Origin of the sequence: Glutamicibacter sp. PAEs-4, assembly GCF_051161755.1 — a bacterium.
Taxonomy (GTDB): Bacteria; Actinomycetota; Actinomycetes; order Actinomycetales; family Micrococcaceae; genus Glutamicibacter; species Glutamicibacter nicotianae.
This window is the reverse complement of the sequence record NZ_CP195017.1, coordinates 2583666-2641336: the sequence shown is the minus strand read 5'-3', so window position 1 is coordinate 2641336 and position 57671 is coordinate 2583666. Positions and strand designations below refer to the sequence as shown.

Annotated in this window: 48 protein-coding genes and 1 riboswitch (2 of these 49 cut by a window edge); of the genes, 24 read left to right on the top strand and 24 right to left on the bottom strand. The window is 61.4% G+C overall.

Annotated features, from left to right (window positions below; translation table 11 throughout):
• Nucleotides 1-171: the 3' portion of a monovalent cation/H+ antiporter complex subunit F gene (locus tag ACR9WD_RS12480; RefSeq protein ID WP_038991741.1), read on the top strand. It extends 96 nt beyond the left edge of the window; the window shows 171 of its 267 coding nt (coding positions 97-267); its start codon lies beyond the left edge, outside the window; the stop codon is at nt 169-171.
• Entirely contained in the window at nt 171-572 is a 402-nt protein-coding gene (gene mnhG, locus ACR9WD_RS12475) for a monovalent cation/H(+) antiporter subunit G (RefSeq protein WP_038991739.1), read from the top strand. The genes ACR9WD_RS12480 and mnhG overlap by 1 nt, the downstream gene beginning before the upstream one ends.
• A gap of 60 nt (nt 573-632) precedes the next feature.
• On the opposite strand, the gene ACR9WD_RS12470 is transcribed toward mnhG, so the two are convergent.
• The gene (locus ACR9WD_RS12470) at nt 633-884 is read right to left on the bottom strand and encodes a DUF4235 domain-containing protein (protein WP_038991737.1); all 252 of its coding nucleotides are present in this window, start codon (nt 882-884) and stop codon (nt 633-635) included.
• A 75-nt stretch (nt 885-959) separates the two neighbouring features.
• A riboswitch (TPP riboswitch) is annotated at nt 960-1080 on the top strand.
• A 62-nt stretch (nt 1081-1142) separates the two neighbouring features.
• Between ACR9WD_RS12470 and ACR9WD_RS12465 the strand changes: the two genes are divergently transcribed.
• Together ACR9WD_RS12465 and ACR9WD_RS12460 are read left to right on the top strand one after the other, a co-directional pair.
• A complete protein-coding gene (locus ACR9WD_RS12465) occupies nt 1143-1751 on the top strand; it encodes an ECF transporter S component (RefSeq protein WP_066141114.1) in 609 nt (202 codons plus the stop codon).
• Nucleotides 1748-4075, top strand: a complete 2328-nt coding sequence (locus ACR9WD_RS12460; RefSeq protein WP_434922146.1) for an ATP-binding cassette domain-containing protein — start codon at nt 1748-1750, stop codon at nt 4073-4075. Before ACR9WD_RS12465 ends, ACR9WD_RS12460 begins: the two co-directional genes overlap by 4 nt.
• Here ACR9WD_RS12460 and ACR9WD_RS12455 read toward each other — a convergent pair.
• A complete protein-coding gene (locus ACR9WD_RS12455) occupies nt 4072-4947 on the bottom strand; it encodes an aminodeoxychorismate lyase (protein ID WP_038991732.1) in 876 nt (291 codons plus the stop codon). The two genes, ACR9WD_RS12460 and ACR9WD_RS12455, sit on opposite strands and share 4 nt — an antisense overlap.
• Nucleotides 4948-5112: 165 nt before the next feature.
• On the opposite strand from ACR9WD_RS12455, the gene cls reads away from it, so the two are divergent.
• On the top strand, nt 5113-6609 hold the full coding sequence (gene cls / locus ACR9WD_RS12450) for a cardiolipin synthase (RefSeq protein ID WP_256370177.1): 1497 nt from the start codon (nt 5113-5115) through the stop codon (nt 6607-6609).
• Nucleotides 6610-6619: 10 nt separating this feature from the next.
• Here cls and ACR9WD_RS12445 read toward each other — a convergent pair whose 3' ends face one another.
• From ACR9WD_RS12445 to ACR9WD_RS12430, 4 genes are all read right to left on the bottom strand, one after another.
• On the bottom strand, nt 6620-8545 hold the full coding sequence (locus ACR9WD_RS12445) for a chorismate-binding protein (RefSeq protein WP_434922145.1): 1926 nt from the start codon (nt 8543-8545) through the stop codon (nt 6620-6622).
• 73 nt (nt 8546-8618) lie between these two features.
• Nucleotides 8619-9128: a low molecular weight protein-tyrosine-phosphatase gene (locus ACR9WD_RS12440; protein ID WP_038991730.1), complete on the bottom strand. Its 510-nt coding sequence runs from the start codon at nt 9126-9128 to the stop codon at nt 8619-8621.
• Nucleotides 9129-9267: 139 nt separating this feature from the next.
• Nucleotides 9268-9891, bottom strand: coding sequence for a LysE family transporter (locus tag ACR9WD_RS12435; protein ID WP_066141102.1), 624 nt, complete (start codon nt 9889-9891; stop codon nt 9268-9270).
• Nucleotides 9892-9900: 9 nt separating this feature from the next.
• A complete protein-coding gene (locus tag ACR9WD_RS12430; RefSeq protein ID WP_038991728.1) occupies nt 9901-10398 on the bottom strand; it encodes a MarR family winged helix-turn-helix transcriptional regulator in 498 nt (165 codons plus the stop codon).
• Between the two features lie 173 nt (nt 10399-10571).
• Between ACR9WD_RS12430 and ACR9WD_RS12425 the strand changes: the two genes are divergently transcribed.
• The 3 genes from ACR9WD_RS12425 to pulA all read left to right on the top strand — a co-directional run bounded on the left by ACR9WD_RS12425 (nt 10572) and on the right by pulA (nt 20616).
• A complete protein-coding gene (locus ACR9WD_RS12425; protein WP_434923210.1) occupies nt 10572-12668 on the top strand; it encodes an MMPL family transporter in 2097 nt (698 codons plus the stop codon).
• Between the two features lie 301 nt (nt 12669-12969).
• The gene (locus ACR9WD_RS12420; RefSeq protein WP_190263856.1) at nt 12970-14544 is read left to right on the top strand and encodes a DEAD/DEAH box helicase; all 1575 of its coding nucleotides are present in this window, start codon (nt 12970-12972) and stop codon (nt 14542-14544) included.
• A gap of 297 nt (nt 14545-14841) precedes the next feature.
• Complete coding sequence (gene pulA, locus ACR9WD_RS12415) at nt 14842-20616, top strand: pullulanase-type alpha-1,6-glucosidase (RefSeq protein WP_434922144.1); 5775 nt, start codon at nt 14842-14844, stop codon at nt 20614-20616.
• A 177-nt stretch (nt 20617-20793) separates the two neighbouring features.
• On the opposite strand, the gene ACR9WD_RS12410 is transcribed toward pulA, so the two are convergent.
• Nucleotides 20794-21102 (bottom strand): PLD nuclease N-terminal domain-containing protein, encoded by a 309-nt coding sequence (locus ACR9WD_RS12410; protein WP_168202015.1) that lies wholly within the window; start codon nt 21100-21102, stop codon nt 20794-20796.
• Nucleotides 21103-21275: 173 nt separating this feature from the next.
• Here ACR9WD_RS12410 and dnaK point away from each other — a divergent pair, with 173 nt between their 5' ends.
• The 4 genes from dnaK (at nt 21276) to ACR9WD_RS12390 (ending at nt 25323) form a co-directional block, all read left to right on the top strand.
• Nucleotides 21276-23129, top strand: coding sequence for a molecular chaperone DnaK (gene dnaK / locus ACR9WD_RS12405; protein WP_149597190.1), 1854 nt, complete (start codon nt 21276-21278; stop codon nt 23127-23129).
• A 13-nt stretch (nt 23130-23142) separates the two neighbouring features.
• Nucleotides 23143-23724 (top strand): nucleotide exchange factor GrpE, encoded by a 582-nt coding sequence (locus ACR9WD_RS12400; RefSeq protein WP_073705814.1) that lies wholly within the window; start codon nt 23143-23145, stop codon nt 23722-23724.
• Nucleotides 23725-23809: 85 nt separating this feature from the next.
• A complete protein-coding gene (locus ACR9WD_RS12395) occupies nt 23810-24781 on the top strand; it encodes a DnaJ C-terminal domain-containing protein (protein ID WP_038991724.1) in 972 nt (323 codons plus the stop codon).
• 113 nt (nt 24782-24894) lie between these two features.
• Entirely contained in the window at nt 24895-25323 is a 429-nt protein-coding gene (locus ACR9WD_RS12390; protein WP_038991723.1) for a heat shock protein transcriptional repressor HspR, read from the top strand.
• Here the strand turns inward: ACR9WD_RS12390 and ACR9WD_RS12385 are convergent.
• Together ACR9WD_RS12385 and trmB are read right to left on the bottom strand one after the other, a co-directional pair.
• On the bottom strand, nt 25320-25946 hold the full coding sequence (locus tag ACR9WD_RS12385) for a GNAT family N-acetyltransferase (RefSeq protein WP_198934338.1): 627 nt from the start codon (nt 25944-25946) through the stop codon (nt 25320-25322). The two genes, ACR9WD_RS12390 and ACR9WD_RS12385, sit on opposite strands and share 4 nt — an antisense overlap.
• A 47-nt stretch (nt 25947-25993) precedes the next feature.
• Entirely contained in the window at nt 25994-26851 is an 858-nt protein-coding gene (gene trmB, locus ACR9WD_RS12380; RefSeq protein ID WP_434922143.1) for a tRNA (guanosine(46)-N7)-methyltransferase TrmB, read from the bottom strand.
• 126 nt (nt 26852-26977) lie between these two features.
• On the opposite strand from trmB, the gene ACR9WD_RS12375 reads away from it, so the two are divergent.
• Nucleotides 26978-27388 (top strand): YccF domain-containing protein, encoded by a 411-nt coding sequence (locus ACR9WD_RS12375; protein ID WP_038991721.1) that lies wholly within the window; start codon nt 26978-26980, stop codon nt 27386-27388.
• 69 nt (nt 27389-27457) lie between these two features.
• Here the strand turns inward: ACR9WD_RS12375 and ACR9WD_RS12370 are convergent, their stop codons facing one another.
• Both ACR9WD_RS12370 and ACR9WD_RS12365 read right to left on the bottom strand, forming a co-directional pair.
• Entirely contained in the window at nt 27458-28642 is a 1185-nt protein-coding gene (locus tag ACR9WD_RS12370; protein WP_038991720.1) for a TerC family protein, read from the bottom strand.
• Nucleotides 28643-29024: 382 nt separating this feature from the next.
• Nucleotides 29025-29519, bottom strand: a complete 495-nt coding sequence (locus tag ACR9WD_RS12365) for a DinB family protein (RefSeq protein WP_434922142.1) — start codon at nt 29517-29519, stop codon at nt 29025-29027.
• Between the two features lie 170 nt (nt 29520-29689).
• Between ACR9WD_RS12365 and clpB the strand changes: the two genes are divergently transcribed.
• A complete protein-coding gene (clpB, locus tag ACR9WD_RS12360) occupies nt 29690-32278 on the top strand; it encodes an ATP-dependent chaperone ClpB (protein WP_190263854.1) in 2589 nt (862 codons plus the stop codon).
• 72 nt (nt 32279-32350) lie between these two features.
• On the opposite strand, the gene ACR9WD_RS12355 is transcribed toward clpB, so the two are convergent.
• Nucleotides 32351-33022, bottom strand: a complete 672-nt coding sequence (locus tag ACR9WD_RS12355; protein ID WP_073705818.1) for a septum formation family protein — start codon at nt 33020-33022, stop codon at nt 32351-32353.
• 222 nt (nt 33023-33244) lie between these two features.
• Between ACR9WD_RS12355 and ACR9WD_RS12350 the strand changes: the two genes are divergently transcribed.
• The gene (locus ACR9WD_RS12350; RefSeq protein WP_038991764.1) at nt 33245-33463 is read left to right on the top strand and encodes a DUF3073 domain-containing protein; all 219 of its coding nucleotides are present in this window, start codon (nt 33245-33247) and stop codon (nt 33461-33463) included.
• A gap of 191 nt (nt 33464-33654) precedes the next feature.
• Nucleotides 33655-34545, top strand: a complete 891-nt coding sequence (locus tag ACR9WD_RS12345; protein WP_073706409.1) for a Sir2 family NAD-dependent protein deacetylase — start codon at nt 33655-33657, stop codon at nt 34543-34545.
• A gap of 99 nt (nt 34546-34644) precedes the next feature.
• Here ACR9WD_RS12345 and purM read toward each other — a convergent pair whose 3' ends face one another.
• From purM to ACR9WD_RS12325, 4 genes are all read right to left on the bottom strand, one after another.
• Nucleotides 34645-35787, bottom strand: a complete 1143-nt coding sequence (gene purM / locus ACR9WD_RS12340) for a phosphoribosylformylglycinamidine cyclo-ligase (RefSeq protein ID WP_066141065.1) — start codon at nt 35785-35787, stop codon at nt 34645-34647.
• A 79-nt stretch (nt 35788-35866) separates the two neighbouring features.
• Nucleotides 35867-37390 (bottom strand): amidophosphoribosyltransferase, encoded by a 1524-nt coding sequence (purF, locus tag ACR9WD_RS12335; protein WP_073705820.1) that lies wholly within the window; start codon nt 37388-37390, stop codon nt 35867-35869.
• Nucleotides 37391-37495: 105 nt separating this feature from the next.
• Nucleotides 37496-37774 carry a hypothetical protein gene (locus tag ACR9WD_RS12330; RefSeq protein WP_190263852.1) on the bottom strand — a complete coding sequence of 93 codons (279 nt, stop codon included), beginning with the start codon at nt 37772-37774 and terminating at the stop codon, nt 37496-37498.
• A 52-nt stretch (nt 37775-37826) separates the two neighbouring features.
• Nucleotides 37827-38207 (bottom strand): sterol carrier family protein, encoded by a 381-nt coding sequence (locus ACR9WD_RS12325; protein WP_073705821.1) that lies wholly within the window; start codon nt 38205-38207, stop codon nt 37827-37829.
• A gap of 278 nt (nt 38208-38485) precedes the next feature.
• On the opposite strand from ACR9WD_RS12325, the gene purD reads away from it, so the two are divergent.
• The 3 genes from purD (at nt 38486) to ACR9WD_RS12310 (ending at nt 41165) form a co-directional block, all read left to right on the top strand.
• Nucleotides 38486-39772, top strand: a complete 1287-nt coding sequence (gene purD, locus ACR9WD_RS12320; RefSeq protein ID WP_073705822.1) for a phosphoribosylamine--glycine ligase — start codon at nt 38486-38488, stop codon at nt 39770-39772.
• A gap of 15 nt (nt 39773-39787) precedes the next feature.
• Complete coding sequence (locus ACR9WD_RS12315; protein WP_073705823.1) at nt 39788-40693, top strand: phosphoribosylaminoimidazolesuccinocarboxamide synthase; 906 nt, start codon at nt 39788-39790, stop codon at nt 40691-40693.
• A 109-nt stretch (nt 40694-40802) separates the two neighbouring features.
• Nucleotides 40803-41165, top strand: coding sequence for an iron chaperone (locus ACR9WD_RS12310; protein WP_073705824.1), 363 nt, complete (start codon nt 40803-40805; stop codon nt 41163-41165).
• Nucleotides 41166-41176: 11 nt separating this feature from the next.
• Here ACR9WD_RS12310 and ACR9WD_RS12305 read toward each other — a convergent pair whose 3' ends face one another.
• The 4 genes from ACR9WD_RS12305 to ACR9WD_RS12290 all read right to left on the bottom strand — a co-directional run bounded on the left by ACR9WD_RS12305 (nt 41177) and on the right by ACR9WD_RS12290 (nt 48261).
• Nucleotides 41177-42985 (bottom strand): ABC transporter ATP-binding protein, encoded by a 1809-nt coding sequence (locus tag ACR9WD_RS12305; RefSeq protein WP_434922141.1) that lies wholly within the window; start codon nt 42983-42985, stop codon nt 41177-41179.
• Entirely contained in the window at nt 42982-44817 is a 1836-nt protein-coding gene (locus ACR9WD_RS12300) for an ABC transporter ATP-binding protein (RefSeq protein WP_396264206.1), read from the bottom strand. Before ACR9WD_RS12300 ends, ACR9WD_RS12305 begins: the two co-directional genes overlap by 4 nt.
• Nucleotides 44818-44979: 162 nt before the next feature.
• On the bottom strand, nt 44980-45933 hold the full coding sequence (locus ACR9WD_RS12295) for a metallophosphoesterase (RefSeq protein ID WP_073705827.1): 954 nt from the start codon (nt 45931-45933) through the stop codon (nt 44980-44982).
• A gap of 120 nt (nt 45934-46053) precedes the next feature.
• The gene (locus ACR9WD_RS12290; RefSeq protein ID WP_434922140.1) at nt 46054-48261 is read right to left on the bottom strand and encodes a transglycosylase domain-containing protein; all 2208 of its coding nucleotides are present in this window, start codon (nt 48259-48261) and stop codon (nt 46054-46056) included.
• 327 nt (nt 48262-48588) lie between these two features.
• Here ACR9WD_RS12290 and ACR9WD_RS12285 point away from each other — a divergent pair, with 327 nt between their 5' ends.
• The gene (locus ACR9WD_RS12285) at nt 48589-49065 is read left to right on the top strand and encodes a RidA family protein (protein WP_073705829.1); all 477 of its coding nucleotides are present in this window, start codon (nt 48589-48591) and stop codon (nt 49063-49065) included.
• Between the two features lie 61 nt (nt 49066-49126).
• A complete protein-coding gene (locus tag ACR9WD_RS12280; RefSeq protein WP_038991698.1) occupies nt 49127-50041 on the top strand; it encodes an NUDIX hydrolase in 915 nt (304 codons plus the stop codon).
• 70 nt (nt 50042-50111) lie between these two features.
• Here the strand turns inward: ACR9WD_RS12280 and ACR9WD_RS12275 are convergent, their stop codons facing one another.
• Complete coding sequence (locus ACR9WD_RS12275; RefSeq protein ID WP_022874282.1) at nt 50112-50789, bottom strand: Crp/Fnr family transcriptional regulator; 678 nt, start codon at nt 50787-50789, stop codon at nt 50112-50114.
• A 204-nt stretch (nt 50790-50993) separates the two neighbouring features.
• Between ACR9WD_RS12275 and ACR9WD_RS12270 the strand changes: the two genes are divergently transcribed.
• Entirely contained in the window at nt 50994-52184 is a 1191-nt protein-coding gene (locus tag ACR9WD_RS12270; RefSeq protein WP_038991697.1) for a MarP family serine protease, read from the top strand.
• 9 nt (nt 52185-52193) lie between these two features.
• On the opposite strand, the gene aroQ is transcribed toward ACR9WD_RS12270, so the two are convergent.
• Together aroQ and acs are read right to left on the bottom strand one after the other, a co-directional pair.
• Nucleotides 52194-52646 (bottom strand): type II 3-dehydroquinate dehydratase, encoded by a 453-nt coding sequence (gene aroQ / locus ACR9WD_RS12265; protein WP_038991696.1) that lies wholly within the window; start codon nt 52644-52646, stop codon nt 52194-52196.
• 130 nt (nt 52647-52776) lie between these two features.
• Nucleotides 52777-54753: an acetate--CoA ligase gene (gene acs, locus ACR9WD_RS12260; RefSeq protein WP_434922139.1), complete on the bottom strand. Its 1977-nt coding sequence runs from the start codon at nt 54751-54753 to the stop codon at nt 52777-52779.
• A 203-nt stretch (nt 54754-54956) separates the two neighbouring features.
• On the opposite strand from acs, the gene nth reads away from it, so the two are divergent.
• Together nth and ACR9WD_RS12250 are read left to right on the top strand one after the other, a co-directional pair.
• Nucleotides 54957-55751: an endonuclease III gene (nth, locus tag ACR9WD_RS12255; RefSeq protein WP_121867180.1), complete on the top strand. Its 795-nt coding sequence runs from the start codon at nt 54957-54959 to the stop codon at nt 55749-55751.
• On the top strand, nt 55748-56425 hold the full coding sequence (locus ACR9WD_RS12250; protein ID WP_121867179.1) for an NUDIX hydrolase: 678 nt from the start codon (nt 55748-55750) through the stop codon (nt 56423-56425). The genes nth and ACR9WD_RS12250 overlap by 4 nt, the downstream gene beginning before the upstream one ends.
• Before the next feature lie 6 nt (nt 56426-56431).
• Here the strand turns inward: ACR9WD_RS12250 and ACR9WD_RS12245 are convergent, their stop codons facing one another.
• Nucleotides 56432-57671: the 3' portion of a bifunctional 3'-5' exonuclease/DNA polymerase gene (locus ACR9WD_RS12245; RefSeq protein ID WP_149597180.1), read on the bottom strand. 410 nt of this gene lie beyond the right edge of the window; only the last 1240 of its 1650 coding nucleotides appear in the window; the start codon falls outside the window, past its right edge; it ends in the stop codon at nt 56432-56434.

The window sequence follows — 57671 nt, the reverse complement described above, 5'->3', positions numbered from 1 at the left end:
CGGGTGCTTGCCCTGGACGTGATGCTGCTGATCATCTCCGCCGCCCTGTGCCTGGAGATGGTGCTGCACAAGCACACCGACTACCTGCTGTTCGTGGTTGCCGCGTGCATGCTCGGCTTCATCGGCTCGGTGACCGTCTCACGCTTCGTCTCGGATCAGAGGAATGCCTAATGGAACTCTTCCTCGATATCCTCGTCGCCATCCTACTGATCCTCGGCTGCCTGATGTCCTTGATCGCAGGCATCGGCTTGCTCACCTTCCCGGACATGCTCACCCGCATGCACGCGGCCACCAAGCCGCAGGTGCTCGGCTTCCTGCTGATCTTCGCCGGGTTGGCCATCTACCTGCGCAGCTGGGCGGTGATCCCGGTCCTCGCGTTGGCTTGGGGCATGCAGCTGCTGACAGCGCCGGTTTCCGCCCACATGATCGGCCGTTCCGGCTACCGCACCAAGCACGCGGCCAAGGAAACCCTGTTCTCCGATGAGCTCAGCCTTGTGGTCAACAGGGTCAACGGCGCACCGCCCACCGGAGCAACACCGATGTCCAAGGCCGAAGCGCCAGAGGACAAGTAATGCGAAAAGAGCGGGAGCAGTTCAGCTGAACTGCTCCCGCTCTCGGCTTGCCGCCGAAGCCTATTTGGTGAACTTGGCAACAACCTTGTTGGCGCTGCGGTCGGCCACGGTCTGCATGATCGCTGCCACCAGGGCCGAGACGATCGCGAAGCCCAATGCGCGGCGGAAGGACGCTTCAGCCGCTTCCTCGGTGCCCTTGCGTGGCGCTTTGCTGCCGGTTGCCTTCAACCAAATGAAATCAACCAGCTTGCCACCGAGCATGCCCGCGCCAACGGTGATGCCGGTAGTGACAAGTTTCTGCACTTTATCCATTTTTTCCTCGCGATCAAGCTCGTGACACATCGTTCCTCTGCCCAGCATACCTGCGGTATGGTGGGGGAGCAGTAATTATTCCGACAGGGGAGCGTCAGACTTCTACGAAGTCGCAAGACGCTGAGAGTGCGATGGATCGCAGACCCTCGAACCTGCCCCGGCTAGTACCGGCGAAGGAAGTCGAGCATCTCGGATGCGGATAGGCGCAGCATGCCCTCATTCCGTGCATCCCCCCTCCTTTCCACAGGAGGACCAACAATGAACGAAACAATTTCGAAGCATCGTACCGGCTGGCGTGTCGTCGATATCGTCGTGGCATCGGTGATCGCCGTGGCTTCAGGAGTCATTTTCTGGGCATGGAGTGCCGGCTACGGCCTGTTTTCGCTGGCCTTCGCGGCTTTCCCTCCAGCCACCGCGCTGCTCACCGGCATGTGGCTGTTCCCCGCGGTGCTCGGCGCATTGATTATCCGCAAGCCTGGCGCCGCGCTCTACTGCGAGCTGCTGGCCGCCGTGGTTGAAGCGCTGCTCGGCTCGCACTATGGGTTGACCGTGCTGATCTCCGGCCTGGTCCAGGGCCTGGGCGCGGAGCTGGTCTTCGCGGCATTCCGCTACCGCAAGTGGAACCTGGGCGTGGCACTTCTGGCAGGCCTGTTCTCCGGCCTGTTCGCCGGCATTACCGAGGCATACATCCTGGCCTACTACGTCGAGTACACCGCCGGGATGAAGATCTTCCACGTGATCGCCACCGGTGTTTCCGGTCTGGTCATCGCCGGGCTGCTGTCCTGGCTGGCCACGCGCGGACTGGCGAAGACCGGTGCCCTGAGCGCACTGGCGAGCCGGCGTGCACACCTGGAAACCGCAAAATGAGTTCAGTTGCCAATTCCGATGCCGCCTCGCTGACCCAGCGCGGAGCGTCAATCACCGCAACTGGTTTCGGCTGGCAGCACTCGGAGCGGCAGGAACCTGCCATCTCGGGGCTGGATCTGCAGATCCACGCCGGTGAAAAGGTGCTGCTGCTCGGTCCATCCGGTGCCGGCAAGTCGACGTTGCTGCATGCAATGGCCGGGCTGCTGGAAGCCGATGAGGATCAGCAGCTTGCCGGCCAGCTGCTGATTGATGGCAACGATGCATTCAGCCGGAGCCACCCGGTGGGCTTGATGCAGCAGGACCCGGAAACCCAGGTCGTGCAAAGCAGGGTCGCCGATGATGTGGCCTTCGGAGCGGAGAACCTCGGGATGGATCCGGGCGTGATCCGCCAGCGGATCCCCGAAGTGCTGGACGCGGTCGGATTGGGCGCGCTGTCCTTCGACCACCGCACCCAGCAGCTCTCCGGCGGGCAGAAGCAGCGCTTGGCCCTGGCTGGCATCCTGGCCATGGAACCCGGCCTCATGCTGCTCGATGAACCGACCGCCAACGTGGACCCGCAGAGCATCGGGCCGTTGCGCGATGCGGTGCTGAACGCCGCGAAGCTATCCGGTGCCACGCTGGTTGTGGTCGAGCATCGGCTCGAAGCCTGGGCAGAGCATATGGACCGGGTTATCGTGCTGGAACCGGGCGGGGGAGTCGCGCACGACCTGGATCCGCGTCAGCTGTACACCGAAGAACCCGTGCGCCAGGAGCTGGCTGCCGCCGGGCTATGGGTTCCCGGATATGTTCCGCAGGTGGCACCGGCCGAGAACCTTGCCGGAGCTATGCTGCTGGAAGCGCGGCAGCTGGTCTGCGCCCGCACGGCTACCGCGCCGCATACCCAGGCGGTGGATATGGAAGTGCAGGCGGGCACCGCCACGGTGATTCTCGGCGAGAACGGCGCCGGCAAATCGACGCTGGCCCTGGCCTTGGGCGGTTTGCTGGCCCCGGCCAGCGGTGAGCTGACGGCCACCGCGCAACTGGCCGACGGCCTGGGCAATTCCCCGTTTGCTTGGAAAGCCGGTGCACTGATCGGGCGGATCGGCTCGGTCTTCCAGGAGCCCGAACACCAGTTCGTGACGCAGAGCGTCCGCGAAGAGCTGGCTTTCGCACCCAGCCGTGCGCAGGCGAGCAGCGTCAACGCGCCGAAGTACGACCCGGCCCAGGTCCAGGCGCGCGTCGATGCGTTGCTTGAACGCTTGGGGTTGGCGCATTTGGCTGAGGCGAATCCGTTCACGCTATCCGGCGGAGAGAAGCGCCGGCTGTCCGTGGCCACCGTTTTGGCAGCCTCGCCAGAGGTGCTGATCCTCGACGAGCCGACGTTCGGGCAGGATGCGAACACCTGGCGGGAGCTGGCCGGGTTGCTGGTCGAAGAGCTGCAGCAGGGCACTGCGATCATTGCAGTCACCCACGATGAGCATTTTGCCTCGGTGCTCCAGGCCAACCAGCTGGTGCTCGCTTCCGGCACCCCGGATGCTGATGCCCCGCGCCAAGGGCCGGTGCTCGATGCGCCGGTAGGGCACAGCTGGCTGGCGAAGATCAATCCGCTGGCCAAGCTGGGTGCGGTGGCCGCGGCAACGCTGCCGCTGATCACCACCTTGGATTGGGTCTCGGCACTGGTGATTATCCTGGCGACCGTGGTGTTCTTCCCGCTGGCCGGGCTGAGCCTGCTGAAATTCCTCAAGCGTGCGTGGCCGTTGCTGCTTGCCGGGATCTTCGCGGCCTGGGGCATTGCCCTGGTGGGCCAGGACAGCGGCATGGTGTACGCACAATTCGGCGCCTTCAGCATCACCGAGGGATCGGTAGCCGGCGGCATCGCCACCGGACTGCGCGCCTTCGCACTGGCCATCCCTTGCATCTTGCTGCTGGCCACCACGAACCCCAGCGATTTGGGCGGGGCGCTGTCCCAGCAGCTGAAGGTCCCGCACCGGTTTGTGCTCGGGGCGCTGGCAGGCATGCGATTGCTTGGGCTGATGGTGGAAGAATTCACCACGCTCACCCTGGCCCGGCGTGCTCGCGGTGTCGGAAACTTCGGCACCGTGGGCCAGCGCATCAGGGCAACCCTCGGCCAGGTGCTGGCGTTGCTGGTGCAGGCGATACGCCGCGCCGGACGGCTGGCAACCACGATGGAGGCCAAGGGGTTCGGCACGGCCAAGCGCACCTGGATTCGCACGGCCACCTTCACCTGGCGTGATGGCATGGTGCTGGCAACCGGAATCCTGCTTGGCACGACCGCCATGGCTGCGGCCGTGCTGGCAGGGACCTACAACCTGGTGTGGTCCTAGCGGATTGCGTCGCTCAGGGCGCTGAGCTCCTCATGGAGCTCGGCGTCCAGCCGCAACGGCTTGGCATCGATGGTGCGCACCGGGGTGAGCAGGCGGATCGATGACACCAGCCACACGCCGTCGGCCTGGTACAGGTCTTCAGGGCGAAGCGGGCCATAGCCCAGCTCCCAGCCGTCCTGCGCCGCCGCATCGAAGATCGCGCTTTGCGTGGTGCCTGGCAGAATGCCGGTTTCCAGCATCGGGGTGAGCAGCCGCTTGGTCTCGCCATCGCGCTGGGCAACCAGCACGGTTGAGGTCGGAGCTTCGAGGATGATGCCGTCAGCCGAAGTGAAGATGACGTCATGGGCGCCGTGCTTGTGCGCGTAGCGCAGGGCGGCCATGTTGATCGAATAGGAGAGGGTCTTGGCGCCCATCATGAGCCATGGTGCGCGTTCTGCCAGCTTCGAGTCGTAGCCGCGGTCCAGCAGCAGGACATCCACGCCGGTTTCGCGCTGTTCCTTGCCCAGCGCCGGTGCCGGGGTGACGGTGACCCAGCAAATGGCGGGATCGTTGTCGTGCTCGCCGCGTGCAGCGACCAGCTTCACCACGGCCTCTTCGGCGCCGCCGGTGGCGTCGAAGTCGGCCACCGCGGTGTCGACCGCGGCATACCAGCTGCGCGAATCGGGGATGGCCAGGTCTGCGACTTCAGCAGAGATTGCCAACCGTGCCAGATGCGCTTCGAATTTGCGGACGGCCTGGTTGGTGTAGAGCATCGATTCGAAGATGCCATCACCTCGCGTGACTCCCTGTGCAGTGACCAGAAGTTGCGGTGCGGTGATATCGGCAAGACGTCCGGCCGGATAGGCAGGATCCAAGAATACAAGTGAGCTCATAAAGACAGATTATCGAACCCCAGCGTCTTCTGCGTGATTTCTGCGGGCGGAGATTCAGACAAGCAGGAGATTGTTCGATAAGCTAATCGAAGGATTTTGGCCTGTATATCGCAGATCAGAGGCCGAAATGCCAACTTCGAGTGTATAGCCAAAGGGGGTGCCTACGTGTGGCCGAGCAATGAAGTCTTCTTGCAGATCGGCGGTGTTCTCTGGAGCGTGCTGGTCGCGATTGAGCTTGCGGTCCGCTACTTCATGATCGGCATCGTTCCGGGCAACCGGCGCCCCACCACCGCAATGGCATGGCTCTTGGCCATCTTCTTCCTGCCCGTGGTAGGACTTGTCGCCTATTGGCTATTCGCCAATCCACGGCTGTCGCGCAGCCGGTTGGAAAAGCAGCGGCGGGCTCACGATGAAATCATGAAGGCCACGAGCCACATGCAGCTGCCCGAAGAATTCCATTCCCAGGAGGAATGGGTCGAATCGGCGGTCATGCTCAATCGCAACCTTGGTGCCATGCCGCTGGAAGGCGGAAACCAAGTTGAGGTCCTTTCCGATTACCGTGCCTCGCTTGACGCAATGCGACTGGAAATCGAAAAGGCCACCCGTTATGTGCACATCCAGTTCTACATCATGGGCGATGACCCGGACTATGTTGGGCCGGTACTCGATGCGCTGGAAGCGGCAGCGGATCGCGGCGTGCACGTCCGATTGCTTTTCGACCACTTGGGGACCTTGCGCGTCAAGGGCTACAAGGATTTCAAGAAGCGCCTGAAGAAGTCCAATATCAACTGGCACCCGATGCTGCCCATCGACTTGATTGGCCGGCGCTGGCGACGCCCGGATCTGCGCAACCACCGCAAGATCCTGGTGGTTGACGGCGAGGTGGCTTTCACCGGAAGCCAGAACCTGATCGAACCTGGCTACAAGCGCGAGTCCGCCCACAAGGTTGGCCGCGAATGGGTTGAAATGATGTTGCGCGTCGAAGGCCCGCTGGTGCGCAGCCTGGACGTCACCTTCGCTACCGACTGGTGGCAGGAGGACGACGACCAGGAAGTGCTGATGGACATGGCCGAGGCCCGCCACCCGCTGGCCTACGAGGAACGCCCTGGCTCCACCCTGGCGCAGCTGCTGCCCAGCGGCCCAGGCTACGGGACCGAGAACAACCTTCGGCTGTTCAATACGCTGATCTATTCGGCCTCCGAACGCCTGGAGATCACCAGTCCCTACTTCGTTCCCGACGATTCGCTGCTCTACGCCATCACCACTGCCGCACAGCGCGGGGTGGAAGTCGAGTTGTATGTTTGCGAAGAAGGCGACCAGTTCCTGGTGCACCATGCACAGCAGTCGTATTACCAGCAGCTGCTGGAAGCCGGCGTGCGCATCCACCGGTATCCGGCTCCCATGGTGCTGCATACCAAGTGCTTCACCGTGGATAACGAGGTGGCGGTGGTGGGATCCTCGAATATGGATATGCGTTCGTTCAGCCTGAACATGGAAATATCCGTGATGCTGCTGGGCCAGGAAATGGTCGATGCGGTCAACCAGGTGCAGAACCACTACCGGGAGATTTCTTCGGAAATCACCCTGTCGCAGTGGCGCCGCCGGCCGCGCATGCAACGTTGGATCGACAACGTCGCACGCCTGACGGCCACCTTGCAGTGACGCTGAGCGCTTAGGATTTGTCCGGGAAGCTGGCCCCCAGCGCCTGGAGCACACCACGGGATTTGGTGATGACCTCGTCCCATTCGTCGGCGGGTACCGAATCTGCGGTAATCGCTCCGCCCAAGCCCAAGCTCAAGCGCCATGACTGGTCAGCCAGCTGGTCGCAGACCAGGGTGCGGATCACCACTGAGAAGTCGGCAGCGCCATCAGCACCCAAATAGCCCACCGCCCCTGAGTACAGTCCGCGGGCACGATGGTCTTCCAGCTCATCCAGGATATTCATTGTGGACAGCTTCGGTGCACCGGTCATGGAACCGGGAGGGAACGCTTCACGCAGGGCCTCGGCGGCCAAGTGCGGGGAGGACAGCGTGGCGTCGATGGTCGAGACCATCTGGTGCACCGTCGCATAGGATTCCACCGCGCACAGCCGGGCTACCTTCACCGAACCGGGAACCGCATGGTGCGACAGGTCGTTGCGCAGCAGGTCGACGATCATGATGTTCTCGGCCCGGTCCTTGGGATGCGTAGCCAAATCATGCTTCAAAGCGAGATCCGATTCTTCATTCTCGCCGCGCGGACGGGTGCCCTTGATCGGCTCGGCCCGCAGCTGCCCGTCCTTGGACAGCGCGAGGAAGCGTTCCGGCGACATGCTGGCGATCTGCAGATTGGCGAAGCGCAGGTAGTGGGCAAAGGGTGCCGGGCTGGAGCGGCGCATGCGGCAATAGGCTTCGAATGGATCGAACTGTTCGGCATGGGCGGTCAACTCGGTGGTCAGGCACACTTCGTAGGTGTTGCCTTCATAGATCTCCCGTTGAGCTTTGCGGATCTTGTGCCTGTAGCCGGTTGCAGTATCCGCGCAGCTGAATTCCGGGATGGGCAATTCCCGCCCGCTGCGCAGTTCTGGCGGGTTGCCCAATAGGATGCTCACTGCCGCTGCGGGCTCGGCAATGCTGTGCAGATGCATCTGCTCTTGGTGATGGTCGATGACCACCACGGTGTCCGGCGCGAAGAACTGGGCATCCGGGCGTACCCGTCCGGGTTCAACCACAGCCTGCAGATCTGCTGCGCCGACCTCGCGTTTCAGCTCATACCCGAGATACCCCACCCATGCGGGCAACGGATAGCCGGTTTTCGCATCGATTGGCGAGCCAGGCCAGCAGCCAGCCAGGGCGCGGAAGAAATCTTTGCCCAGCCGTACTTCAGCGCCGGGCAGTCGGATGCTCGTGCCGTGGCTGGTAGCGCTCAGCAACGGCGGCTGCTGAGCAGTGGAGAGAGCAAGCACCGAATAGCGATTGCGTCCCAATGGGTCGCTGAGCTTGTGGCTTGTCGATTCCAATAACGCGGCATGCGGAAGGGCAGCGGCCAGTTGCTCGAAAAGCGAGGCCGCATCACCTGGCGCCTCGTAGCTCTGGCGGAATTCCAGGACGCTGGGAGCCGTGTTGGGGCCTGCGCACCGCTGGCGTATTCCGGCGGGCAGGTATGGGCAGGCCAGTGCCCAGATTTGCATGGGATCGCGGTCGCTGGCGGCGTCCATCACCAGGTCGGCCGCGTGGTGCGGGTTATGGGCCTTCAGGTACCGATCTTCCTGCTCGGCCCACATGTCCCAGTACGGGCGGTAGGTCTCGCCGTCGCGGGCCAGGGCCCGGTCGCGGCGGCAGTTTTCCGGGGCCTCAAGCCAGATTCCGAGGTCGAGGTACTTCCGGGCTGCGCCATGGAGCGCGCCGACGCCTTCAACGATAACGATCTCGGCAGGCGAGAAGTTGCTGGATTGGCCGAGGGTACTCGATTCCCAATCCCAGGTGGGGTATGTAGCGGTGAGCCCTGCTGCCAGCTGCGGCAGGATCCGTTCATACAGCTCGAAGGAACTGTGCAGTCCATCCCAACCGTGGTAAAGGTCTTCAAGGCGCAAAATAGCTACGGAGGCTGTGGCTTCCAAGTATTCCGCTAGGTCTGTTGCAAAGGTGCTTTTGCCGGATCCGGAACGCCCGTCAATGGCAATAAGTGTTGGTCTAGCGGTTTCCACGAGAGGTGATATTACTCCGCACGTAATCTACAAGGGCAGGCAGGGAAGCAGAAATGAGTTTCCAGGTCTCGCGGAAATCTCCCGCGTCACCGTACCAAGGGTCGTAAATGCCCTGCTGGTCGTGCGGGGAGCTCGCGGTTCCCGGATCGAAGGAACGGAACATCCGCAGCTGCGGGCGTTCGCTCGGATCGATCTCGGCCAATTCAGGAACGAGATCCTCGAAGTGGTCGGTGTCCATTGCCAGGACAAGATCCATCTTGGCAATTTCGTCCGAGTCGATCTGGGCGGCAATGTGCTCAGCAGCATCAAGCCCATGGCTGCGCAGCGTACTGGCGGCCCGCTCATCGATGCGCTTGCCGACTTCACCATCGGTGATGGCTCGCGAAATGACCTCCACCTGCGAGACCTCGGCGTCCTTGAGCGCATTCTTGAGCATGTACTCGGCCATGGGGGAACGGCAGATATTTCCCGTGCACACGATCATTATCCGGAACATGGCATCAGTCTATGGGCACAAGGCGATTCGATCGATAGCTACGCGCCCGTTTCCCGGCAACAAAACGGCAACGATTCGGTGCGCAGGGCCATGAATGGGTTACGACTAGGGGTTCAAGACGGCTTTGAGGGAGAAAAAATTAGTGGATCAGCAACAGCAGCGCGGCGACCAGGATGAATAGGATGCCGAAGAGGATGTTCAGCAGCTTGGCACCCCGGTAGGTGGCGGTGAAGCGTTGGAAGGTACGGGCGGTGCCGGCAAAGAAGAAGAACATCACCAGGATGTCCACCACGATGACCGTGCCGATGAAGATGGCGTATTGAGCCAGGAGCGGCTGGTCGGCGCGGATGAACTGCGGGGTGAAAGCCAGGAAGAAAACTATGGCCTTGGGGTTGAGCAGGTTGACCAGGATGCCGCGGTTGAGCATGGCCCAAGGGGTCAGCTTGTGCCCGCTGCTGGATCCGTCGGAGGCGACCTCGGGTTTGGACAGCAGCATCCGGATGCCCAGGTACACCAGATAGGCAGCTCCGGCGTAGCGGATGATGGCGAAGAGCAACGGCGAGCTGGCCACGAGCAGCCCGACTCCGGCTGCGACGATGACCACATGGATCAGCAGGGCGATCTGCTGCCCGAGCACGCCCCAGATGGAAGCGCCCCAGCCCTGCCTCAAGGAATTGCTCATGGTATTGATCGCACCGGCACCGGGGGTGAAGCTGATGACGATGCAGGCGCTGAGAAGGGAAAGCCAGAGTGAAAGGGTCACTGCTTAATGCTAGGTTGCCGGGATGCTGCGGGCTGATTCGTTGCGCGCTGTTACGGCTTCTTCGCGAGCACTGTCCACCCCGGCAACCGCTTCGGCCATGAAACGGGCTATGACCTGCAGCTGCTGTTCGTCGTAGTGGCTGATCACTTCGCGCATTTTGATGCCCAGCGGCATGAACATTTCCCTGCCCTTGCCTCGTGCTTTGGCGGTCATGGCAATGCGGATGACACGGCGGTCCGCATCCGAGCGCTGGCGCTCGATCATGCCCAGTTTTTCAAGGCGGTCGAGCATGGCGGTGGTAGCTGGGGAGCTCAGCTGCAGTTCGCGGCTCAGGTCGCGGGGAGAAGGCAGCTGGCCGCGTTGCTCGTGCTTCATGATGATCGACAGCGCATTCATGTCCGTGCGATGGGTTCCGTACAGTGCTCCGGTGGACTCAACGTACCGATCTGAGGCCTGGCCGAATTCCTGCAGGAGCATGACCAAGCGGTGCTGTTCTCTGGCGCTCATAAGCGCAATCCTAGTCTGAAAAACTCAATAGCCTAGGAAGTATTTCGATAATGGAAATACATCTTGTAGTATTGCGTTCGGGATCGCTGGTCGATCCACCGGCAGCAAATACGAGTGAGGACGGATCAGTGGCGCATCTAGCGAAAACCGGCCAGGCACCGGGCAAGAAGCGAATGAACAAGAAGAACGTCGGCATCAGGGCGGGAATCTATGCCCTGCTGATCGTCCTGTGGCTGGGTGTCGCGGGAATTGGCGGCCCGACCTTCGGCAAGCTTTCAGAGGTCCAGACCAATGACCAGACCTCATTCCTCCCGGCTACCGCGGAGGCAACCGAGGCCCTGGAATGGCAGAACAAATTCCGCTCCACCGATGCAATTCCAGCGGTCGTGCTGCTCACCAGCGATGCCGGGGTCAGCCGGGAAAGCGCCGCGCTGGTGGGCGAAGCGCTCAACGGCTTCACGCATCTTGACGGCCAGATCACCGGCCCCTTCCTCTCCGAGGACGGCAAGGCCGCTGAATTCATTGTTCCGGTCTCCGGCGAGGTGAAGGCCAACGAGGGAGTCGACGAACTGCGTTCGCTCCTGGCCGCCGAGAAGCCCGAGGGCGCCAGCGCCTATGTCACCGGCCCGGCCGGCTTCAGCGCCGACCTGGTCGAAGCCTTCGGGGGCATTGACGGAGTGCTGCTGGGCGTGGCGCTGGCCGCCGTGCTGGTGATCCTGCTGCTCGTCTACCGCTCGCTCCTGCTTCCGTTCACGGTGCTGCTGACCTCGGTGGTGGCGCTCTGCGCGGCAATCGTCGCGGTGTACTTCATGGCATCCGAAGGATGGATCCGCCTGGACGGCCAGGCCCAGGGCATCTTGTCGATCCTGGTCATCGGCGCGGCGACGGACTACTCCCTGCTCTTCGTGGCACGGCACAAGGAAGCCCTCGTTGCAGGTGAGGACAAGTGGCGGGCTGTGGCATCCGCGTGGAAGGGTTCGGTGGAACCGATTGCCGCTTCGGGCGGCACCGTGACGGTGGGCCTGCTGTGCCTGCTGTTCTCGGATCTGAACTCGAACAAGGCGCTGGGCCCCATCGGCGCCTCGGGCATCATCTTCTCGATCATCGCCGCATTGACATTCCTGCCGGCAGTGCTCGGGTTGCTGGGCCGGGCCGCCTACTGGCCATTCCCGCCCAAGCCGGCGGCCGCGGATGCCCAGGGCCAGCAGAAAGAAGGCCTGTGGGGCCGCATTGCGCGTTTTGTCGCCAATCATCCGCGCCCGATCTGGATCATCACCGCGCTGGTGCTGGCCGTCGGAGCGCTGGGCATGACCCAGCTCAAGGCCCATGGCGTGCCGCAGAGCGAGCTGGTGGTGGGCGCTTCCGAAGCGCGAGATGGCCAGATCGCCCTGGGCGAGCACTTCCCTGGCGGATCGGGCTCCCCGGCCACGGTGATCATCGATGAAGCTGAAGCACAGACTGCCCTGGAAAAGGCCCTCGATGTCACCGGCGTGGATTCGGCCTACCTGCAGGCCGAAGACGGGGGACCGGCGATGGCCGCCCGAGGAGCCGAGCCGTACAGCGTCGAAGGCCGCAACCTGATATCGGTGACCCTGTCCGATGCGGCGGACTCGGATGCCGCCAAGCAGACCGTAGTCGAGCTGCGCGAGCAGATGCACGCGCTCGATGCCAACGCCCTGGTCGGCGGCACCACTGCGACCCAGCTCGATACCAACGAGACGGCGATTGCCGACCTGTTCAAGATCATTCCGATTACGCTCCTGGCCATCTTGCTGATCCTGATGCTGCTGCTGCGCTCCATTCTGGCGCCGGTGCTGCTGATCCTGACCACTGTGCTTTCCTACGGCACCGCCATGGGCATCAGCGCGCTGGTCTTCAATAACGTCTTCGGGTACGTGGGCGCAGATCCGTCCGTGCCGCTGTTCGGCTTCGTCTTCCTCGTGGCGCTGGGCGTGGACTACAACATCTTCTTGATGACCCGTGTGCGCGAGGAATCCTTGAAACGCGGCACCCGCGAGGGCATGCGCGTGGGCTTGAAGGTCACCGGCGGCGTGATTACCTCCGCCGGCGCGGTGCTTGCCGCGACCTTTGCCGCATTAGGTGTTGTGCCGATCATGTTCCTGGGCCAGCTGGGCTTCATCGTGGCCTTCGGCGTGCTGCTCGATACCTTTGTGGTCCGCAGCCTGCTGGTTCCCGCGCTGGTTGAGGAAATTGGACCAAAGGTCTGGTGGCCCTCGAAATTGGCGAAGAAGAAGTTCGAATTGAACTAGCAAGAAGTTCGCAGAATCCGGGAGTGCAAGTGGTGAACATCTCCCGGCATAGCAGTGCAAATCGGGGCCGCTCACAGGCGTGCCCCGCTTGAGCACTGTAGTATGGATCTTTGTGCGTCACCGGAAAATTCTGTGGCGTATGCGTCGACAGTTTAGATTTCCCCTCCAGTAGATCGCCCGGACAACCTCCGCCGGTTCACTTTTGGTAGCAGGCCATGGCCTTGCACGTTGCGGACTTCCTCCTGGCTCGGCGAAACCCAACGCCTGCATCAGGCGTGCGAATCAGAGAGAAAGTTTGAATATGTCCGTAACTTTTAGCGCCCTCGGTGTGCCCGAATACCTTGCCAAGGTCCTTGCCGACAGCGGAATCGAATCCGCCTTCCCGATCCAGGAAGCGACCCTGCCTTCGACTCTCGCCGGCGGCGACGTCCTGGGCCGCGGCCAGACCGGTTCCGGCAAGACCCTGGCTTTCTCGCTTCCACTGGTAGCGCGTTTGGCAGATCGCCCGCAGCGCCGCAAGGCTCGTTTCCCCCGTGCGCTGATCATGGCTCCAACCCGCGAACTGGCAACCCAGATCGCCAAGACCGTTGAGCCTTTGGCGAAGGCTGCCGGCCTGCGCACGACCGTGATCTACGGTGGCGTGGCCCAGAGCCGCCAGGAAAAGGCCATGAACGAGGGCGTTGACATCGTCATCGCCTGCCCAGGCCGCCTCGATGACTTGATCAAGCAGAAGATCGTCGACCTGTCCCAGCTGGAAATCTCCGTGCTGGACGAGGCCGACCACATGGCAGACATGGGCTTCTTGCCTGTAGTACGCCGCATCATGGACCGCATGCCAACCGGCATCCAGCACATGCTGTTCTCCGCCACCTTGGATAACGGCGTGGACAAGGTAGTCAAGCGCTACCTGAGCCACCCGACCATTCACTCGGTGGATGCGCCCGAGGCCGCTGTGAACACCATGGAGCACCACGTCTTCGTCATCGGCAACGATGATAAGAAGGACCTGATCCGCGTCCTGGCTCAGGGCACTGCCCGCCGCATCATGTTCATGCGCACCAAGCACCACGCCAAGAAGATGGCGCTGACCCTGTCCAAGGCTGGCGTTCCAGCAGTGGACCTGCACGGCAACCTGTCGCAGAATGCCCGTGACCGCAACCTTGCTGCTTTCGCTTCAGGCGAGGCGAAGGTGCTTGTCGCTACCGACGTTGCCGCTCGTGGCGTGCACGTTGATGGTGTGGAACTCGTGGTTCACATTGATCCACCTGCGGAGCACAAGGCTTACACCCACCGTTCGGGCCGTACCGCACGTGCCGGTTCGGATGGAACTGTAGTGACCATCTGCACCCCTGATCAGCAGGGCGACGTTGCTTCCTTGCTGAAGCAGGCCGGCCTGAAGGTACCTTTTGAAAAGGTCAGCCTGGACTCGCCAGTTGTTGCCAAAGTAGTCGGCGAAGTTGCTGAACATGTTCCTTATGTCGCACCAGTACAACAGAAGCGTAACCCAGCGAAGAAGAAGCCTGCTGGCGAATCTTCGAACGCACGCGGTGGGCGTGGCGGCGGACGAAATGCTCGTGGTGGGAAGCCTGCCGGTGAGGCACATGGCCGCGGTGGAGACCTTCGCCGTTCAGATCGTTCCGGTGCATCGAACCAGTCGGAGCGTCCAGCACGCGAATCACGCGGTGCTAACGCTGAGCGTCCTTCACGTGGTCCCAACACCGAGCGTCCTTCACGTGGTGCCCGCGGTGCTAACGCGGACCGTCCAACAAACTCCTCGCGCTCAGCACGATCCGGTGGTCGCAATGCTGCAGGTGCCGCAGGTGGCCGCTCACGTGGACCACGCCGTGCATCAAGCCCTGCTACCGGCAGGCGCTAAGAACTAGTACCCAAAAGAAGCTCCAGACAGCCAAAAGCTGTCTGGGGCTTCTTTTTGGTGGTGGGGTTGCGAGCGGATCGGAAAATGAGAATCGGGACTTTTACACCAGAATGTGCAAGCGTTTCCCATGTAATAAGTTGGAAAATTACTGAAAATTTTGATGTTTTACCTGCATCCGAGTGTAAATGTTGGAAACGCTTGCACTTGATGGAATTCGCTCAGTAGTGTGGGCTGAATCACTGGCAAGCCACCTAGTGTGGCCTGCCGCTCGCACCTTCGAATTCAATGGAGCATTTCATGAACAGCCGAAACGCTGCTTCCTCCGTGCGCAGTCAGTCACTGCCACCAGGCCTTCATAAACGTAGTTGGCGTCGTTGGGTCGCCGCCTTGGCCGCGACCCCGATGCTGGCGCTCGCACCCATGGCGCCACTGGCTAGTATTCCTGCCGCGGCAGATGAAACTTCTGTGACTCTGGCCGGTTCTTTTCAGTCGTTGTTGGGATGTTCCGCTGACTGGATGGCTGACTGTGAAGCTACCAGTCTGCAATCCACGGACCAGGAAGGGCAATACAGCCTGGAAGTGGAAGTTCCGGCGGGGAACTATGAATACAAAGTAGCGTTGAACAAAAGCTTTGACACGTCTTATGGACTCGACGGGGGCGAAGAGAACATTCCCCTAGCACTGAGCGCGGATAGCCGATTGCGCTTCACCTTTGATACGGCTACGGGGCTGACGCAGGTTGTACCACTGGACCTTCGCGGAGAATATTCCGATACTGACGCCGATTTGGTCTCTGCGCCGGTCAGGCAAGCCGGCTCTGGTGAGCAGTTTTATTTCGTTATGACAGACCGCTTTGCCAATGGGTCAACGGCTAACGACACCGGCGGTTTGGAAGGCGATCGGCTAACCACCGGGTTTGATCCGACGAACAAAGGATTCTATGAAGGCGGTGACATCGCAGGCCTACGCTCCAAGCTTGACTACATTCAAGGCCTTGGCACCAGCGCCATCTGGCTCACACCCAGTTTTAAGAACATGCCGGTTCAGGGTAGTGGTGATGATGCCAGCGCCGGATACCACGGCTATTGGGTCACCGATTTCACTCAGATCGACCCACATCTAGGCACCAATGAAGAACTCTCCGAACTGATCGATGACGCCCACAAACGTGGCATCAAGGTGTATTTCGACATTATCGTGAACCACACCGCAGATCTCATCGATAATAAGGAAAAGAAGTATTCCTACGTTGAGCAATCTTCCGTTCCTTATAAGGATGCTCAGGGCCAAGCCTTTGACCCGGCGGACTACGCAGGCAGTGATACCTTCCCAGAGCTAGATGCTTCCAGTTCCTTCCCCTATACCCCGGTTGTTTCTGATCAAGTCAAGAAGGTTCCCGACTGGCTCAATGATCCAACGCTCTATCACAACCGCGGGGACTCAACATGGGAAGGCGAGTCGGTCACCTACGGCGATTTTCAAGGTCTTGATGACCTCATGACCGAAAATCCTAAGGTCGTCAACGGTTTCGCAGAGGTCTACAAAAACTGGGTGGACTTGGGAATTGATGGCTTCCGCATAGACACCGCAAAACATGTGAATTTCGAATTCTGGGAACAATGGACCAAACAAGTTCAGGACTATGCACGAGCCCAGGGTAAAGACGACTTCTTCATGTTTGGCGAAGTTTATGATGCCGATGCAAAAAAGCTATCGCCCTACGTGCGTAAGACGGAAATGAATTCCGTCCTTGATTTCACGTTCCAATCTGCGGCTGCCGGTTTCGCGGGAGGAAATTCAGCCAAAACGCTAAGCACGCTGTTCTCGGCGGATGACTACTACACCACGGCAAACACCTCAGCTGATGCCTTACCAACCTTCCTCGGTAATCACGATATGGGACGCATTGGGTACTTCCTGAACAACAGCAATCAGAAACTCAAACGTGTTGAACTGGCCCATGAACTGATGTTCCTGACCCGTGGCCAGCCGGTGGTTTACTACGGTGACGAACAAGGATTTGCCGGCACCGGTGGAGACAAGGATTCTCGCCAATCACTGTTCGCTTCTCAAGTCTCGGACTATCAGAACCAAGAATTGATTACTGGAGAAAAGCTCGGAAACGAAGATCGTTATGACAGTGATTCTCCGCTGTATCAGCACATCGCGGCCCTCTCTAAACTTCGCGGATCAAACAAAGCGCTGAAGGGAGGGGCGCAAGTAGAGCTATACGCCCAAGATTCCAAGGGAGTTTATGCTTTCTCGCGTGTGGACCGTGACGAGAAAACCGAATATTTGGTGGCCCTGAACAATTCGGAAGAATCCGCTGATATTGAGTTGTCGACTCTGACCTCCGACGCAAGTTACTCAGCGCTCTATGGCGCGGAAGGCAAACTCAGCAGTGCTGCGGACGCTAAACTCAACGTGACGGTGCCAGCGCTATCTGCGGTGGTTTATAAAGCTGACAAAGACGTAGACAGTGCTGCCTTCACACCTGAGATTTCCGCTCCAAAATCTGGGGCAGGGCTCAGCGGCGTATCACCCGTATCCGTGGATCTAGGCGAACAGGCGTGGGCTGAGACAAGCATGTCGTGGCGTGAAGTAGGCACCGAGAAGTGGCACCTACTGGGCGTGGCAGAAGGCCACACCCCACGAGTCTTCCACGACGTTTCATCGCTACCACAAGGCACCTTGGTGGAATATCGTGCGGTGAGTACCAATGCCGCAGGTGAATACAGTGCCGCTTCCACTTATGCTTCCGTGGGCAACGATGTATCCGGGTTCGCGAAGGAAAAACCGGTTGAATCGGACATCTCCATGGTCACCGTGCCAGGAAGCCATAACATCGAAATGGGTTGTGTCACGGACTGGGATCCGGCCTGCGAGGCCGCCAAACTTACTGAACAGCCTGGCGGGGTCTACTCTGGTGAATTCGAAGTCCCGGCAGGGGACTATGAATACAAGGTAGCCATCAACGGATCATGGGATCTGAACTACGGCGTTGGTGGCGTTGCCGGTGGTGACAACCTCAAATATTCTCACGAAGGCGGGTCCGTCAAGTTCTTCTTCGATCCACGCAATAACATCGTACAAAGTGATCAACAAGGTCCCATGATCACCTTGCCGGGAAGTTTTCAAGATGAGTTGGGCTGTGCTTCCGACTGGGATCCAACCTGTTTGGCAACTTTGATGGCTGACCCAGATGCTGACGGTACCTACGAATTCACTACGGAGAAAATTCCGGCCGGCACCTACGAGTTTAAGGTGTCGCATAACTTCGGGTGGGAGGAAAATTATGGCGTTGACGGTGCTGCCGGAGGTGCTAACTACAGTCTCTCGGTGACCGAGGGGAAGCCGGTGAGCTTCAGCTATGACTCGAAGACTCACCTGCTGCAGATTGGTTCTGACACCCAAACAGTCGACGGCGTTGGTCAAATGAAAGCGCAGTGGATTTCTGCAGATACGATTGCTATTCCCCGTGATCTGGGTAGTGGCGAAAGCTATGCCCTCTACGCTGCCAAGGACGCCGGCTTGAAATTGGAGGGAAACGAGATCTCCGGTGCGAAGCCACTTGAGCTCAAAGAAGTTATTGGCGGGTTGAGTGCAGAGCAACGTAAGAAGTTCCCGCATCTTGCTGACTACCGTGCTTTGCGTATTGACCTTAAACGTGAGGACGTAGCCTCTGCATTGCGCTCACAAATGGCCTTGGCACGATTCGACGGTGAAGGAGATTCCAAGAAACTCACCGCCTTCACCGGAGTCCAGAGTGCTGGTGTTATCGATGATCTCTATGCCAAGGCGCTTGAAGATGTAGAACTCGGCGTGAGTTTCACCGGGAAACGCCCTACTTTCAGGCTCTGGGCACCCACGGCCCAAAACGCAACACTGCTGATTACTGACAAGAAGGAGAAGACCACACGATACGCTGCTAGCTATTCGGAGGACAGCGGTGTGTGGACGGTCAAGGGCAAGCCTCAGATGGCTGAGGCGAAGTACCGGTGGGAAGTCCAAGTCTTTGTCCCGGAAACCGGCAAGATTGAAACGAACATCGTGACGGATCCTTACTCGGTAGCACTCACGACTAATTCCACCCACTCGGTGGCTGTGAGCTTGGAGGATCCTCACCACCAGCCAAAACAGTGGCGTAAGGCCAAAGCCAAAAACGTCGAAAAGGACGTGGACCGCAGCATCTATGAACTGCAGATCCGTGACTTCTCGATTTCAGATGCTTCGGTGCCCGAGAACCTGCGGGGCCGCTACGGAGCGTTTGGAGCCAACGGAGCCGGAAGCAAGCAGCTCAAACAGCTCTCCGAGGCTGGCCTGACTACCGTTCACCTGCTGCCAAGTTTTGATATCGCCACCATTGAGGAGGAACAGTCTCAACGTGTTGAGACGGACTGTGATCTGAAGTCGCTGCCGGCAGCCTCGAGCAAACAACAAGAGTGCGTTACCGCTCATGGTGATGAGGACGGATTCAACTGGGGCTATGATCCCTTCCATTTCATGGCTCCGGAAGGTTCATACGCAACGAACCCTGAAGGCGCTAATCGGGTGGAAGAATTCCGCTCAATGGTCGGTTCTTTGCACAGCATGGGGCTAGAAGTAGTGCTTGATCAGGTGTTCAACCACACGGCAGCCTCAGGTCAAGCCGATCGCAGTGTGCTCGATAAGATCGTGCCCGGTTACTACCACCGGCTTGATGCTACTGGGAAAGTCGAAACTTCGACCTGCTGCCAGAACCTGGCCACGGAACATGCTGCGGCGCAGAAACTGATGGTTGATGCCCTGGTGGTGTGGGCCAAGGACTATAAGGTTGATGGATTCCGTTTTGACCTCATGGGCCACCACTCTCGAGAAACTATGGAAGCTGTACGTAGCGCACTGGATGAACTGAAACCGGGACGCGACGGAGTGGATGGCAAGTCCATTTACCTGTATGGCGAAGGATGGAACTTTGGTGAAGTGGCGGACAATGCTCGCTTCTACCAAGCGACTCAGGGGCAATTGAACGGTACCGGCATCGGGACCTTTAATGACCGACTGCGCGATGCCGTTCATGGTGGCAGTCCTGTTGATTCATCCTCAACATTCCGTCAGGGCTTTGGTACCGGCTTGGGCACGGATCCCAACGGTAATAAGGCCAATGGGAGCACCGAGGAAGCGTTGAAAGATCTCGGGCACGAAACCGACCTGGTGAAGCTCGGCTTGGCTGGCAACCTGGAAGGGTTCGAGTTCCTCACTTCGGATGGCAGCGTGCATCGTGGTGATGAGTTGGATTACCGCGGAGCGAAAGCGGGCTATGCCTCGCAGCCGGGGGAAGTGATCAACTATGTTGACGCGCACGATAACGAAACGCTCTACGACCTCACTGTGCTCAAGTTGCCACGAGATACTTCCATGGAAGATCGAGTGCGAATGAATACTCTCTCGCAAGCAACCGTGATGTATTCACAAGCTGTTCCGTTCTGGCATGCCGGAACCGAGTTATTGCGTTCAAAGTCTTTGGACCGAAATTCCTATAACTCGGGGGACTGGTTCAACCGCATCGACTTCTCCGGCGTGGAGAATACTTTTGGCTCCGGGCTTCCACCCAAGGCGGACAACGGTGAGAAGTGGGATCTGATGGCTCCACTATTAGAAGACCCTGCGCTCAAGCCCGATGCAAAGGCCATGACTGATGCTGAAGGCGCTGCTCTGGACTTGCTGCGGACTCGTAAAGAGGTAGGTCTCTTGCGTTTGGGCTCAGCTGATCTCATCGAGCAAAAGGTGAGCTTCCCGCTGGGTGGGGCCGAAGCCGAACCAGGAATTATCGTGATGCGTATCGACGATACCGTGGGCAAGGATGCTGATCGTAAGCATGATGGGGCCTTGGTGCTCTTCAATGCCTCGCCGAAGGAGAGCACGCAGACCCTTGAGGAATTAGTAGGTCACGATTATTCGCTCGCCAAGTCTCTTGCGAAAGGCAGTGATGACCGGGTGAAGTCGACTTCGTTCGACAGTGCCACCGGTGAGCTGACTATTCCGGCGCGCACTGCGGCGGTGTTGGTGGAACCTCAGGGCTCGGTTAGGTAGTAGATGGGAGCATTCCTGATGGATCATCTGTCGCGATTATCCGCAGGAACATTGTTGGCAGATGAACTGATCGAGCCAGTGCGGCAATCGAGGTTTTCATTGCCAAGGCGTCCACGCTGACAGCGAACAACCCGTTCTCGTTTTCGCGAGAGCGGGTTGTTCCATTGTGTCTGTAAATCAGTTTTGAGGGTCTTTGCGACGACCAAAAATGAAGTAGGAAAGGCTTCCCAGTACGTTGAGGCAACTGACCACGGCCCACAGTGGTTTTGGCCCTCTCACCAGCTGAACGGGGCGTCGACGTAGATCCCGCAATGCTGCAATCATCAAAGTCAGTTCGATAATTCCAGCGGCGACTACAGCAATTTGAGTTCGGCGATCCAGCTCCCGGAAAGACCGTTTTTTCGGTAGGTTAAGGCGCCGGGAGCGCAGGGTGGATTGTCCTTGAGTGCCTTGCGTGTCCTGTGTCTGAAAATTATTTTTCGGCATGGGAATCATTCTTGCACTTTGTTCGTTGAACAAGACAGAACGCAAAGTTGAGTGAGGTTGGCTCAAGTTAATTTGACAGTCGAAAGCGGCTGAGTAAACTTGAGTCCAGAACGCTCAATCAGGATAAAAATCCTCAGCGTTAGTACTTTCAACCAAGGCAAAGGAGAGCCATTATGTCGCGTGCCGTAGGTATCGACCTAGGAACCACCAACTCCGTAGTTTCCGTGCTCGAAGGTGGTGAGCCAACCGTTATCGCAAACGCGGAAGGCAACCGTACTACCCCGTCGATCGTTGCTTTCTCGAAGAGCGGCGAAGTCCTGGTTGGCGACATCGCCAAGCGCCAGGCAGTGAACAACATCGACCGCACCATCTCATCGGTCAAGCGCCACATGGGTACCGACTGGAGCATCGAGGTCGACGAGAAGAAGTACACCGCACAGGAAATCTCGGCTCGTACCCTGATGAAGCTGAAGAACGACGCTGAGTCGTACTTGGGCGAAAAGGTCACCGACGCTGTGATCACCGTTCCTGCATACTTCAACGACGCAGAGCGCCAGGCCACCAAGGAAGCCGGCGAGATTGCCGGCCTGAACGTCCTGCGCATCGTCAACGAGCCAACCGCTGCCGCACTGGCCTACGGCCTGGAAAAGGGCAACGAGGACGAGCTCATCCTGGTCTTCGACCTCGGTGGCGGCACCTTCGACGTGTCCCTGCTGGAAGTCGGCAAGGACGACGACGGCTTCTCCACCATCCAGGTCCGCGCAACTGCAGGCGACAACCGCCTGGGCGGCGACGACTGGGACCAGCGCGTTGTCGACTGGCTGCTGGCCCAGGCCAAGGCCAAGGGTGCAGACCTGTCCAAGGACAAGATCGCCCTGCAGCGCCTGAAGGAAGCTGCTGAGCAGGCCAAGAAGGAACTGTCCTCGGCTACCAGCACCAACATCTCGCTGCAGTACCTCTCGGTCACCCCAGAGGGCCCAGTGCACCTGGACGAGCACCTCTCGCGTGCCAAGTTCCAGGACCTGACCAAGGACCTGCTGGAGCGCACCCGCAAGCCATTCAATGACGTCATCGCAGAAGCAGGCGTCAAAGTTTCGGACATCGCCCACGTGATCCTGGTTGGCGGTTCCACCCGTATGCCAGCAGTTGCCGAACTGGTCAAGGACCTGGCCGGCAAGGAAGCCAACAAGGGCGTGAACCCTGACGAGGTTGTCGCCGTGGGCGCAGCCCTGCAAGCCGGCGTGCTGAAGGGCGAGCGCAAGGACGTTCTGCTCATCGACGTCACCCCACTGTCCCTGGGCATCGAGACCAAGGGCGGCGTGATGACCAAGCTGATCGAGCGCAACACCGCCATCCCGACCAAGCGTTCGGAAACCTTCACCACCGCTGAAGACAACCAGCCTTCGGTTTCCATCCAGGTCTTCCAGGGCGAGCGCGAGTTCACCCGTGACAACAAGGCTCTGGGTACCTTCGAGCTGACCGGTATCGCACCGGCTCCTCGCGGCATCCCACAGGTCGAGGTCACCTTCGACATCGACGCCAACGGTATCGTGCACGTATCCGCTAAGGACAAGGGCACCGGCACCGAGCAGTCGATGACCATCACTGGTGGCTCCTCGCTGTCCAAGGAAGACATCGAGCGCATGGTTCAGGAAGCTGAAGCACACGCCGAAGAGGACAAGGCACGCCGCGAAGCTGCTGAGACCCGCAACGCTGCCGAGCAGGCAGCCTACTCGGTGGACAAGCTGATCAAGGACAACGAAGACAAGCTGCCAGAAGAGGTCAAGACTGAGGTTCAGGCCGACGTTGACGCACTGAAGGCTGCTCTTGAGAAGCAGGACAACGACGACGAGGTCAAGGACGCGTTCGAGAAGCTGCAGGCTTCGCAGACCAAGCTGGGCGAGGCAATCTACGCCAACGCCCAGGCTGAGGGAGCTGCTACTGGCGAAGGCGAGCAGGCACCTAACGCTGATGAAGACATCGTCGACGCCGAGGTCATCGACGAAGACGAAGCCGACAAGAAGTAGGGAGTTTAGGAATATGTCCGAGGCAAAGGACCAGAACGAGAACTCCGGCCAGGAGCCGGAGAACCAGCCCGAGGCCGCTGACCAGCAGCCAACTGCTGACGCCCTGGGTCAGGCCGAGGCGATCCTGAACGAAGCTGCTGCTGGCGCTGAAGCCGATGCGGAGCAGCCGGAAGATGCCGGTGCGGTGGAAACCGAACTGCGCAACGACCTGCTGCGCCTGCAGGCTGAATACGTCAACTACCGCAAGCGTGTGGAACGTGACCGGGCAGTGGCGCGTGAAAACGCCGTCCAGTCCGTGCTCAACACTCTGCTTCCGGTGCTTGACGACATCGATGCGGCACGAGCCCACGGCGACCTCGCCGACGGCCCGTTCGCGTCGATCGCCAACAAGCTGGATGGCATTCTGGCTCAGCATGGCCTGGAACGCATCAACGAGGCCGGCGTGGAATTCGACCCGAACATCCACGAAGCCCTGCTTCGCCAGGCTGTTCCGGAGATTCCAGCCGACCACGTGGGACAGGTGCTGCGCACCGGTTACCGCAAGGGAACCAACATCCTGCGCGCAGCCCAGGTGCTGGTAGCCACCGGCGAATAGCCACGAATAGCACAATCGATACTGCCCACTGCCGAGTCCTCGTCAGTGGGCAGTGTCGAATTGGCACTGAAAGGATGGGGCCCTGATGGCAAGTCAGGACTGGATCGAAAAAGACTTCTACGCCATTCTGGGCGTCTCCAAGGACGCCAGCGAGGCGGACATCAAGAAGGCGTACCGCAAGCTTGCACGCAAGTACCACCCGGATACCAACCAGGGGGACGCGGCCGCTGAAAAGAAATTCAAGGACATCTCCGAAGCCAACTCGGTGCTTTCGGATAAGGAAGAACGCGAGCAGTACGACGCGATCCGCGCCATGGGCGGCGGAGCGCGGTTCTCTGCGGGTGGCGGACCGGGTGGCCCAGGCGGGCAGGCCGGCTTCGAGGACATCTTCTCCAACCTCTTCGGAGGTGGCGGAGGCGGCGCTCGCGGTCGTGGCGGACAGCCGGACTTCTCCGACCTGTTCGGAGGCGGCGGCGGTTTTGGCGGCGGCTTCGGCCAAAGCGCACCGCCGCGCAAGGGTGCTGACCGCACGGCCAGCACCACGATCTCCTTCTCCGGATCGATCAAGGGAACCACCATTGGCCTGCGCGAACAGAACGGCGAGGTCATCGACGTGCGCATCCCGGCGGGAATCAAGGACGGGCAGTCGGTGCGCGTGCGTGGCAAGGGCCAGCCAGGAGCTGCCGGCAACGGCGACCTGCTGGTCAAGGTCAAGGTCAGCGAGCACCCGTTCTTCAAGCGCGAAGAGAACAACATCCGCATCCACGTGCCGGTGACCTTCGATGAAGCGGTGCTTGGAGCAAAGATCCACGTACCGACCCTGGACGGGGAATCCGTTGCGGTGAAGGTGCCTGCCGGATCCAACTCCGGACGCACCTTGCGCTTGAAGGGCCGCGGAGTGAAGACCTCCAAGGCCACCGGCGATCTGCTGATCGTCCTGGATGTCGCGATTCCGCAGAACCTCTCGGATGCAGCAAGGAAGGCCGTGGAGGACTTCGCTGCAGCCACGGAGGGCGAGGACCCGCGAGCGGACTTGGCAGCCCACGCCAAGCTCTGAACCCAATAACCTGTTTTCCCTGTCCTGGCATCGAACTGGCAGGGCGGGGAAGATAGACTCAAAGGCAAAAGGGCCAGTATCGTCGGCCCTTGCAGAAAGGTGGTAGAAGCAACGTGAACGGGGAGTACCTGCGACCTGTCTTCGTCATTTCCGTCGCCGCCCAGCTTGCAGACATGCATCCGCAGACGCTGCGCCAATACGACCGCATCGGCTTGGTTTCGCCCAGCCGGCAAAGCGGAAAGCAGCGCCGCTACTCGCAACGCGACGTCTCGCTGCTGCGCCAGGTGCAGTCATTGAGCAAGGAAGGCGTCTCGCTGGAAGGCATCAAGCGCATCCTGGATCTGCAAGATCAAGTCGCGTATCTGCAAACCGAAGTCAATGGGCTTCGCCAAGAACTGTCCGCCGTTCGCCAGGGCCAATCGCGCATCTTCGCCGCGGGCACCGCTGGAGGCGACATCGTTTCGCTGTCCCGGGGCATGCGTCCGGAACGACGTGAACCGACCGTGTCGCTCTTCCCTGTACGCCGCGCCATCGGCCGCTAGATCCGTCCGTGCCTCGCCAGGCGCGCTTCCAACTGGGTGCGCACGGCAGGCCACTCGTGCGGGAGGATCGAGAAGACTACGGTGTCTCGAAGCGTGCCGGTCTTCGGATCATATTTGTGATTGCGCAGCACGCCATCCTGTTTGGCGCCAAGCCGTGCAATTGCTGCGCGTGACGCAGTGTTGTGCCAGTGCGTGCAGAAAGCCACTGAATAGCAATCCAACTCCTCGAAAGCGCGGCGCAGCAGCATGAACTTGGCCGCCGGATTGATCCCGGTGCCTTGGGCGGGCACGGCCAAGAATGTCGAGCCGATTTCCACGCGATGGTTGGCCACGTCGATATTCAGGTAGCTCGTAGCCCCCACCGCTTGGCCGGTGGACAGGTCGATGATGGCGAACGGAGCCATCGCTCCAGTTTCCTGCAACGCCAGACGGCGCTCGATATCCGCCTGCATGGATTCGGCCGATGGGGTGGTGGCAAACCATGCTTCATCCAGCTGGCCGTTGGCGGCGAGCTGGATCAGCTCCGGGGCATGGTCCAATGACAGTTGTTCCAGCCTCACCCCGGCATATTCCATGCTCGGGGCTTGGGAGTAGAACTGGTTCTGAGCAGAAAAGGAGGCCATGAAATCCATCCTAGGGATTCCATGGCCTCCTTGATGCATTTCGGCCGCTAGCCGATGCGCGTGTACGCCAAATCGAAGACCAGGCGTCCAGCCTTCAGCGCCTTGCCCTCGAAGCTGGTGAGGATTCGTCGCTCGAAACGCGGTGCCCAGCCGCCCTGGACGTCAATGAAGTCAGGCTCGGGGTCAATGCCTTCCATGCCATCGCGGCGCACCTTGGTCAAGTTGCTCTCCTCGCCGGAGAGGTTTCCGGGATGCTGGTTCTCGAAATCAGGGTGGGCTTCGAGGACCTCGCGCATCTGCTCCGCATAGTTCGACCAGTCGGTGGCCAAGCGCAGGGTGCCCCCTGGCTTGAGCACGCGGGAGACCTTGTCCAGGAATGAGGCCTTGATCAGGCGGCGCTTGTGGTGCCTCGGCTTGTGCCACGGATCGGAGAAGAAGATCCAGATCTCGTCCGCGCTGTTCTCATCAAGCATGACGTCCAGCACCTCAGGGGCATTGGCCTGCACGGCGCGGACGTTGGTGATGCCGAAGGATTCGACCTTCAGCATCAACTGGGCCAGGCCTGGACGGTAGACCTCAACGGCGAGGTAGTTGCGCTCGGGATCGTCCTTGGCGGCGTTGGCGATGCATTCGCCCAGGCCGGTGCCGATCTCCACGATCAGCGGTGCCGTGCGGTCGAAGGCCTCGGCGGGATCGAGCTGGAAGTCGTCAGCAACCGAGGTGTCGGCAATCTTGCGGGGCGGCTCGATGACATACTGCTCGGCATTGCGCTCCCAGGCGCTGGCCCGGCGGCCCTGCAGGCGGTTGCCGCGACGCACGAAGGACACCGGCTCGGCACGGAAAAGGTCTGGGTTCCTGGGGGCAGAGCCATGGGGTGGACGCTGCTGCTCGCTCGATTCGCTCATGATGATTAATCCTAGCCGAGCAACCTGCATCGATGCGTGCCGAACGGTGGGGGATTGGACACCCCTAGGGGGAATTCGGGGTGATCCCCGATGGAGCATGAGAGGTAAAAGAAGGAGAATGTAGCCATGACTGATTTAGTGCGGGGTATTCTCAACATTATCTGGCTGCTGTTCGGCGGCCTGTGGCTGGCCCTGGGTTACGTGCTGGCAGGCATCATCTGCTGCGTGCTGATCGTGACCATTCCCTTCGGCATCGCCTCGTTCCGCATTGCCGGCTATGCGCTGTGGCCCTTCGGCCGCACCGTAGTCGACAACGGACCGGTCGGTGCGTTCTCCACCCTGGGCAACATCATCTGGATCATTTTTGCCGGCATCTGGATTGCCATCGGGCACGTGGTGACCGCGATCCCGATGTTCGTATCGATTATCGGCATCCCGCTGGGCATCGCCAACCTGAAGATGATCCCGGTGTCCCTGATGCCCTTGGGCAAGGTCATCGTGCCTTCGGACAATTACATCGGCAACGTTCGCCGCTAGGCAGCACCAAGACGGCAATGGCTGCCAACTCCAATGAGTTGGCAGCCATTGCTCTAAGCCTGAATCGGATCAGCTCTTCAGGTACTCATCGTGCTGGCGGTGCGCCTCGGCGACCTCGACGCGGATCTTGTCCACGTCCTTGGCCTTGTCGCGGTATTTCTTCTCCATGGTCTTCACATACGCTTCTTCTTCCACCAGGGCGCGGTAGATGCGTTCGCGTTCGTTTGGATCCGAGGTGTAGCTCAGGTCGTTGTAGCTGCTCGCATGGCGGCGCAGGTTGCCAATGGCGGTTTGTGCCTTGCCAGCCTTGCTGAACAGCGAAGCGAGAATGGTCAGCACGAGGACGCCGATGATCACGCTCAGCGACAGCCCGGTGCTGATTTCGATGACCATCACGTGCTCGCCGTCATTGATGAATGGCAGGTTGTTCTCGTGCAGCGCGTGCAGGATCAGCTTCACGCCGATGAACGCCAGGATCGCTGCCAAGCCATAGGACAGGTAGATCAAGCGGTCCAGCAATCCATCAAGCAGGAAGTAGAGCTGGCGCAGGCCCATGAGCGAGAACGCGGTAGCGGTGAACACGATGTAGACGTTCTGGGTGAGTCCGAAGATCGCTGGGATGGAATCCAGGGCGAAGAGGATGTCGGTTCCGCCGATGGCCACCATGACCAGCAGCATCGGGGTCAGGACCTTCTTGCCGTCAATCATGGTGAACAGCTTGTCGCCGTCGTACTTGTCGGTGGTGTGGAACAGCTTCTTGGCCAAGCGGATGATGAAGTTGTTGGCCTCGTCGGATTCGTCGTCCTTCTTCAGCAGGTTGCCTGCGGTGAGCAGCAGGATCAGGCCGAACAGGTAGAAGACCCAGGCGAACTGGTTGATCAGCGCCGCGCCGACAAAGATGAACGCGGTGCGGGCGATCAGCGAGAAGACGATGCCGAAGAGCAGTACTTTCTGCTGGTCTTCGCGGGGGACCCTGAAACTGGCGATGATGATCAGGAAGACGAACAGGTTGTCGACGGACAAGGCCTTTTCGGTGATGTAGCCGGCGAAGTATTCGGCGCCCATGTCGATGCCGCCGAAGATGAGCACCAGCACACCGAATATGAGGGCCAAGCCGACATAGATGCTGGACCAGATCGCTGCTTCACGCAGGGATGGAACGTGGGCCTTGCGGATGTGGAAGAAATAATCGAAGGCCAGTAGGGCGAGAATCACGACAATCGTGATGCCCCAAATCAAAGGGGAAGCTCCCATAGGGATTCCTGCTTTCGTAAGTTGCGCGCGGACGCGTCCGAGTAAGTCTCTTCACCGACACTGTGGTTGGCCGTAAAACCCGGCAGGACCATGAAGTCCTGCGTATTGACGGATTCAACGATTGTGAATACTCCCTTACGTCCTTTAATCCTAACCCGAAGCGGTGCTCCTGGAAGAATTCTGGTTTACGGATGTCATGTTGATCTGTAATGTACTTCGACTTTGCCCAGTTGGGTAGGCGTCATATGCAATTCGAAGGATGCGGTGGACGAAGTGCTCGAGTGAATTCTTCGGCCCAGGTCTCGGGTCGCCTTGGAAATCCTCGCAGGACTCGGAGCGCTGGCAACAGCATGCGCGGTACCTGCCGATGATGCGTGGCCGGCTAATTCCGTGCGGACAGGATTTGCTCACGCAGGATATCGGCGTGCCCGCAATGCTGCGCCAATTCGCGCAACATGTGCAGCTGGATCCAGCGCAGCGGCAACGACCCGCGCCGATTGCCGGAGAAAACGTGATCCCCGGTCTTGCCCTTGACTACTTCACGTGACAGTTCGATGGCCTGGGCATAGTCACGCCGAATGGATTCGATGGTGTCGGACGCGGACAAGTCGAAGGACTTGCTGGGCGACGACGCAATGCCCAGTTCGGCCCGGCTCTTGCCGGTGGCTGCTTCGCCAAACCAGACACATTCGACGAAGATCGCATGTTTCACCAGCCCGAGCAACGTGGTCTTGGATTCAACCAGCTTCAACCGCGCTTCGTCTTCGTCCAGCCCGTCGAGGCTGGAAAGCAGCATCTGCCGGTGCTGATCGATGAATACCTGGACCATCTCATCGTGGGGCAGGGAAAAAATATCTTGGGAATCCGGGTTGGCCATGCCTCATCCTAAGACTGCAAATCGCGCTCCACAAGGGGTTTTGCCGCCGAGGCAAAGGGAAGAAAAAATATCTCGAGAATCTTGCTCTAGCTGGAATACTAGGACTAGGAGTAGAGTTGAGTTAAGTACACTCAAGTTTATGGGTTCACTCCAATAGAGAAAGGATGCGCGTGGACACGAAACTCACCACTAAGAGCCAAGAAGCTCTCTCAGCTTCCGGGATGAACGCTTCAACCGCAGGCAATCCGCAGATTGAACCTGCGCACCTGCTGAAGGCATTGCTGGACCAGCGAGAGTCCGTCGCAGTGGCCTTGCTGAAGACTGCGGGGTTGGATGTCGACGCGCTTTCCGTCAAGGCGAGCGCTGTCATCAACGCGTTGCCCTCCAGCTCCGGTACTTCGGTTGCCCAAGCTCAGTACTCCCGGCAGTTGCTGCAGGTCGTGAGCAACGCCCAGGCGGCCGCCGCGGAAATGGGGGACACCTACGTCTCCACCGAGCACCTGCTCATCGCCCTGGCATCAGACCAGACCAAGGCGGGTGAAGCCCTGCGCGAATTCGGCGCCACCCGCGAACTGCTGGTGGGCACCTTGCCGACCATCCGCGGCGACCGCAAGGTCGATAACCCGGATCCTGAGGCAACCTTCCAGTCCCTGGAGAAGTTCGGCACCGACATGACCGCCCTGGCGCGCTCGGGCAAGCTGGATCCCGTCATCGGCCGCGACCGCGAGATCCGCCGCGTGGTGCAGGTGCTCTCCCGCCGCACCAAGAACAATCCAGTGCTGATCGGTGAACCCGGCGTGGGCAAGACCGCTGTGGTCGAGGGCCTGGCCCAGCGCATGATCGCTGGCGACGTCCCGGAGTCGCTGCGCGGCAAGACCTTGATCTCCTTGGATCTGGGTGCCATGGTCGCCGGTGCCAAGTACCGCGGCGAATTCGAAGAGCGGCTGAAGTCGGTGTTGGAAGAGATCAAGGCTTCGGATGGCCAGATTGTCACCTTCATTGACGAGATCCACACCGTGGTCGGTGCTGGCGCCTCCGAGGGTGCGATGGACGCCGGCAATATGCTCAAGCCGATGCTAGCCCGTGGCGAGCTGCGCCTGATCGGTGCCACCACGCTGGACGAGTACCGCGAGAACATCGAGAAGGACCCGGCCCTGGAACGCCGCTTCGCCCAGGTATACGTGGGCGAGCCGAGCGTGGACGACACCATCGCCATCCTGCGCGGGTTGAAGGAGCGCTACGAGGCGCACCACAAGGTCTCCATTGCCGACTCCGCACTGGTGGCTGCTTCCACGCTGTCCAACCGCTACATCTCCGGACGCCAGCTGCCGGACAAGGCCATCGACCTGGTCGATGAGGCCGCCAGCCGGCTGCGCATGGAGATCGATTCGGCGCCGGAGGAGATCGACGAGCTGCGCCGCGAGGTGGACCGATTGACCATGGAAGAACTGGCTCTGTCCGATGAGACGGATCCGGCTTCGGTGGAACGCCTGGATGCCCTGCGCAAGGACATGGCTGACAAGAAGGAAAAGCTGGATGCGCTGAATTCCCAGTGGGAAGCGGAGAAGGCTGGCCTGAATCGCGTCGGCGATCTGAAGGTCAAGCTCGATGAACTGCGCAGCCAGGCCGACAAGGCCCAGCGCGAGGGTGACCTGGAGAAGGCATCGCGCCTGCTCTACGGGGAGATTCCGACGCTGCAGCAGGAGCTGGATGCGGCGGCCGCCGCCGAAGCCGACAAGGCCGAGACGCACACCATGGTCGCCGAGGAAGTCACCGCGGATGACATTGCGGAAGTCATTTCGGCCTGGACTGGCATCCCGGCTGGTCGCATGCTGCAGGGCGAAAGCCAGAAGCTGCTGGAGATGGAAGAGATCATCGGGCAGCGCCTGATGGGCCAGAAGCAGGCGGTCGCCGCGGTCTCCGACGCCGTGCGCCGTACCCGTGCCGGCATTGCCGACCCGAACCGGCCCACCGGTTCCTTCCTGTTCCTCGGTCCAACCGGTGTCGGCAAAACCGAGCTGGCCAAGTCGCTGGCCGACTTCCTCTTCGATGACCCGCGCGCGATGGTGCGCATCGACATGTCCGAATACTCGGAGAAGCACGCGGTGTCCCGCCTGGTCGGTGCCCCTCCGGGCTACGTGGGATACGAAGAGGGAGGGCAGCTCACCGAAGCTGTACGCCGCCGCCCGTACTCGGTGATCCTGCTGGACGAAGTGGAGAAGGCGCACCCCGAAGTCTTCGACATCCTGCTGCAGGTACTCGATGACGGCAGGCTGACCGATGGCCAAGGGCGAACGGTGGACTTCAGGAACACCATCCTGATCCTCACCTCCAATCTGGGTTCCCAGTTCCTGGTGGATCCAAGCTTGGAAGACGAGGCCAAGAAGTCAGCGGTGATGAACGTGGTCAACGCTTCGTTCAAGCCGGAATTCTTGAACCGCCTGGATGAGGTCATCCTCTTCGATCCATTGAGCATCGAGGAGCTGGGCAGCATCGTCAAGCTGCAGATCGAATTGCTCGCGCAACGCCTGGCCGATCGCCGCCTGAACCTGGAGGTGGACCAGGCCGCCAGCGAGTGGCTGGCCCTGACCGGTTATGATCCGGCCTACGGCGCCCGTCCGCTGCGCCGCTTGGTGCAGCGCGAGATCGGCGACCGGCTGGCCAAGGAGATCTTGGCTGGGGCGGTGCAGGATGGCGACACCGTGGCTGTCACCCTGGACGAGGTCGGCGACAAGCTCAAGGTGGCCAAGAAGTCCTAGCAACTGGCAACGGCGAGGGTGTGAACAGATGGAAATCCGTTCACACCCTCGCCGTTGCTGTACTCAAGCTGCCTAGCTGTCGGTGGTCTCCCGGCCGTTGGACTTTTCGTCGGCCGGCTTTTCGTCCTCGGACTTCTTCTCTTCGGAGCTATCGGCATCTTCATCGTCGGCGCCCTCGGGCAGCAACGAGCTGCGGACGGTGCCCTCCGAAAGACTCAGGAAGCAGGAAACGGTGCGGTCGCCCTGGGCCCAGGTGCTCTCCGATGGGCGGGAGAAGTGATAGGTCCAGGTGGAATCCAACCCTGCACGCGGGTCCAGCGAGACCGACTTGCACAGGTCTTCGGACTGGGTGAGCAGCACGTTGGCACCGGGGTACTCCTCGCCGTTGACCTGGAAGATGCCGATTACTTGCGCGTTGTGGGAGGAATCACAGGTCACGACGGTCTGCGGATCCAATGGCGACGTGAATCCCCGCAGGCAATCGCCTTGCTCCAGCTGCGTAGGCGGCATCCCGGTGGCAATGATGCCGTCGAGGCCTGGATTCTCATTGCGTTCCACATTGTTCGCAGTTGGCGAAGCGGGCGGATCCACGAGCCTCAACACCACGAAAACCACTGCAGCGGCCAGCGCCAGAACAGCGACAATCATCAGGGCCCATTGGGCACTCTGCCGCTTCGGCTTCTCCGGTTCTGGCTGCAATGGCGGCAAAGCCGCCTGCGGCTCGGGCAGATTGTTTTCCACCACCTGTTGAGCTCCTTCGTGGTTGGGTCGGGCGATCGCTCGCCGGCTCAATACATAGTCGTTGGACTAATCCACAGTCTAGCTGTTTCGTTGGGTGTTGCATTCAGCGCTCGCCGGTGAATCGTGTTAACCTTTAATTACGAAAGAACTGATCACATATTCGGGGGCCTTCACCTTTCACAGGTGGACCACCTCCCGACTCTACTGAAAAGAGGGGGTCACGCCATGGGGCGCGGCCGTCAAAAGGCTAAAGCACAGCGTCAGGCGCGAGATATCAAGTACTACTCGCCATCCACTGACCTTTCGGCACTTGAACGCGAGTTGGGCGTTCGGTCCGATCATCATGCTCAGAATTCTGAGCGTAATGATTCATCGTATGACGACGAATACTCGGAATACGACGAGCTGACTAAGAAGTACTCGGGAGATGACGAAGACGAGTAGCCTCGTCTTCTGATGCCGGGAGTCCTTGGCTCAGAGTGCCACACCTTGAGCATTGAGTGGTACAGCTCTTCAGTACATTTTGCGACAAGCCGCAGCGACTAAGCTAAATTAGCTTTTAGTCGCTGCGGCCTTTGTCGTGCCCAGCAATACTAAGGTGGAACGTGAGCACTCCAGAAGAACTGTCGATCAAGATGGCGCATCATTCGGCGATCCGCTCCATGCAGCGCATTGTGGAGCAGCAAGCGGCGTCCTCGCCGGAAAACGAGGCCCGGGACGGAGTCCAGCGGATGCTGGATGCCGGGAATGTGCTCGTGGTGACTGGCGCCGGCGTATCCACGGATTCGGGAATCCCGGATTACCGCGGCCCCAATGGCTCATTGCAACGCCACCGGCCAATGACCTATCAGGAATTCCGCTTCCGTCCAGAAGCCAGGCAGCGCTACTGGGCCCGCGGCTACGTCGGCTGGCGGCATATGGACAAAGCCGAACCCAACCGCATCCACCGGCGCTTGGTGCAGTGGGAAGAACAGGGGAAAATCAGCGGCATCATCACCCAGAACGTGGACGGGCTGCACCAGCAGGCAGGATCCAAGCGCGTGATTCCGGTGCATGGCGATCTGTCGATTGTCCGCTGCCTGGACTGCGGGAACAGCGAGCATCGCATTGACTTCGATCTGCGCCTCCAGGCAGCCAATGAGGGATACCTGGAGGCCGTGGAGATCGATCCCGGCGCGGTGAACCCCGACGGCGATGTGGAGCTGCCCCAGTACCTGGTGGACCGGTTCAACATGGTGGCCTGCTTGCGCTGCGGATCGCTCGCGCTGAAACCTGACGTGGTGTACTTCGGCGAGAGCGTTCCAGCCGACCGCAAGGAGCGTATCGCGGCACTGGAAGCGGAATCCACGGCGCTGCTGGTGATGGGCTCCTCGCTTGCGGTCATGAGCGGCTACAAGATCCTGTTGAACTTCGTCAAGCGGGATCTGCCGGTGGCGCTGATAACCAATGGCCACGTCCGCGGCGAGCAGAAGGCCACCTGGCGCTGGCGGGTGCCGTTGGAAGACGCGCTGAAGCAATTGGACTAGCGGGAGAATATTTCGCTCCGCAAGGCCATCGTGGTTAAAACCCGATGCGCCGCACTGGAATCAGTGCGGCGCATCGGGTTTATAGGAGCTTTCCGTGGCCTACTTGGCGTAGTTGCCGGTCAGCAGCACTGCGCCGCCGTCCACGCCCTTGGCGCCCTGGACGAAGTCCAGTCCGGCATCGGCAGCCGACGGATCGATGTTCTCGACTCCGCCCATGACCCATGCGCCCATGCCTGCAGCGTTCAGCAGCTCGACTGCACGATCAGCGACGGCAGGATCAACGACAGCAACCATGCCCACGCCCAGGTTCAGGGTGCGCTCCAGATCAGGCTGAGGCACGTTGCCCAGCTGCGCGATGGTGGAGAAGACTGCTGGCAGCGCCCAGGTGGAGCGGTCCACGCGGGCCATCAGGCCGCGGGGCAGCACACGCGCCAGGTTGGCTGCCAGGCCGCCGCCGGTGACGTGGCTGAAGCCGTGCACACCGAAGTTCTCGCCGTCGTTCAGCGCGCCGACCAGATCCAGGCAGGCGGTGGTGTAGATGCGGGTTGGAACCAGCAGTTCCTCGCCCAGGGTGCGGCCGAATTCGGCGACCTCGCGGTCCAGCTCCCACTTGGCGTGGGCGATGACGCGGCGCACCAGCGAGTAGCCGTTGGAGTGGATGCCGGAGGAGGCCATGCCGATGACCACGTCGCCGGCCTGCACGCGCTCTGGGCCGAGCAGCTGGTCTGCCTCGATGACGCCGGTGGCGGCACCCGCCACGTCGTATTCGTCCTCGGCCAGCAGGCCCGGGTGCTCGGCGGTCTCGCCGCCGACCAGCGCGGTGCCGGCCAGCTTGCAGCCCTCGGCGATGCCGCGCACGATGTCGGCGATGCGCTCGGGGACGACCTTGCCGGTGGCGATGTAGTCGGTCATGAACAGCGGCTTGGCGCCCACCACGACGATGTCATCGACCACCATGCCGACCAGGTCCTGGCCGATGGTGTCGTGGATGTCCAGCTTCTGGGCGATGGCGACCTTGGTGCCCACGCCGTCGGTGGAGGTCGCCAAGTACGGCTTCTTGTAGCCGGTAAGGAACGATACGTCGAAGAGCCCGGCGAAGCCGCCGACCCCGCCCACGACACCGGAGGTGTGGGTTGCCTTGATCGCGCCCTTCATCAACTCAACGGCACGGTCACCGGCCTCAACGTCAACGCCGGCACCGGCATAGGTGATGGAAGTTGGCTGCTGATCATTGCCGCTCATGGCAGTCGGTTCCTTTTCTGTTCGGGGCGTCGTTTTCCAGCGCCCTTTGCAACGGGATGGTTGGGGATCGTGAAGGGGATTAGCTGTTGATTTCGAACTCGGCATCAGGGCCCGGCTCGCAGCCGGCCTGGTTGCTGCGCTCCAGCAGGTTCTTGCCGCGGCGCTCCTCATTCGGCAGGGCGATCGGGTAGTCACCGGTGAAGCACGCGGTGCACAACCGTTCGCGCGGCTGGCGCGTTGCTTCGATCATGCCGTCTTCGGAAATGTAGGCCAACGAGTCGGCGCCGATGGAGGTGGCGATCTCGTCCACGGCCGCGCCGTTGGCGATCAGCTCGGCCCGCGAGGCGAAGTCGATGCCGTAGAAGCAAGGCCACTTCACCGGCGGCGAGGAGATCTTCACATGCACCTCGGCGGCGCCGGCCTCGCGCAGCATGCGCACCACGGCACGCTGGGTGTTGCCGCGGACAATCGAATCGTCGACCACGACCACGCGCTTGCCGCGCAGCACTGTTTCCAGGGCGTTGAGCTTGAGCTTGATGCCCAGCTGGCGCAGGGTCTGCGACGGCTGGATGAACGTGCGGCCCACGTAGGCGTTCTTCACGAAGCCGTGGGTGAACGGGATGCCGGATTCTTCGGCGTAGCCGATGGCGGCCGGGGTTCCGGACTCCGGCACCGGGATCACGATGTCCGCTTCCGCGCTGTTCTCGCGGGCCAGCTGGCGGCCCATTTCCACGCGGGATTCGTAGATCGAGCGGCCGGCGATGGCGGCATCCGGGCGGGCCAGGTAGACATACTCGAAGACGCAGCCCTTGGGGGTGGACTCGGCAAAGCGGGTGGAGCGCACGCCGTTCTCATCGATGGCGATCATTTCGCCTGGCTCGATTTCGCGGATGAACGAGGCGCCGACGGTAGCCAGTGCAGGCTGCTCGGAGGCAACTACCCAGCCGCGATCCAAGCGGCCCAGGACCAGCGGGCGAACGCCGTGCGGGTCGCGGGCCGCGTACAGGGTGTCCTCGTTCATGAAGACGAAGCAGAAAGCGCCTTCGATTTTCGGCAGCAGCTCCAGAGCGGTGTCCTCCAGGCTCTGGCCTTCGGAACCAGCCAGCAGGGCGGTGACCAGAGCGGTATCGGTGGTGTTGCCCTGGGCGAGCTCGCCGCGCACCTTGCCGCCTTCGGCCTGCTGCTTGGCAGAGACCATGTCGGCCAGGTCGGCGGAGTTGGTCAGGTTGCCGTTGTGGGCCAGCGCGACGGTGCCGGTCCGGGTCGGGCCCAGGGTCGGCTGCGCATTGGCCCAGTGGCTGGCACCGGTCGTCGAGTAGCGGCAGTGGCCAATGGCCAGCTGGCCCGTCATGGAGTTCAGCGTATTCTCGTCGAATACCTGGGAGACCAGGCCCATGTCCTTGTAGACGTTGATGCGTGCGCCATCGCTCGTGGCGATGCCGGCGGATTCCTGTCCGCGGTGCTGCAGGGCATACAGGCCGTAATAGGTGAGTTTTGCGACCTCTTCGCCAGGAGCCCAAACGCCGAAAACGCCGCATTCATCCTGCGGGCCCTTGTCGCTTGGAAGGAGGTCGTGATTTAAGAATCCATCGCCACGCGCCATGTTGGTTATTCTCTCATGTTCCGGTTGGTCGACACCGACCAAGAATGTGGTGGGTGGCGGCCAGGTGCGCGGCCGCCTGCTCTTCTAATTCAGGAGAAAAGCTGCCTAGCCTTGTTGTCCGCTGGAGTCAGTGTCCTCGGCCAGAGGAACTGCCAGATGCTTGGTGGTTTTGCGTGAGGTCACGCGGTCAACAATCACATATGCCAGTGCGCCGATTCCTACGCCCAAGCCTGCGCCGAAGATTGCAAAGAATCCGGAGGCCGAGGCACGGGTGTATTCCTGCGACGGTTCGCCCAGCAGGCCGATGATGAGGCCGACTAGCGCGCCGAAGACCGCGAAGGTCAAAATGAACGGCCAGAACTTGGGCGATGCGTGAATTTGCACTTCAACGCCCTGATCGGCAGGCGACGGTGTAGCGGGGTGTTGCTCCATGCCTTTAAGGGTACTCAATAAGTGGTAGGTGTGCTGACAAGTCTGCCCTAAGTCCCGAAGCGTGCAATTGCCCAGTTTGCAGGGCTTCGGCCCAACTTATGCGGCCAGTAGCCAAGGAAAGCCAGAGTTCAGCACGCATTTCGACCACATTCGGGGGAGTTCCGCGGGTATGCCGAGGCCCGGCTATGCACTGAGTCACACCGAAGGGCGGAACACGCACCTCGACCGAATTGCCCTCGGCGCGGGAAGCCAGCTCCTCCAGCGAGAAGCGCACTGCCATGGCGAGCACGGGCCGGGCTGTTTTTCCTTGTCCCTGCGCGGTTGAGGACCATTCTCGCAAGGCCGCGCGGCCAGCGGTTTCATCAACGCGCCGTTTGATTGCCATGGGTCGATTCCACTTTCTCTCAATGACAGAGAAACGTCATATTCCTCTGTTCGGGATCCCTGCCGCGGATCCGGGAAAACCGTAAATCCAGCCATGCCAACTCTAGTCCAGCTCGCCGAACGCCAGCTGACAGCTTCGAAGGTGCTCAGGTGCAGTACCGGAAGCGAAATCGCCCGGCGTGCGGGGACCCGGCAGCCGTTCGAGTGCAGGGCTGGGCGCTGGCCATGCGTGCGTCATAGACGCGGTTGGCCCATGGATTCTCCGGTAAACTCGACCGCGTGAAGGTACTGGTTATTGGCCCAGGCGGCCGTGAACATGCAATTGTCCGTGCACTGAGTGCAGACCCCTACGTCAACGAAGTTCATTGCGCCCCCGGCAACGCCGGTATCGCACAGGACGTCACCACCCACGCAATCGACGCGGAGGACCCTGCAGCAGTCGTCGCGCTGGCCCAGGAACTGGGCAGCGACCTGGTGGTTGTCGGACCCGAAGCGCCACTGGCCGCGGGCGTCGCCGATGCCCTGATCGCCGCGCAGATCCCGGTCTTCGGCCCGACCCAAGCCGCCGCGCAGCTCGAAGCCTCCAAGGCTTTCGCCAAGAATGTCATGGCTGCCGCCGAGGTTCCCACCGCGATGGCCCATGTGGCCGCCACCCGCGAGGAAGCCGCCAATGCGCTGGATGACTTCGGTGCGCCGTACGTGGTCAAGGACGACGGCCTGGCCGCCGGCAAGGGCGTGGTGGTCACCAGCGATCGCGAAGAAGCACTGGAGCATGCAGATGCCTGCTTCGCGGCCGGCGGCACTGTCGTCATCGAGGAATTCCTCGACGGCCCGGAAGTGTCCCTGTTTGTCATCTGCGATGGCAAGCATGCCGTCCCGCTGTCCCCGGCACAGGACTTCAAGCGCATCTTCGACAATGACGAAGGCCCGAATACCGGAGGCATGGGTGCCTACTCGCCGCTGGAATGGCTGCCGGAGAACTTCGTCGACGAGGTCATGGACCGTGTCGCCTACCCGACCCTGCGCGAAATGGAAAAGCGCGGCACGCCGTTCACCGGCGTGCTGTACTGCGGCCTGGCCATCACCAAGCGCGGCATCCGCGTGATCGAGTTCAACGCGCGCTTCGGCGACCCGGAAACCCAGGCTGTGCTTGCACGCCTGAAGACCCCGCTGGGCGGGGTGCTGCTGGCTGCCGCCACGGGACGGCTCGATGATGCCGAGCAGCTGACCTGGTCCGCGCAGACCGCTGTCGATGTGGTCATCGCCGCCGAGAACTACCCGGACACCCCGGTCAAGGGCGCGGTGATCTCCGGCCTGGACGCAGCCAACGCGATCGACGGCGTGCACGTGATGCATGCAGGCACCTCCTCCGACGCGGACGGGAACATCATCGTTTCCGGCGGCCGCGTGCTGGCGGTGGTGGGCCTGGGCGATGGCCTGGCGGCGGCCCGCGCCGCCGCATACGCCGGGGTCGCCGAGATCAGCTGGGATGGCGCCCAGTCGCGCACCGACATTGCGTTGAAGGCCGAACGCGGCGAGATCGTCATCGCCAACGACAGCAAGTAGAGGACAGCAGAACTCATGGCAGGATTCCAGACCGAAGTGCTCGACCTCGAAGGTTGGGACCATTTCTACTCGGGCAAGGTACGCGACCTGTACGTGCCAGCAGGAGCCAGTTTCGAGGAGACCGACCGGGTCCTCGTGGTGGCCTCCGACCGCATCAGCGCCTACGACTTCGTGCTCTCCAGCGAGATCCCGGACAAGGGCAAGGTGCTCACCCAGCTCAGCCTCTGGTGGTTCGAGCAGTTGGGCGGCTTCGCCAACCATGTGATCTCCACCGATGTGCCGGCCACCGTGGCCGGCCGCGCGATGGTGTGCAAGAAGCTTGGGATGTACCCGATCGAGTGCATCGCCCGCGGCTACCTGACCGGTTCGGGCCTGGCCGAATACAAGGTCTCGCAGACCGTGTGCGAGCTGCCCCTGCCAGAGGGGCTGGTGGATGGTTCGCGCCTGGAGCCGGCGCTGTTCACCCCGTCGGCGAAGGCCGAAGTGGGGGAGCATGACGAGAACATCTCCTTCGCCCAGACCGTGGACCGCGTGGGCACCGAGGTCGCCGAAGCGCTGCGCGAGAAGACCGTGGCCCTGTACGAGCAGGCAGAGAAGATCGCCCGCGCACGCGGCATCATCCTGGCCGATACCAAGGTGGAATTCGGTGCCGATCCGGCCACTGGCGAGATCACCCTGGGCGATGAGGTGCTGACCCCGGATTCCTCGCGTTTCTGGGATGCCGAAACCTACCAACCGGGCCAGGCGCAGGCCAGCTTCGACAAGCAGTTCGTCCGCGATTGGCTGACCTCGGCCGAATCGGGCTGGGACAAGAACTCGGGCGAAGAGCCGCCGCAGCTGCCAGCGGAGATCATCGAGAAGACCCGTGCCCGCTACATCGAAGCCTACGAACGGCTGACCGGACAGGCCTTCAGCGCCTAGCCAGATGCCCAGCAACAGGACCCCGCACCGCCGATTACGGCAGTGCGGGGTCCTGGGCTTAAGCCGAGCCCGCTGGCGGCGGTTGGAAACGGGTGGCTAGACTCGAGGCATGGCGGGCAAAGCGGAAACAGTAGAAGAGTATCTCGGTGCGCTGGAACCGGATTTCCGGGCGGAACTCGAAAGGATTCGGGCCCTGGTGAAGGAGCTGGTTCCGGAAGCAGAAGAAACCATGAGCTATTCAATGCCCACGCTGAAGTACAAGCAGCGTGCCTTGGTTTACTTCACCGCCTCGAAAAAGCACCTGAGCTTCTACCCATCCCGCTGGGCCATTGAGGAGCTGGACGACCGGTTGGCTGGCTTCAGCAAGACCGTCCATGCAATCCGATTCACTCCGGCCGCGCCGTTGCCCGACGACCTGATCAGGGACCTCGTGCTCGTCCATGTCCGGGAGATTGACGCAGGAAGGCAGTAGCCGCCGCCAGGCTACACCAGCGAGTCCTTCCATGCCTTGTGCAGGGCCGCGAAGCGCCCGTCATCGGCAATCAGCTGGGCCGGGGTGCCGTCCTCGGCGATCTTGCCGTCGTGGACCACCAGCACCCGGTCAGCGATCTGCACGGTCGACAGGCGGTGCGCGATGATCAGCGCGGTGCGGTTGCCCAGCAGGGTCTGCAGTCCGTGCTGCACTGCCCGTTCCGAAGGGATATCCAAGGAGCTCGTGGCCTCATCCAGGATCAGCACCGCAGGATCGGCCAGGAAGGCGCGGGCGAAGGAGATCAGCTGGCGCTGGCCGGCCGAGACGCGTCCGCCACGCTTGTTCACGTCGGTGTCATAGCCTTCGGGCAGGTCCATGATGAACTCGTGGGCTCCGACCGCGCGGGCCGCATCCTGGATCTGATCCAGCGAGGCACCCGGACGGCCCAGCGCGATATTCTCGGCGACCGAGCCGGAGAAGAGGAAGGCCTCCTGGGTGACCATGACGACGTGCTGGCGCAATTCCTTGTTGGACAGTTCGTTGATCGGCACCGAATCCAGTTCCAGGGTGCCCGAACGAAGGTCGTAGAAGCGGGCAATGAGCTTTGCCAGCGTGGACTTGCCGGCACCGGTCTGGCCCACCACTGCCACTGTTTGCCCGGCGGGGATCCGCAGGTCGAATTCCTCCATGATCACCGGGCCGTCGCCGTAGCCGAAAACCGCGTCCTTGAAGACCAGCTCGCCGGCCACTTTTCCGATGCTGCGCGGGGCAGCAGGCTCGCGCACGCTCGGTTCCTCCTCCAGCAATCCCGAAACCTTCTCCAGTGCGGCGGTGGCCGACTGCAGCGAGGAGTAGAACATCGCGATCTGCTCGACTGGCTGGAACAGGCGCTTGGATGCGAGCAGGATGGCCACCATCGCGCCGACCTGCATGGTGCCGTCGATGATGCGGAACCCGCCGTAGGCCAGCAGCGAGGCCACCGTCAGGTTGCCGATCATCACCAGGCCGGGCTGCAGCACGCCGAAGAGGTTGAAGGAACGTACCGAGTTCACCCGGTACTGCTCGGCGAGATCCGAGTAGTTCTCGTCGTTGGCTGCCTCGCGGCGGAACGCCTTGACCGCGCGGATGCCGGTCATCGTCTCCACAAAAGTGGAGATGACCCTGGCCGACACCACGCGGGATTCGCGGTACAGGAGCTCGGAGCGGCGCTGGTACCAGAAGAACAGCAGCGTGACCGGGATGGCGGCCACGCAGACCACCAGCCCGCTGCGCCAGTCGAGGAAGAAAATCGAGGCCAGGGTGAAAACCACGAACACGCAGGAGGAGGCTAGTTCCGAAACGCCCTGGTCCAGCAGTTCGCGCAGCGTTTCCAGATCAGAGGTCTGCCGGGAAATGATCCGCCCGGAGGTGTAGTTCTCGTGGAATTCGAGGCTCAAGCGCTGGGTATGGCGGAAGACCTGCTGGCGAAGATCCAAGAGCATCGCCTGGGAGATCCGTGCCGCGCTGGTGATGTACCAGGAGAGCAGCACGCCGCTGAGGATCGCACCGAGGATGTAGCAGGCACCGGTCAACCCCAATGCGCCCCAGTTGCCTTCGCGCACCTGCGGCAAGGTCCAGTCGATGGCGAAGGCGATCAGCACCGGAAGCAGCACGCGCGCCGCATTGGATACCAGCACCAGCACCACGGTGAGGATGAAAAGCTTCTTCTGCGGCATGGCCAGGGCGGCCAGCAGCCGGAAGGAGCGCTGGCGCACGACCTTGCGTTCGGCCGCAGAGAGCTTGATGGCGTCTTCATTGGCAACGCCCAGGGGCTTGCTCATCGGGAAACCTCCGAAGTGGCTGGCTGCTCTTCGTCGTCCAGGCTGGCGATGACGAAACGGTAATGCTCATTGGTGCTCAGCAGATGGGTGTGGCTGCCCACCGCATCGATGCGGCCATCGCGCAGCAATGCGACCCGGTCGGCGAGCATCACGGTTGAGGGCCGATGCGCCACGATCAGCGTGGTGGTCCCGGCCAGCACGTCGCGCAGCCGCTCGGTGACCAGTTCCTCGGTGCGCACATCCAGGGCCGACAGCGGGTCGTCGAGGACCAGGACGCTCGGGCGTGCCGCGATGGCACGGGCCAGGGCGATGCGCTGGCGTTGCCCTCCGGAGAGCGAAAGGCCCTCCTCGCCGATCAGGGTGTCCACCCCGTCGGGCAGGGCATAGGCGAACTGCGCCTGGGCGACGTCCAATGCTTCTGCAAGCAGCGCTTCGCGCTGCCGCTCATCGAGGTGTTCCGGTGCGCCGAGCAGCACATTGCCGCGAATGCTGGTGGAGAACAAGGTGGTGTCCTCGAAAGCCACGGCGATTTCCGCTCGCAGCTGCTCAAGGTCCCAGTCCTTGACGTCCTGGCCATGGACCAGCACCTTGCCGGCGGTGGCTTCGTGCAGGCGCGGCACCAGGTTCAGCAAGGTGGACTTGCCCGAACCGGTGATGCCCACCAGGGCCATGGTTTCCCCGGGGCGGATTTCCAGATTGATGTCGGCCAGGATCGGCCGGTGGGTGCCGGCGGTATCAGGGTAGGCGAAGCGCACATGCTCCAGCTTCACGCTGCCATCGCGTTCTGCCGGGATCTGCGGCTGTGCGGGGGAGGCGATGTCGTTGATTGAATCCATCACTTCGAAATGCCGGTCCAGGGCAGTTTTGGTGCTCAGCGTCATGCCCAGCAGCATGCCCATGCCTTCGACGGGGCCGGCGATGACCGCGGCGATCGCGAAATAGGCCACCAGCGAGCCGACGCTCAACGTGCCGTTGGCGACCTGGGCAAGGCCGATGACCAAGCCGATGCCCAGAATGGTTTCGGGGACGGCAACGACGGTGAGCAGGAAGCTGGCCAGCGTCTTGGCCTTGGTGATTTCGGTTTCCTGCAGGGACTTGGCCTGGGCGTTGAAGCCCTCGTAGACGTGCGGCCCGCGGCCAAAAGCCTTAATGACCCGGATGCCGTGCACGGATTCTTCCACGGCGGTGGCCAGATCGCCGGCCTGGTCCTGGCTGCGCCGGCTGGCGGCCCGGTAGTCGTTGCGGAAGCGGTAGGCCTTGATGGCAATCGGGATGGAACCCAGCAGGTAGAGCAATCCCAGGATCCACGAATGGGTGAACATCAGCACCAGGCCGGTGACGACGGTGACGGTTTCAACTACCAGCATCATCGCGCCGAAGGCGAGCCAGCGGCGCAAGAGGGACAGGTCCGACATGGACCGGGAGAGCAGCTGTCCCGAGCCCCAGCGTTCGTGAAATGCCACAGGCAGACGTTGCAGGTGCTTGTAGAAGCGGATGCGCATCTGCGCTTCAAGGCCTGCTGCGGGGTTCAGCACGAATTGGCGGCGCAGGAAGATCAGCAGCGCTTCGACGAAGCCCAGCGCGGCGATGATGCCGACGGAAATCCACACTTCCGAGGCCGCTCCATCACGCTGTAGCACGACGTTCACCAGCCAGGCGAGGACCTGTGGGATGGCCAGGGCGACAATGCCTGCTCCGAGCGCGCAGAGGAAACCGCAAAAGAGCCGAGGCAAGATCGGCTTGACGAAGGGAGCGAGACGCTTCAGTGTTGCAGTGAGCGGGACCGGATCATTGGATCCATTCGGTTGAGCCTGAGCCACGGTACCCCGCATTCATCCAGAAGTTTGACAGAGCTACAGACTACCGGCAGTAGTTGGGATAATTCAATCAATGCGCCACTTTGGGAAAGAAGTGCTTCACAATGGATGCGAATAATCCCCGGCCGAGCACCAGCAAGGTGCTAGACCGGGGATGATCTGGAAGAATTTCCTGCTTTAGCCGCGGGCCGCCAGGGTGACCAGCACGGCCTCCGGCGGGCAGGCAAAGCGGATCGGGGCGAAGCGCGAGGTGCCGATGCCGGCGGAAACATTCAACGGAACGGTGTTGCCGTTGTAGTCCCAATCGGTCAAGCCGCGGGCACGCCAAGTCGGCAGGTCGCAGTTGGAGACCAATGCGCCGTACCCGGGGATGCAAACCTGGCCGCCATGGGTGTGGCCGGCGAAAATGACATCGGCCTGCGCCTCGGTGAATTGGTCCAGGACCCGCTGGTAGGGCGCGTGGGTGAGCGCGATCCGCACGTGGGGCGCCTGGTTGCTGGAGGAGGACCCGCGCGGCCAGCCCGCGAAGTGGTCGAGATCGAGGTGCGGATCATCGACACCTGAAAGGTCCAGGCGCAGGCCGTTGAGCACGGTGGAATGCGCGCGGTTGGACATATTGATCCAGCCGGCGCTGCCGAAGGCACGGTGCATCTCTTCGAACGGCAGCTTGTCGCGGGAGGCTGGACTGGGGGTTCCGGTTGAGGGAGCCAAGTACTTGAACGGGTTCTTCAGCTTCGGAGCGTAATAGCAGTTCGAGCCGGGAACGAACGCGCCGGGGAAAGCCATCAGCGGTTCCAGCGCCTTGATCAGGGCCGGTACGCCCTTGCGGTGGCTGAGGTTGTCGCCGGTGTTGATGACGAAGTCGGGCTCCAGATCTGCCAGGCTGCGCAGCCACCGGGTTTTGGCTTCCTGCCCCGGAACCATGTGGATGTCCGACAGGTGCAGGACCTTGATGTCGCCGTATCCGCGCGGCAGGACCTTGAGCGTCTCATGGCGCAGCCCGAACTTCTGGGCCTCCAGCATGCCGTAGCCCACCAATGCGCCGCCGATGGCCAGGGCGCCGCTGGCGGCAAGGGCCGCCGTGCCACTGGCGTGGCGCAATGCCGAAACGAAATTATTCTGTTCAACCATGACTTCTGTGCCATCGTCCTTTCAAGCCCTGCGGCCACTTCTGCTGAAGTTCTCCTATGCCAATCTAAACCGGAAGGCCGCGATCAACCAAAGTTGAACGCGGCCTTCACAGCTCACTAGCTAGTCGTCGGACTTTTTGCCGTTTCCGTTGCCGTTCCCATTGCCGTTGTCGTTTCCCCGGCCAATGTCCCGGGAGTCAGGCTTCGAGGTGGATTCTTCCTTTGGCTTGGAATCGTCCGTCGACTCTTCCTTGTCATTGTCCTTCTCATCCGAGTCGGACTTGGATTCCTCTTCTTCCTTCGGCTTCGGCGGAGGCGGCTGGCGGCGGGCCGAACCGAAGCTGTTGCGCTCGTATTCGTGCACAGCCTCTTCCATGAAGTCGACCCAGAGCGGGGCGGCGTAGGTCGAGGAGTCGACCATCCATGGGGCCTTCTCGTCGTTGATCATCGCACCATGCAGCTCGTTCTTTTCGGTTGCGGCCTTACCTTCCAGGCGGCCTACCCAAGCAGCGGTGGAAATGCCGGTGGTGTAGCCGACGAACCAGGTCGAGGTGGCGTAGTCGTTGGTACCGGTCTTGCCGGCGATCGGACCGTCGACCCGCCCCTTGGACACGCGCTTGGTGGCGATCTTCTGCAGCGTGCCGTTCAGGTCGGCGATGTAGGTCGGGTCGACCTGCTGGGAGCAGGTCTCCTTCTTGACCTTGTATTCGTTGCCGTCCTTGTCGGATACACCGGTGATGGCGCGTGGTTCGCAGTACTCGCCCTTGTTGGCGAACGCCGCAAAGGCTGCAGCCTGGGACAGCGGGGTGATTTCTGCAGAGCCCAGGATGAACGACGGGTTTGCTGGGCTGATTGGAGCTGGTCCGCCCTTGGCACCATGATCGAGCAGTCCCAATTTCTTGGTGTAGTCGGCGATGGTGCACAGGTCGGTCTTGTACGCTTCCTGGACGGTCGCGGTGTTAATCGACCAGTACAGGCCGGTGTCCACAGTCATCGAGCGGTAGAAGCCGGGGGAAGCGTTCTTCGGGGTCCAGTCAGCGGTGTAGGTGGTGCCGCCGGGCAGGCAGGAGGCCTTCCACTTGTTGCCGGCAGTGAAGTGCTGCTTCTTGGCATTGATCTTCTCGTACATGCGGTTGCCTTCAGCAAGCCAACCCAGCGTGGTATACGGCTTCATGGTCGAACCGCCCTGGAAGCCGCCAGCACCGCCGAGCGCACGTGGTACTGCGAAGTTGTAGTAGGTGTTCTTGCCCGAGTTCTTGATTTCCGGACCGTAGGTGGTGTTCTGCGCCATGGTCAGGATCTTGCCGGTGCCCGGCTCGACCGAAACGATGGAGGAGTAGATGTCAGTGTTGGACTTGGCATCGGGGTCAATGGCCTTCGCAGCGTCCTTGGCGGCCTTCTTGTTCAGCTTGCTGTTCAGGGTGGTCTTGACGGTCAGGCCCCCGCGGTACAGCAGGTTTTCGCGATCTTCCTTGGTCTTGCCATAGGTGTCATCGGCAAGGATCAAGTTGGTGACGTAGTCGCAGAAGTAGGCATTTTCCTTGGCCGCGGTGCAGCCGGAAGGCGAGATGCTCGGATCCAGTTCAAGATCCGACTTGACTGCCTGGTCGTATTCCTTCTTGGTGATCGCGCCGGTGCGGTACATGTTGCCCAGCACCTTGTTGCGGCGATCGATGGAACGCTCAGGGTTGTTGATCGGGTTGTAGACGTTAGGCAGCTGGACCATGCCGGCAAGCATGGCAGACTGCTGCAAGTTCAAGTCCTTGGCGTCGACCGAGTAGAAGCGCTGAGCGGCAGCCTGCACGCCATACTCGCGACCCGAGAAGAGGACCAGGTTCAGGTAGCCCTCCAGGATCTCGTCCTTGGACATTTCCTTTTCGATAGCCACCGCGTACTTCAGTTCGCGGATCTTGTCTGCATAATCCTTCTGGCCGGAGACGGTGGATTCTTCCGCACCAGTGAGCACCTGGTTGTTCACCAGCAGGTTGTTGACGTACTGCTGGGTCAAGGTGGAAGCGCCAGAGCGGCTCGAGGAGGTGAGGTTGCCGACAACTGCCCGGGCGATGCCCTTGGGGTCGATGCCCTTGTGCTCGTAGAAACGCTCGTCTTCCACCGAGATGATCGCCTTGCGCATGTTCGGCGAGATGTCATCTAGCTTCACAGGCTGGCGATTTTGCTGGTAGAAGGTCGCAATCGTCTTGCCATCCGCGTCAAGGATCGTGGAAGGCTCCGGGATAGGGAGCTTCTCGAACGAGCTCGGGAGCGCGCTGACGATGTTGTTACCAGTGGTCAAACCGGTTTTAGCGATAGCTGCAATGGGCACGAGCATGCCTGCTGCGAGCACACCACACAGGGCACTGATTCCGAAGAATGCAACGACTTTTCCCAGAGTGGTAGCTGTATCAAAAAAGGGGGACTTCTTGGCTGCCATACCCACTAGTTTACAAGGACGCGCTAACGTATCGAGTATGACTAAATGGGAATACGCCACTTTGCCGCTTTTGATTCACGCTACGAAGCAGATTTTGGACCAGTGGGGTGATGACGGCTGGGAGCTGGTAACCGTCGTTCCTGGCCCCAATGGCTCATCTCCAGTGGCCTACATGAAGCGTCCGAAAGCCTAACGGGCAACAACATCTACTGAAGGAGAAATCCCATGCAAGAAGCTACTTCCTCGCGTGTCGAGGCTCGCCTGGCCGAGCTTGGCCATGCCTTGCCAGCCGTGGCAAAACCGGTTGCGGCGTACCTGCCTGCCGTTACTTCCGGCAACTACGTTTACACCTCCGGTCAGCTTCCGCTGATTAAGGGTGAACTCACAGCGGTTGGAAAGGTTGGCGCCGAAGTTTCAGCCGAGGAAGCAAAGGCCCAGGCACAGACCGCCGCGCTCAACGCGCTGGCAGCCATCAAGGCGGAAATTGGTGATCTAGATCGCATTAAGCGCATCGTGAAGGTTGTCGGTTTCGTGTCGTCGGCACCGGACTTCACCGGACAGCCAGGAGTCATCAACGGAGCCTCCGAATTCTTCGGCGAAGTTCTCGGCGATGCAGGCCTGCATGCACGTTCGGCCGTCGGCGTAGCCGTACTGCCGCTGGATGCACCTGTCGAGGTTGAGGTCATCGCCGAATTTGAGTAATTCAGGCCAGTTTCCCGCTGCGCGGTCCCGACGGGCTTTCCCGTCGGGACCGCGCAGCGGCATGGTTCGACGGCTCTTCGACCTGCCGCCGCATCAGATTGCCACCGCCGAAAACTGGTTCTCTTTCGGTTCGCGCACCCCGCGTACCCCGCGGCGAGCGTCCTCTGTGTGCCTTGTGAGGGATTCCTCCCACGGTGTGGAAACCTACCTGACTTATCGCCCCGGGGGCTCTCCTCTGGGCAACGTAGCCTTCCCGGGCGGCAGCCATGAGACGAGCGACCGTGCCACCTACCAATGGTTCGGCCCGAGCCTGTCCCAGTGGTCCAAGCGCATGGACTTGCTGGATCAGCAGCTGGTCCAGGCCTATCTGGTTTGCGCCATTCGCGAGCTCTTCGAAGAGACCGGGATCCTGCTGGCCGGAACCGACGAGCAATCCGTCGTTGAAATGACCGATGCCGAAGACTGGATGACCGCCCGCGAAGCCATCGCCGGACAAGATCTTGCCTTTGACGAATTCCTGCGCCGCCGCGGACTCGGTTTGCGTACCGACCTTCTGCGTCCTGTATCGCACTGGCTCAATCCGAACTTTGCCCTGCGCCGCTTCGACACCTGGTACTTCACCGCCACCGTGCCGAACCGCCAGGAAGCCTCATTGCTTCGTGGAAAAGGAAAATGGGGACGTTGGTCTGCTGCCGGAGACATCTTGGCAAAGCGCGGCACCAGCGAGCTGGGGGACAGCATTGGCCAACCCAACACGGTGAACCTCACGCTCTCGGAGATCAGCTACCCGGCGGTGGAAATGATCCTGGAAGCCATGGCGGAAGCCAACGGAGTGATCGCCTACCTCTCGCGGGCGCGATCGCTGAACCTCAAGCATCCGGATCTGCTGGTGCGCGATGGAATCTACTACCTGGAAGTCCTGGGATCCATCAGCGCCGAGTCCTCCCGGCCGTGGCAGACCACTGCCGGGCACTGATCACACTGCTTAAAACACAACAGGCCGAAAATCCTCTGAGGATTTTCGGCCTGAAATGCTTTGTCGTGCTTTAGCGCGAACGCTGGCGCAGGCGCTGGATGTCCAGGATCACGACGGCGCGTGCTTCCAGGCGCAGCCAGCCGCGCTGGACGAACTCGGCCAGAGCCTTGTTCACGGTTTCGCGGGAAGCACCAACCAGCTGAGCCAGCTCTTCCTGAGTCAGTTCGTGGGCAACCAGGATGCCGTCGGTAGCCGGGCGGCCGAAACGGTCAGCCAGGTCCAGCAGCGCCTTGGCAACGCGGCCAGGAACGTCAGAGAAGACCAGATCGGCCAGGGACTCATTGGTGCGACGCAGACGTGCTGCCAGAGCCTGCAGCAGCTGGATCGAGACCTCAGGGGAGTTCAGGATAGCCTTGCGCATGTTCTCGTGGCTCAGGCCAGCCAGGCGGGTCTCCGACACGGCGGTGGCGGTAGCGTTGCGTGGGTGTGGATCGAACAAGGCCATTTCGCCAAACAGTTCGCCCGGGCCGAGAACAGCAATCAGGTTCTCGCGACCATCCGAAGAGGTGCGGCCGAGCTTGATCTTGCCAGAAACGATGAAGTACAGACGGTCACCCTGATCGCCTTCACGGAACACCGATGCACCGCGGGACAGATCAACCTCGGTCAATTCTTCGGTTAGCGCGGCGAAAACTTCATCACCAAGCGACGCAAACAGTGGCGCGCGACGCAGTACCTCGATATCCATTAAATCTCCTGTCAACAGTAGTAGGCGCTTACTTCATTGTGCCGTATTCGGTAACAATGTGACAGTTTCCACACGTGGTTTAACCAAGAAAATGTTGAAAATCACGCACATTCGACTAAAACTCGCGAATCTGCTCGCAGAAATCCATCAGCTTCTAAGGGTACCTTGGGTCTATACGAACTTTATGAATGAACTGGGGTCTGGGTGCTGGGAATTTTCAGCTGGCTCGATGTAGTCATCTGCGCTGTGTTGCTGATGTTCTTCATCGTTGGAGTTCGCCGAGGTTTCCTGCTGACAGTTGGCGACATGCTCGGCCTGCTCGTCGGTGGCGTCGCCGCATTCTTCGCGATCCCGTTGGTCTCCACCTTTGCCACGAACCCCTGGTGGCGTGTCGGTCTGATGATCGCCACCGCAGCGGTGCTGATCATCCTCGGCCAAGCGCTGGGACGGGTGATCGCGACCCGGATCAGGCACTGGATGAATGTCGATTTCCTGCGTGCCGCAGACCGCATCGCCGGTGGCGTGCTGTCGGTGTTCATCACCGCAACAATCATTGGTGGCTTGGCCTTTTCCACGGCAAGCATGGGTATCCCGAGGCTTTCGCTGGAGATCAGCAAGTCCAAGATGATCGACACGATTCGCGGCCTGACACCCGAGTTTGTCGATGCGGCCATATCCACCGCACGCTCCAAGGTGATCGCTGAAACCCTGCCCGCGTTCCTGGAGCCTTTCGCCCCTCCGGTGCAGGCGCCAGTGGACACCGAATGGGCCGCCAACGACCTGCAGCTGGCAGCCGCGCAATCGGCGGCCAAGATCTCCGGCACCGCCGTGCAATGCGGCGTTAACCTGACCGGTTCGGGCTTCGTTGTCGACCACGAATTGGTCATGACGAATGCACACGTGGTGGCAGGATTGAGTGCTGCAACCGTGGAGGTCGGCGGTGACGAAGTTCACCGCGGAAAGGTAGTTTATTTCGACCCGCAGGCCGACATCGCGCTGCTTTATGTCGAGGGACTGCAGGCAGAGCCCATCGACCTGGCCGCCGAGGACCTGATGCGTGGCGACCCGGCAACATTCGTCGGCCACCCGGCGGGCGGACCGCAGCAGATCCGCGGAGCGCTGATCGCCTCGCGCGCCTTCGTCTCCATCGCCAACATCTATGGCGAAGACCCGTCGCGGATTTCGGTCTACCAGCTCACCGCGGAAGTGGCGCAGGGCAATTCCGGCGGACCGCTGCTGGATGAATCCGGCGACGTGGTGGGTCTGATCTTCGCCAAATCCCGCAGCGATGACGAGGTGGGCTTCGCCCTGAGTCTCGAAGAGATCGAGCAAGCCTTGGAACTTGGCAGCCAGCGGCGCACCAGCATCAAGACCGGCGACTGCGTTTCCGGCTGATGCCTGCGGCTACTTGCCGAGTAAATGCGCGAGCTGCTGCACCGCAAGCTTGTAGCCATGCACGCCCGCACCGATGATGATCGAGCTGGCTACCGGCGAGATATAGGAATGGTGGCGGAAGGCCTCGCGCTTGTGCACATTGGAGATGTGCACCTCGATGGCCGGCAGCTGAACGCCGCTGATCGCATCGGCCAGCGCTACCGAAGTATGGGTGAAGGCGCCAGGATTCATGATGATGCCGGCCGCGGTCGTGCGGGCCTCGTGGATCGCGTCGATGAGCACGCCCTCGTGGTTGGACTGCACCGCACGCACCTCGAGCCCGTAGGCGGCGGCGGTGTCACGGGCCAGCTGCTCGACATCGGCCAGCGTGTCGTGGCCATAGATTTCCGGCTCCCGAGTGCCCAGCAGATTCAGATTGGGGCCGTTGAGCAGCAAGATGGTGTTCGATGCGTTCTCAGTCATGAACCCAAATCTATTACACGGCAGGCATAATCCAGCGTCGTTGCGCTGGCTCCGTAATACAAGAAGCCGCCGTTCTGCCGCACCAGCGGTGCGGCAGAACGGCGGCTTCTTTCGGCAGTGCGTGCAGGGGCTACTTGCCCATGGACTGCGCGATCTGGCTCATGACCGTCGAATCCGAGAGCGTGGTGGCATCGCCGACCTCGCGGCCTTCGGCCACGTCCTTGAGCAGGCGGCGCATGATCTTGCCCGAGCGGGTCTTGGGCAGCTCGGGAACCACCAGCACATGCTTCGGCTTGGCGATCGGACCGATGTCCTTGCCCACGTGGTTGCGCAGGGTCGCCACGACATCCTCGCCCTCTGCAGGCTCGGTCTGCAGGATCACGAACGCTACGACTGCCTCGCCGGTGGTCTCGTCCTTCGCGCCGACCACCGCGGCTTCGGCCACGTACGGGTGGGCGACCAGCGAAGACTCGATCTCGGTGGTGGACAGGCGGTGGCCGGACACGTTCATCACATCATCCACGCGGCCCAGCAACCAGATGTCGCCGTCGTCATCCTTCTTCGCGCCGTCGCCGGCGAAGTACATGTTCTCGAAGCGGGACCAGTAGGTGTCCTTGTAGCGTTCCATGTCGCCCCAGATGCCGCGCAGCATGGCCGGCCATGGTTCACGGATTACCAGGAAGCCGCCTTCGCCGTCGGCCACGGATTCGCCGGCCTGGTCCACCACGTCAATGGCGATGCCCGGCACAGCCACCTGGGCAGAACCCGGCTTGGTGGCGGTGACGCCCGGCAGCGGCGCGATCATGTGCGCACCGGTTTCGGTCTGCCACCAGGTGTCCACGATCGGGGCCGGATGCTCCTTCTTCTCGCCGTTCTTGCCATTGTTGGAGCCGATGACATCGCGATACCACATCCAGGCTTCCGGGTTGATCGGTTCGCCCACCGAACCGAGCACGCGCAAGCTCGACAGGTCATAGCCGTCCGGGATCTCCCGGCCCCACTTCATGAAGGTGCGGATGGCGGTCGGCGCGGTGTACAGGATGGTGACGCCGTACTTCTCCACGATCTCCCACCAGCGGCCCTGGTGCGGGGTGTCCGGGGTGCCTTCGTAGATCACTTGGGTGGCGCCGTTGACCAGCGGCGCGTAGGTGACGTAGGAGTGGCCGGTGACCCAGCCGATGTCTGCGGTGCACCAGAAGACATCGGTTTCCGGGTGCAAATCGAAGGTGTCGCGGTGGGTGACCGCGGTCTGCGTGAGGAAGCCGCCGGTGGTATGCACGATGCCCTTGGGCTTGCCGGTGGTGCCGGAGGTGTAGAGCACGAACAGCGGGTGCTCGGAGTCGTGGGCCACCGCGGTGTGCTCAGTGGCGGCGTTGCCGACCACGTCATCCCACCACTTGTCCAGCGCGCCGAATTCGGTAGGTTCGCCGTTGCGCTTGACCACCAGCACGTTTTCCACGGTGTGCCCCGGTGCTTCCAGGGCGGCATCCACTGCAGGCTTCAGCGGGCTCGGCTTGCCGCGGCGCCAGGTGCCATCGGCGGTGACCACGAGCTTGGCGTCGGCATCATCGATGCGGCTGCGCAGCGCGTCGGCGGAGAAGCCGCCGAAGACCACCGAGTGGATGGCGCCGATGCGGGCGCAGGCCAGCATGGTGATCACCGCTTCGGGGATCATCGGAAGGTAGACGGCCACGCGGTCGCCCTTGGCCACGCCCAGGGACTCGAAGGCGTTGGCGGCCTTCTTGACCTCCTCGGCCAGTTGCGCATAGGTGTAGCTGCGGGTATCGCCCGGCTCGCCTTCGAAGTAGATGGCCACGCGGTCGCCCCGGCCGTTCTCCACATGGCGGTCCAGTGCGTTATAGGCCGCGTTGAGCTTGCCGCCGACAAACCACTTGGCAACCGGCGCTTCAGACCAGTCGAGGGTTTCGGTGAAATCGGTGTCCCAGGCCAGTACCTGGCGGGCCTGGTCCGCCCAGTAGCCCAAGCGGTCTTCCTTGGCTGCGTCGTAACGGGCCTGGGTGGCGATGGCTTGATCACTGAAGTCCTTGCTTGGGGCAAAGGAGCGGGTCTCGGTCGACAGATTGTCCAGGGTTTTCGAATCACTCACTGTGTTCGCGTCCTTCCACGTAGTCACGAATGTTTCTCTGTGATCAAAGTTACAGCCTCTGAGGATGAAGATGTGCTTTGTGTCACTGCGATAGCGGAAATCGGGTAATCTGTGCGCCAAACGGTGGATTGAACGCGATGAACAGCATGCCGGGGCAGTGTCCCGGGGTGAAAACCCTGCGCGCTCATGACACGATCTAAAGCGTGGCGAAGAAACTTGAGAATGAAACCGAGCTGGGGCTGAAGCGCCGGGCTCGCAAGATCAACCGGGAACTGGCACAGGCCTATCCCTACGCGGTGCCCGAGCTGGACTTCGAGAATCCCTTCGAACTGCTGGTAGCCACCGTGCTCTCGGCGCAGACCACCGATGTGCGGGTCAATGCCATAACCCCAGCGCTCTTCGCCCGTTTCCCCGACGCCCTCGCAATGAGCCAAGCCGAGCGTGCCGAGCTTGAGCAGCTGATCCGCCCCACCGGCTTCTTCCGCGCCAAGGCCGATTCCCTGCTCGGGCTATCCGCTGCGCTGGTGGAACGCTTCGACGGCGACGTGCCAGCCAAGCTCGACGAGCTGGTGAAGCTTCCCGGAGTGGGACGCAAAACCGCCAACGTCGTGTTGGGCAATGCCTTTGGCGTTCCCGGAATCACCGTGGACACCCATTTCGGGCGGCTGGCCAACCGCCTGGGCTGGACCGCTGAAACCGACCCGGTGAAGGTCGAGCACGCGGTGGGGGAATTATTCGAGAAATGCGACTGGACGATGCTCAGCCACCGGGTGGTTTTCCATGGCCGGCGCGTCTGCCACGCCCGCAAGCCCGCCTGCGGAGCCTGCGTCATCGCCAAGCTGTGCCCGTCCTTCGGCATCGGCGAGGAAATACCGGCCAAGGCGAAAGCGTTGCTCAAGTATGAGCTTGCACCAGGACGGGAAGAGCTGCTGGCGAAAATGATCGCCGGAGCAACTCGCCGCGAGCTGAGGGCTGAAGGATACGGATTGGACGCATGAGCGCACGCTTGGAATTGGAACAAGTCATCGCCCGCCATACGGCGCAGGTCGGGGCAACGCAGCGGCTGCCCAACGAATGGGTGATGAACGAGATGGAGCTCGGAGCCGCGCGCCGGGCCGCGGTGCTGATCCTGTTCGGCGCGGCCGGCGAGGCGGCGCTGGAACCGCAGTCCCAGATGGACGACCTGGACCTGTTGTTCGTGGAGCGGGCAGCGACCCTGCGCAAGCATGCCGGGCAGATCGCTTTCCCCGGCGGCGGCATCGACCAGGAAGATCCGAGCGTTGCCAGCGCCGCTCTGCGCGAGGCATGGGAAGAAACCGGCGTGGATACCGCCGGCATCGAAGTGCTGGGTACCTTGGGGGAAACCGAGCTGCCGGTGTCGAACTTCCTGGTCACCCCGGTGCTCGGGTGGTGGCATACCGAATCCGAGGTGTATCCGGCGGACCCGGAAGAAAGCGCTGGGGTATTCCGCGCCCCGGTGGCGCACCTGCTGGATCCGAGGAACCGCTTGACTGGCGTTGTGCATCGCGGCACGCGGAAATTCAAGTCCCCGGCCTTCGATTTCGAAGACCGGATCATCTGGGGCTTCACCGCGATCGTGCTGGACCGTCTGTTCAACGAGCTGGGGTGGACCCGTCCGTGGGATAATCGGCGCGAACTGCGCATGGCCTGAGGCCCGCTATTTCGCGTCCGCGTAATTCCCTGAAATCGCAACACTGACCGGGAAACGCGGCGAGGCCTGGCCGAACAGCGAGCGTCCGGCCAGCATCGCCGCGTGGCGGATCAGCTCCCGCAGCTGCCCAGCCAATTCGGTGGGGCATTCGAAGACAATTTCGTCATGGACGAAGAACACCTGGCGGCAGCTGCGGCTCCACCCAGCCTGATGGATCAGGTGCCGCGCGTGGCCCATCCACACCAAGGCCCACTCGGCCGCGGTAGCCTGCACGACAAAATTCCTGGTGAACCGGCCACGGGCCCGCGCCGCGGAGTCAGCGGCCCGCTGCGATGCCTCATCGCTGGTGGCCCGCTGCGCTTGCAGCCACTGCTCATCTGCGGGAGGGCAGCCGCGGCCAAGGAAACTGCGCACGCCTCCACCCTGTTCGCCAGCCTGCGCCGCCTGTTCGACAAAACGCATGGCAGTGGGAAAGCCGCGGGTCAGCGCCGCGCCGACGCTGCCCGAAGCACCGCCACCTCCGCCATAGATGACCGAGAGCATGCCCAGTTTGGCTTCATCGCGCGAGGCGACAAGCTTGGCATCCAGCAGCCACTGGTACAGGTCGTCTTGCTGGCCAGCCTTTTGCAGCTGCTGGTCATGGGAAATTGCCGCCAGGATGCGCGGTTCCAGCTGCCTGCCGTCGGCCACCACAAAGGTCGACCCCGCCGGGGCGCGAACAACCTGCCGGATGGAATGCGGCAATTGGAGCGCACCGCCGCCTGATGCCGCCCAGCGTCCTGAAATGACGGTTCCCAGCACGTAGTGCGGATGGAACCTGCCATTTTCCACCCATTGATCCAGCCAGGCATCGCCGTGGGTGCTGGCAAGGCGTGAGAGCTTCTTGTATTCGAGGACCTCGGTAATCAGCGGATGCTTGATCTGCTCAAGTTCCCATGCCCGCACCGAACCCACTGCGAAGCCGGCCTTGTGCAGGGCGCGCAGCAGTTCTTGCGGCGAATCGGGATTGAGCCCGGGACTGCCCAACGCCTCAGCCAGCTGCTGGGCCTTGGCAGCCAGCTTGGGAGGCCGTCCGTATTCGGAGACGCGCTCGCCCAATTGCTCGCGCAGCAGGGCGCGGTGCCCGGGTTCATCCCACGGCAAGCCGGCCGCTTCCATCTCGCAGGCAATCACGGCGCCCACCGATTCGGCATGGATCAATAATTCCAGTCGACGGCGGGCATCGGGTTCTTGCGGCAGTGCGTCG

What these genes read in the sequence shown, in the direction of transcription:
- mnhG (WP_038991739.1), top strand. Translation starts at nt 171, where the DNA reads ATGGAACTCTTCCTCGATATCCTCGTCGCCATCCTACTGATCCTCGGC.
- ACR9WD_RS12470 (WP_038991737.1), bottom strand. Translation starts at nt 884, where the DNA reads ATGGATAAAGTGCAGAAACTTGTCACTACCGGCATCACCGTTGGCGCG.
- ACR9WD_RS12465 (WP_066141114.1), top strand. Translation starts at nt 1,143, where the DNA reads ATGAACGAAACAATTTCGAAGCATCGTACCGGCTGGCGTGTCGTCGAT.
- ACR9WD_RS12460 (WP_434922146.1), top strand. Translation starts at nt 1,748, where the DNA reads ATGAGTTCAGTTGCCAATTCCGATGCCGCCTCGCTGACCCAGCGCGGA.
- ACR9WD_RS12455 (WP_038991732.1), bottom strand. Translation starts at nt 4,947, where the DNA reads ATGAGCTCACTTGTATTCTTGGATCCTGCCTATCCGGCCGGACGTCTT.
- ACR9WD_RS12440 (WP_038991730.1), bottom strand. Translation starts at nt 9,128, where the DNA reads ATGTTCCGGATAATGATCGTGTGCACGGGAAATATCTGCCGTTCCCCC.
- ACR9WD_RS12430 (WP_038991728.1), bottom strand. Translation starts at nt 10,398, where the DNA reads ATGAGCGCCAGAGAACAGCACCGCTTGGTCATGCTCCTGCAGGAATTC.
- ACR9WD_RS12425 (WP_434923210.1), top strand. Translation starts at nt 10,572, where the DNA reads ATGAACAAGAAGAACGTCGGCATCAGGGCGGGAATCTATGCCCTGCTG.
- ACR9WD_RS12420 (WP_190263856.1), top strand. Translation starts at nt 12,970, where the DNA reads ATGTCCGTAACTTTTAGCGCCCTCGGTGTGCCCGAATACCTTGCCAAG.
- pulA (WP_434922144.1), top strand. Translation starts at nt 14,842, where the DNA reads ATGAACAGCCGAAACGCTGCTTCCTCCGTGCGCAGTCAGTCACTGCCA.
- ACR9WD_RS12410 (WP_168202015.1), bottom strand. Translation starts at nt 21,102, where the DNA reads ATGCCGAAAAATAATTTTCAGACACAGGACACGCAAGGCACTCAAGGA.
- dnaK (WP_149597190.1), top strand. Translation starts at nt 21,276, where the DNA reads ATGTCGCGTGCCGTAGGTATCGACCTAGGAACCACCAACTCCGTAGTT.
- ACR9WD_RS12400 (WP_073705814.1), top strand. Translation starts at nt 23,143, where the DNA reads ATGTCCGAGGCAAAGGACCAGAACGAGAACTCCGGCCAGGAGCCGGAG.
- ACR9WD_RS12395 (WP_038991724.1), top strand. Translation starts at nt 23,810, where the DNA reads ATGGCAAGTCAGGACTGGATCGAAAAAGACTTCTACGCCATTCTGGGC.
- ACR9WD_RS12385 (WP_198934338.1), bottom strand. Translation starts at nt 25,946, where the DNA reads ATGGCCTCCTTTTCTGCTCAGAACCAGTTCTACTCCCAAGCCCCGAGC.
- trmB (WP_434922143.1), bottom strand. Translation starts at nt 26,851, where the DNA reads ATGAGCGAATCGAGCGAGCAGCAGCGTCCACCCCATGGCTCTGCCCCC.
- ACR9WD_RS12375 (WP_038991721.1), top strand. Translation starts at nt 26,978, where the DNA reads ATGACTGATTTAGTGCGGGGTATTCTCAACATTATCTGGCTGCTGTTC.
- ACR9WD_RS12370 (WP_038991720.1), bottom strand. Translation starts at nt 28,642, where the DNA reads ATGGGAGCTTCCCCTTTGATTTGGGGCATCACGATTGTCGTGATTCTC.
- ACR9WD_RS12365 (WP_434922142.1), bottom strand. Translation starts at nt 29,519, where the DNA reads ATGGCCAACCCGGATTCCCAAGATATTTTTTCCCTGCCCCACGATGAG.
- ACR9WD_RS12350 (WP_038991764.1), top strand. Translation starts at nt 33,245, where the DNA reads ATGGGGCGCGGCCGTCAAAAGGCTAAAGCACAGCGTCAGGCGCGAGAT.
- ACR9WD_RS12345 (WP_073706409.1), top strand. Translation starts at nt 33,655, where the DNA reads ATGGCGCATCATTCGGCGATCCGCTCCATGCAGCGCATTGTGGAGCAG.
- purM (WP_066141065.1), bottom strand. Translation starts at nt 35,787, where the DNA reads ATGAGCGGCAATGATCAGCAGCCAACTTCCATCACCTATGCCGGTGCC.
- purF (WP_073705820.1), bottom strand. Translation starts at nt 37,390, where the DNA reads ATGGCGCGTGGCGATGGATTCTTAAATCACGACCTCCTTCCAAGCGAC.
- ACR9WD_RS12325 (WP_073705821.1), bottom strand. Translation starts at nt 38,207, where the DNA reads ATGGCAATCAAACGGCGCGTTGATGAAACCGCTGGCCGCGCGGCCTTG.
- ACR9WD_RS12315 (WP_073705823.1), top strand. Translation starts at nt 39,788, where the DNA reads ATGGCAGGATTCCAGACCGAAGTGCTCGACCTCGAAGGTTGGGACCAT.
- ACR9WD_RS12310 (WP_073705824.1), top strand. Translation starts at nt 40,803, where the DNA reads ATGGCGGGCAAAGCGGAAACAGTAGAAGAGTATCTCGGTGCGCTGGAA.
- ACR9WD_RS12305 (WP_434922141.1), bottom strand. Translation starts at nt 42,985, where the DNA reads ATGAGCAAGCCCCTGGGCGTTGCCAATGAAGACGCCATCAAGCTCTCT.
- ACR9WD_RS12300 (WP_396264206.1), bottom strand. Translation starts at nt 44,817, where the DNA reads ATGCGGGGTACCGTGGCTCAGGCTCAACCGAATGGATCCAATGATCCG.
- ACR9WD_RS12295 (WP_073705827.1), bottom strand. Translation starts at nt 45,933, where the DNA reads ATGGTTGAACAGAATAATTTCGTTTCGGCATTGCGCCACGCCAGTGGC.
- ACR9WD_RS12290 (WP_434922140.1), bottom strand. Translation starts at nt 48,261, where the DNA reads ATGCTCGTGCCCATTGCAGCTATCGCTAAAACCGGTTTGACCACTGGT.
- ACR9WD_RS12285 (WP_073705829.1), top strand. Translation starts at nt 48,589, where the DNA reads ATGCAAGAAGCTACTTCCTCGCGTGTCGAGGCTCGCCTGGCCGAGCTT.
- ACR9WD_RS12280 (WP_038991698.1), top strand. Translation starts at nt 49,127, where the DNA reads ATGGTTCGACGGCTCTTCGACCTGCCGCCGCATCAGATTGCCACCGCC.
- ACR9WD_RS12275 (WP_022874282.1), bottom strand. Translation starts at nt 50,789, where the DNA reads ATGGATATCGAGGTACTGCGTCGCGCGCCACTGTTTGCGTCGCTTGGT.
- aroQ (WP_038991696.1), bottom strand. Translation starts at nt 52,646, where the DNA reads ATGACTGAGAACGCATCGAACACCATCTTGCTGCTCAACGGCCCCAAT.
- ACR9WD_RS12250 (WP_121867179.1), top strand. Translation starts at nt 55,748, where the DNA reads ATGAGCGCACGCTTGGAATTGGAACAAGTCATCGCCCGCCATACGGCG.